48 protein-coding genes are annotated in these 57,671 nt (G+C 74.7%); 26 read left to right on the top strand and 22 right to left on the bottom strand.

Features of this window, described 5'->3' with window-relative positions; all coding sequences use genetic code 11:
• Positions 1-433: 433 nt before the first annotated feature.
• Together INN71_RS07800 and INN71_RS07795 are read right to left on the bottom strand one after the other, a co-directional pair.
• Positions 434-1,735: an ABC transporter substrate-binding protein gene (locus INN71_RS07800; RefSeq protein WP_277498617.1), complete on the bottom strand. Its 1,302-nt coding sequence runs from the start codon at positions 1,733-1,735 to the stop codon at positions 434-436.
• A gap of 217 nt (positions 1,736-1,952) precedes the next feature.
• Complete coding sequence (locus INN71_RS07795; protein WP_277498616.1) at positions 1,953-2,726, bottom strand: DUF554 domain-containing protein; 774 nt, start codon at positions 2,724-2,726, stop codon at positions 1,953-1,955.
• A gap of 203 nt (positions 2,727-2,929) precedes the next feature.
• Between INN71_RS07795 and INN71_RS07790 the strand changes: the two genes are divergently transcribed.
• Positions 2,930-3,499: a GNAT family N-acetyltransferase gene (locus INN71_RS07790; RefSeq protein WP_277498615.1), complete on the top strand. Its 570-nt coding sequence runs from the start codon at positions 2,930-2,932 to the stop codon at positions 3,497-3,499.
• 63 nt (positions 3,500-3,562) lie between these two features.
• Here INN71_RS07790 and INN71_RS07785 read toward each other — a convergent pair whose 3' ends face one another.
• On the bottom strand, positions 3,563-4,009 hold the full coding sequence (locus tag INN71_RS07785; RefSeq protein ID WP_277498614.1) for a hotdog fold thioesterase: 447 nt from the start codon (positions 4,007-4,009) through the stop codon (positions 3,563-3,565).
• A 95-nt stretch (positions 4,010-4,104) separates the two neighbouring features.
• On the opposite strand from INN71_RS07785, the gene polA reads away from it, so the two are divergent.
• Positions 4,105-6,807: a DNA polymerase I gene (gene polA / locus INN71_RS07780; protein WP_277498653.1), complete on the top strand. Its 2,703-nt coding sequence runs from the start codon at positions 4,105-4,107 to the stop codon at positions 6,805-6,807.
• On the opposite strand, the gene INN71_RS07775 is transcribed toward polA, so the two are convergent.
• Positions 6,745-8,067 (bottom strand): lipopolysaccharide biosynthesis protein, encoded by a 1,323-nt coding sequence (locus INN71_RS07775; RefSeq protein WP_277498613.1) that lies wholly within the window; start codon positions 8,065-8,067, stop codon positions 6,745-6,747. The two genes, polA and INN71_RS07775, sit on opposite strands and share 63 nt — an antisense overlap.
• Positions 8,068-8,105: 38 nt before the next feature.
• Here INN71_RS07775 and INN71_RS07770 point away from each other — a divergent pair, with 38 nt between their 5' ends.
• Positions 8,106-9,923, top strand: a complete 1,818-nt coding sequence (locus INN71_RS07770; RefSeq protein ID WP_277498612.1) for a hypothetical protein — start codon at positions 8,106-8,108, stop codon at positions 9,921-9,923.
• Positions 9,924-9,995: 72 nt separating this feature from the next.
• Complete coding sequence (locus INN71_RS07765; protein ID WP_277498611.1) at positions 9,996-10,160, top strand: hypothetical protein; 165 nt, start codon at positions 9,996-9,998, stop codon at positions 10,158-10,160.
• Here INN71_RS07765 and INN71_RS07760 read toward each other — a convergent pair.
• Positions 10,138-11,256, bottom strand: a complete 1,119-nt coding sequence (locus INN71_RS07760; protein WP_277498609.1) for a glycosyltransferase family 4 protein — start codon at positions 11,254-11,256, stop codon at positions 10,138-10,140. The two genes, INN71_RS07765 and INN71_RS07760, sit on opposite strands and share 23 nt — an antisense overlap.
• A gap of 97 nt (positions 11,257-11,353) precedes the next feature.
• Here INN71_RS07760 and INN71_RS07755 point away from each other — a divergent pair, with 97 nt between their 5' ends.
• On the top strand, positions 11,354-12,103 hold the full coding sequence (locus tag INN71_RS07755) for a bifunctional 2-polyprenyl-6-hydroxyphenol methylase/3-demethylubiquinol 3-O-methyltransferase UbiG (RefSeq protein WP_277498608.1): 750 nt from the start codon (positions 11,354-11,356) through the stop codon (positions 12,101-12,103).
• Positions 12,100-16,317: an alpha-(1->3)-arabinofuranosyltransferase gene (locus INN71_RS07750; RefSeq protein ID WP_277498607.1), complete on the top strand. Its 4,218-nt coding sequence runs from the start codon at positions 12,100-12,102 to the stop codon at positions 16,315-16,317. The genes INN71_RS07755 and INN71_RS07750 overlap by 4 nt, the downstream gene beginning before the upstream one ends.
• Here the strand turns inward: INN71_RS07750 and INN71_RS07745 are convergent.
• A complete protein-coding gene (locus INN71_RS07745; protein ID WP_277498606.1) occupies positions 16,298-17,512 on the bottom strand; it encodes an acyltransferase in 1,215 nt (404 codons plus the stop codon). The two genes, INN71_RS07750 and INN71_RS07745, sit on opposite strands and share 20 nt — an antisense overlap.
• A gap of 14 nt (positions 17,513-17,526) precedes the next feature.
• The gene (locus INN71_RS07740) at positions 17,527-19,374 is read right to left on the bottom strand and encodes a hypothetical protein (RefSeq protein ID WP_277498605.1); all 1,848 of its coding nucleotides are present in this window, start codon (positions 19,372-19,374) and stop codon (positions 17,527-17,529) included.
• Positions 19,375-19,491: 117 nt separating this feature from the next.
• Between INN71_RS07740 and INN71_RS07735 the strand changes: the two genes are divergently transcribed.
• Complete coding sequence (locus tag INN71_RS07735) at positions 19,492-20,454, top strand: DUF3068 domain-containing protein (protein ID WP_277498604.1); 963 nt, start codon at positions 19,492-19,494, stop codon at positions 20,452-20,454.
• Positions 20,455-20,536: 82 nt separating this feature from the next.
• On the opposite strand, the gene INN71_RS07730 is transcribed toward INN71_RS07735, so the two are convergent.
• Entirely contained in the window at positions 20,537-21,382 is an 846-nt protein-coding gene (locus tag INN71_RS07730; RefSeq protein WP_277498603.1) for a class I SAM-dependent methyltransferase, read from the bottom strand.
• 232 nt (positions 21,383-21,614) lie between these two features.
• Between INN71_RS07730 and rpsA the strand changes: the two genes are divergently transcribed.
• Positions 21,615-23,096, top strand: coding sequence for a 30S ribosomal protein S1 (rpsA, locus tag INN71_RS07725; protein ID WP_301800034.1), 1,482 nt, complete (start codon positions 21,615-21,617; stop codon positions 23,094-23,096).
• A 116-nt stretch (positions 23,097-23,212) separates the two neighbouring features.
• Here the strand turns inward: rpsA and INN71_RS07720 are convergent, their stop codons facing one another.
• Positions 23,213-23,356: a hypothetical protein gene (locus INN71_RS07720; protein WP_277498601.1), complete on the bottom strand. Its 144-nt coding sequence runs from the start codon at positions 23,354-23,356 to the stop codon at positions 23,213-23,215.
• Positions 23,357-23,450: 94 nt separating this feature from the next.
• Here INN71_RS07720 and INN71_RS07715 point away from each other — a divergent pair, with 94 nt between their 5' ends.
• Positions 23,451-24,425: a helix-turn-helix domain-containing protein gene (locus INN71_RS07715; protein ID WP_277498600.1), complete on the top strand. Its 975-nt coding sequence runs from the start codon at positions 23,451-23,453 to the stop codon at positions 24,423-24,425.
• 3 nt (positions 24,426-24,428) lie between these two features.
• Here the strand turns inward: INN71_RS07715 and INN71_RS07710 are convergent, their stop codons facing one another.
• The gene (locus tag INN71_RS07710) at positions 24,429-25,166 is read right to left on the bottom strand and encodes a TetR/AcrR family transcriptional regulator (RefSeq protein WP_277498599.1); all 738 of its coding nucleotides are present in this window, start codon (positions 25,164-25,166) and stop codon (positions 24,429-24,431) included.
• A 138-nt stretch (positions 25,167-25,304) separates the two neighbouring features.
• Between INN71_RS07710 and INN71_RS07705 the strand changes: the two genes are divergently transcribed.
• The 3 genes from INN71_RS07705 to coaE are packed head-to-tail and all read left to right on the top strand — an operon-like array spanning position 25,305 to position 27,517.
• The gene (locus INN71_RS07705) at positions 25,305-26,234 is read left to right on the top strand and encodes an NAD-dependent epimerase/dehydratase family protein (RefSeq protein WP_277498598.1); all 930 of its coding nucleotides are present in this window, start codon (positions 25,305-25,307) and stop codon (positions 26,232-26,234) included.
• A gap of 10 nt (positions 26,235-26,244) precedes the next feature.
• Positions 26,245-26,910 carry an SIMPL domain-containing protein gene (locus INN71_RS07700; protein ID WP_277498597.1) on the top strand — a complete coding sequence of 222 codons (666 nt, stop codon included), beginning with the start codon at positions 26,245-26,247 and terminating at the stop codon, positions 26,908-26,910.
• Positions 26,911-26,920: 10 nt separating this feature from the next.
• On the top strand, positions 26,921-27,517 hold the full coding sequence (coaE, locus tag INN71_RS07695) for a dephospho-CoA kinase (RefSeq protein ID WP_277498596.1): 597 nt from the start codon (positions 26,921-26,923) through the stop codon (positions 27,515-27,517).
• Between the two features lie 24 nt (positions 27,518-27,541).
• Here the strand turns inward: coaE and INN71_RS07690 are convergent, their stop codons facing one another.
• The 3 genes from INN71_RS07690 to INN71_RS07680 all read right to left on the bottom strand — a co-directional run bounded on the left by INN71_RS07690 (position 27,542) and on the right by INN71_RS07680 (position 32,401).
• Positions 27,542-28,513 (bottom strand): RNA polymerase sigma factor RpoD/SigA, encoded by a 972-nt coding sequence (locus tag INN71_RS07690; RefSeq protein WP_277498595.1) that lies wholly within the window; start codon positions 28,511-28,513, stop codon positions 27,542-27,544.
• A 194-nt stretch (positions 28,514-28,707) separates the two neighbouring features.
• Entirely contained in the window at positions 28,708-30,885 is a 2,178-nt protein-coding gene (locus INN71_RS07685; RefSeq protein ID WP_277498594.1) for a S9 family peptidase, read from the bottom strand.
• Positions 30,886-30,895: 10 nt separating this feature from the next.
• The gene (locus tag INN71_RS07680) at positions 30,896-32,401 is read right to left on the bottom strand and encodes a DNA polymerase IV (RefSeq protein WP_277498593.1); all 1,506 of its coding nucleotides are present in this window, start codon (positions 32,399-32,401) and stop codon (positions 30,896-30,898) included.
• 109 nt (positions 32,402-32,510) lie between these two features.
• Here INN71_RS07680 and INN71_RS07675 point away from each other — a divergent pair, with 109 nt between their 5' ends.
• Both INN71_RS07675 and INN71_RS07670 read left to right on the top strand, forming a co-directional pair.
• Complete coding sequence (locus tag INN71_RS07675; protein ID WP_277498592.1) at positions 32,511-33,569, top strand: DUF4192 domain-containing protein; 1,059 nt, start codon at positions 32,511-32,513, stop codon at positions 33,567-33,569.
• Between the two features lie 41 nt (positions 33,570-33,610).
• Complete coding sequence (locus INN71_RS07670) at positions 33,611-35,098, top strand: glutamate--cysteine ligase (protein ID WP_277498591.1); 1,488 nt, start codon at positions 33,611-33,613, stop codon at positions 35,096-35,098.
• Between the two features lie 24 nt (positions 35,099-35,122).
• Here the strand turns inward: INN71_RS07670 and INN71_RS07665 are convergent, their stop codons facing one another.
• A complete protein-coding gene (locus tag INN71_RS07665) occupies positions 35,123-35,566 on the bottom strand; it encodes a hypothetical protein (protein ID WP_277498590.1) in 444 nt (147 codons plus the stop codon).
• A gap of 141 nt (positions 35,567-35,707) precedes the next feature.
• On the opposite strand from INN71_RS07665, the gene INN71_RS07660 reads away from it, so the two are divergent.
• The 6 genes from INN71_RS07660 (at position 35,708) to INN71_RS07635 (ending at position 41,069) form a co-directional block, all read left to right on the top strand.
• Positions 35,708-36,091, top strand: coding sequence for a universal stress protein (locus INN71_RS07660; protein ID WP_277498589.1), 384 nt, complete (start codon positions 35,708-35,710; stop codon positions 36,089-36,091).
• A gap of 47 nt (positions 36,092-36,138) precedes the next feature.
• Entirely contained in the window at positions 36,139-36,699 is a 561-nt protein-coding gene (locus INN71_RS07655; RefSeq protein ID WP_277498588.1) for an HhH-GPD-type base excision DNA repair protein, read from the top strand.
• A 52-nt stretch (positions 36,700-36,751) separates the two neighbouring features.
• Positions 36,752-38,353, top strand: coding sequence for an ATP-dependent DNA helicase RecQ (locus tag INN71_RS07650; RefSeq protein WP_277498587.1), 1,602 nt, complete (start codon positions 36,752-36,754; stop codon positions 38,351-38,353).
• Between the two features lie 99 nt (positions 38,354-38,452).
• Entirely contained in the window at positions 38,453-38,914 is a 462-nt protein-coding gene (locus tag INN71_RS07645) for a PGPGW domain-containing protein (protein ID WP_277498586.1), read from the top strand.
• Between the two features lie 39 nt (positions 38,915-38,953).
• Positions 38,954-39,370 carry a YjbQ family protein gene (locus INN71_RS07640; RefSeq protein ID WP_277498585.1) on the top strand — a complete coding sequence of 139 codons (417 nt, stop codon included), beginning with the start codon at positions 38,954-38,956 and terminating at the stop codon, positions 39,368-39,370.
• A 316-nt stretch (positions 39,371-39,686) separates the two neighbouring features.
• Entirely contained in the window at positions 39,687-41,069 is a 1,383-nt protein-coding gene (locus INN71_RS07635; RefSeq protein ID WP_277498652.1) for an RNA polymerase sigma factor, read from the top strand.
• Between the two features lie 96 nt (positions 41,070-41,165).
• On the opposite strand, the gene INN71_RS07630 is transcribed toward INN71_RS07635, so the two are convergent.
• The 3 genes from INN71_RS07630 to INN71_RS07620 all read right to left on the bottom strand — a co-directional run bounded on the left by INN71_RS07630 (position 41,166) and on the right by INN71_RS07620 (position 42,493).
• Positions 41,166-41,633: a hypothetical protein gene (locus INN71_RS07630; RefSeq protein WP_277498583.1), complete on the bottom strand. Its 468-nt coding sequence runs from the start codon at positions 41,631-41,633 to the stop codon at positions 41,166-41,168.
• A gap of 27 nt (positions 41,634-41,660) precedes the next feature.
• Positions 41,661-42,134 (bottom strand): DUF456 domain-containing protein, encoded by a 474-nt coding sequence (locus INN71_RS07625; protein WP_277498582.1) that lies wholly within the window; start codon positions 42,132-42,134, stop codon positions 41,661-41,663.
• A 110-nt stretch (positions 42,135-42,244) separates the two neighbouring features.
• Positions 42,245-42,493: a hypothetical protein gene (locus INN71_RS07620; RefSeq protein ID WP_277498581.1), complete on the bottom strand. Its 249-nt coding sequence runs from the start codon at positions 42,491-42,493 to the stop codon at positions 42,245-42,247.
• Between the two features lie 325 nt (positions 42,494-42,818).
• On the opposite strand from INN71_RS07620, the gene INN71_RS07615 reads away from it, so the two are divergent.
• Together INN71_RS07615 and INN71_RS07610 are read left to right on the top strand one after the other, a co-directional pair.
• Complete coding sequence (locus INN71_RS07615; protein WP_277498580.1) at positions 42,819-44,939, top strand: type IIA DNA topoisomerase subunit B; 2,121 nt, start codon at positions 42,819-42,821, stop codon at positions 44,937-44,939.
• 107 nt (positions 44,940-45,046) lie between these two features.
• Complete coding sequence (locus INN71_RS07610; protein ID WP_277498579.1) at positions 45,047-45,517, top strand: hypothetical protein; 471 nt, start codon at positions 45,047-45,049, stop codon at positions 45,515-45,517.
• 2 nt (positions 45,518-45,519) lie between these two features.
• On the opposite strand, the gene INN71_RS07605 is transcribed toward INN71_RS07610, so the two are convergent.
• The 4 genes from INN71_RS07605 to INN71_RS07590 all read right to left on the bottom strand — a co-directional run bounded on the left by INN71_RS07605 (position 45,520) and on the right by INN71_RS07590 (position 51,167).
• The gene (locus INN71_RS07605; RefSeq protein WP_301800031.1) at positions 45,520-46,014 is read right to left on the bottom strand and encodes a carbonic anhydrase; all 495 of its coding nucleotides are present in this window, start codon (positions 46,012-46,014) and stop codon (positions 45,520-45,522) included.
• A 61-nt stretch (positions 46,015-46,075) separates the two neighbouring features.
• Positions 46,076-47,869, bottom strand: coding sequence for an MFS transporter (locus tag INN71_RS07600; protein ID WP_277498577.1), 1,794 nt, complete (start codon positions 47,867-47,869; stop codon positions 46,076-46,078).
• The gene (locus INN71_RS07595; protein WP_277498576.1) at positions 47,866-48,636 is read right to left on the bottom strand and encodes an LppX_LprAFG lipoprotein; all 771 of its coding nucleotides are present in this window, start codon (positions 48,634-48,636) and stop codon (positions 47,866-47,868) included. The genes INN71_RS07600 and INN71_RS07595 overlap by 4 nt, the downstream gene beginning before the upstream one ends.
• Before the next feature lie 5 nt (positions 48,637-48,641).
• The gene (locus tag INN71_RS07590; RefSeq protein ID WP_301800029.1) at positions 48,642-51,167 is read right to left on the bottom strand and encodes a DNA topoisomerase (ATP-hydrolyzing) subunit A; all 2,526 of its coding nucleotides are present in this window, start codon (positions 51,165-51,167) and stop codon (positions 48,642-48,644) included.
• Positions 51,168-51,314: 147 nt separating this feature from the next.
• Between INN71_RS07590 and INN71_RS07585 the strand changes: the two genes are divergently transcribed.
• Genes INN71_RS07585 through INN71_RS07575 form a run of 3 tightly spaced genes read left to right on the top strand, consistent with a single transcriptional unit; the run spans position 51,315 to position 55,788 of the window.
• Entirely contained in the window at positions 51,315-54,035 is a 2,721-nt protein-coding gene (locus tag INN71_RS07585) for a bifunctional GNAT family N-acetyltransferase/acetate--CoA ligase family protein (protein ID WP_277501573.1), read from the top strand.
• A gap of 33 nt (positions 54,036-54,068) precedes the next feature.
• The gene (locus tag INN71_RS07580) at positions 54,069-54,656 is read left to right on the top strand and encodes a DUF5998 family protein (protein WP_277501574.1); all 588 of its coding nucleotides are present in this window, start codon (positions 54,069-54,071) and stop codon (positions 54,654-54,656) included.
• Between the two features lie 4 nt (positions 54,657-54,660).
• Positions 54,661-55,788, top strand: coding sequence for an alkaline phosphatase family protein (locus tag INN71_RS07575; protein ID WP_277501575.1), 1,128 nt, complete (start codon positions 54,661-54,663; stop codon positions 55,786-55,788).
• 21 nt (positions 55,789-55,809) lie between these two features.
• Here the strand turns inward: INN71_RS07575 and INN71_RS07570 are convergent, their stop codons facing one another.
• Positions 55,810-56,451, bottom strand: a complete 642-nt coding sequence (locus INN71_RS07570; RefSeq protein ID WP_277501576.1) for a PepSY domain-containing protein — start codon at positions 56,449-56,451, stop codon at positions 55,810-55,812.
• A 1,024-nt stretch (positions 56,452-57,475) separates the two neighbouring features.
• On the opposite strand from INN71_RS07570, the gene INN71_RS07565 reads away from it, so the two are divergent.
• Positions 57,476-57,671 (top strand): hypothetical protein (locus tag INN71_RS07565; protein WP_277501577.1); only part of this gene is annotated, 196 nt, incomplete at its 3' end.

The raw sequence follows: 57,671 nt of genomic DNA, 5'->3' as shown, positions 1-57,671 counted from the left end.
GACGCCGCTGCAGGTCACGCGGCGTCGCGCTGGGTGCCGGGACGTCATGCAGACCGTGCGCCCGGGCCCACCCTCCGCATGACGCACGGCGCGGGCTGTCGGGTCGCGGGGTGGGCGCGAGACGTCATGCCGACCGTGCGCCCGGGCCCACCCTCCGCATGACGCACGGCGCGGGCTGTCGGGTCGCGGGGTGGGCGCGAGACGTCATGCCGACCGTGCGCCCGGGCCCACCCTCCGCATGACGTACGGCGCGGGGCGCCGCCGCGGGGCACGCGGCGTCTCGCCGGGCGCCGGGACGTCATGCGGACCGTGCGCCCGGGCCCACGCTCCGCAGGACGCACGGCGCGGGGCCTGCGGGCGCAGACGCAGAACGGGCCCGGGACCAGCTGGTCCCGGGCCCGCTCAGGGGTGTGGTGCGTGGTGTCGAACCGGCTCAGATCTCGCCGGCGATGTAGTCGACGGGGGCGTTGCGGTTCTCGGCGTCGTACTCGTAGATGCCGATCGAGGCAGCGGTCGGGCTGCCCGTCTCACCGAGCTCGATGGGGCCGGAGGCACCGTCGTAGTCGATGTCCTCGCCGGACGCGAGGAGCTCGGCGCACTCGGCGAAGGTCATGCACTTCGTGCCCTCCTTCGTCACGTCGACGAGCGCGTCGGCGATGGCCTCACCGGCGTCGCTCTCCGCGGCGATGGCGGCGAGCGCCGAGGTGATGACCGCGTCGTAGGACTCGGCGGCGTACGCGAACGACGTCAGCTCCGGGTCGATCGCCAGCAGGCGCTCCTGGAACTCGCCCGCGGTGTCCGCGCCGGGGATGGTGCCCTTCGTGCCGGTGAGCACGCCCGGGGGGAGCGACGGGTCGGAGTCGGCGGAGTAGTCGGCCGTGTTGCCGTCGACGAAGTACGTCGGCAGGTCCTGCGGGCCGGCGCCGGCGGTGATCAGCTGCGGGATGATCGTGGCCGTCTCCTCGAAGCCGATGAGCAGGAGCGCGTCGCCGCCGGCGGCCGCGATCTCCTCGACCTGCGAGTCGAACGACTGGGCGTTCTCGCCGTAGAACACGGTCGCGGCGACGGAGCTGCCGGCGTTCTCGAGGTTGGTCTGGACCTGCTCGGCCAGCGTCTCGCCGTACGCGTCCTGGCGGGCCAGGATCGCGACGTTCGAGCGGCCGTCCTCGATGAGGAGGTTGGCCATGACCGCACCCTGGAGGATGTCGGAGGGGGCGGTGCGGAAGTAGAGGTCCGGCTCCGCGTAGTCGCCCTCGTCGAAGTCGGTCGAGGTGTTGGCCGGGGAGTACATGACCGCGCCGGCGTCCATGATCTGGTCGATGACCGTCATGGAGACGCCCGAGGAGGCCGCACCCACGATGACGTCGGAGTTGGCCGACAGCAGCGAGTCGACCTCGGCGGGCGCGATGCCCGAGTCGGCGTCGCCCGAGTCGCCGCGGACGTGCACGACGTCCTGGCCGAGCACGCCGCCGGCCTCGTTGATCTCCTGGACAGCCAGGTCGACGCCGGCGAACTCCGGCGGGCCGAGGAACGCGAGGCTGCCGGTCTCGGGCAGCAGGGACCCGAAGGTCAGGGTGCCGTCGCCCTCGGCGGCGGGCGACTCCGAGGAGTTGTCCCCGCCGTTCGAGCTGCCCTCGTCGGCGTTCTCCTCGTCGCTGCCGCCGCATGCGGACAGGGCGAGCACGCCGGCGGACACGACCGCGGCGAGGCGGAAGGTGGTGGACCTGCTCTTCATCAATCCTCCGTGGATTCTCGGGATCCGCCCGGCGGGAACCGCCGGGGTCTGGAGGGAAGGTAGCCCTCGGCACCGGCCCGCGGGGGGGAGTCCGCGACGTCCCGTCATTTGTGGCCGTTTCGTGACCATCCGGCGGCCTGCGGGCGACGAAGCGGACCAGACCGGCCGGCCGGGCGGCGGCAGGAAGGGCGGACCGGTACGGCGGACCGGTACGGCGTCAGCGCAGCCGCACGACCAGCTCGACCAGGGCGGGGGCCACCACGAGCGCGGGCAGCAGCGAGGCCACCGCGACCTGCTTGACGTCGAGCAGGCGCAGGGCGACGCCGATGAGCAGCACCCCGCCCACCGCGCCGAGGGCCGCCACGTGCGCGGCGGGCAGGACGTCGCCGGCGACCACGCCGACGAGCGTCAGGCCGCCCTGGACGACGAGGACGGTGAGGGCGCTGGCCGCGACGCCCCAGCCGAACGTCGCCGCGAACGCGATCGCGGCGAACCCGTCCAGGACGGCCTTGAGGTAGAGCTGGTCCGCGCCGGCCCCGAGCCCGTCGTTGAGGGAGCCGAGCACGGTGAGCGGCCCCGTGCAGAACAGGATCGAGGCGGCGACGAACCCCGCCGCGAACCGGTCCGCGTCCTCCGGGGCGTCGGCAGGCCCGCCGGCCGGGGGAGCGGTACGACGGGTGAGCCGGCGCTGCGCGAGGTGGCCGAGCGCCAGGAGGCGGCCGTCGAGGTCGAGCGCCGCCCCGACGATCCCGCCCACGAGGACGGCGCCGAGCACGACGAGCATCGGCGCACCGCTGCCCGTGGCCGCGCTCAGGTCGGGGTCGAGCACGTCGACGGCGGCCGTCCCCGCGACCAGCAGCGTGACCAGCCCGAGACCGTCGGTGACCACGCGGCGTACCCGCTCGGGGAGGCGGTGGCCCAGGGCGACGCCGATACCCGACCCCACGAGGACCGTGACGATGTTGACCGCCGTGCCGCTGCCGGTGAACACGGCGCCTCCTCCGGGATGGGACCGTGGGCGGTCCGTGGGGGTTCCTGCGTCTGACCGGCCGCCCTGACGGGCGGCCACGGGCGAGCGTAGGGTGGCCCCGGCGTCCGGCTCGCGACGGGTGCCGCGCGAGGATGCGCGCACGTCACCGCCCGCGCCGCGGGCCGGATCGCTGGGAGGCACTGGATGGCTTGGGTGATCGCGTGATGGCCGCACCGCTCCTGCTCCGCGCCGCCGGTCCGGACGACGTGCCGCTCCTGCTCGAGCTGTGGGGCGACGCCGTGCGGCCCGAGGACGGCCAGGTCGACCTCGGCGAGGTGGTCGAGCGTTCCCTGGCGGGCGGTCCCACCCGCGTCGTGGTGGCCGAGCACGACGGCGACTTCGCCGGTGCCGTGCTGCTGCAGCTGACGACCATCTCGCCGCTCAACCTCACGCCGGTCGTGCACATCGTGTCGCCGACGGTGCGCGAGGAGTTCCGCCGCCGCGGGGTCGGCCGCTCGCTCATCGAGGCCGGGGTCGCGTTCGCGGAGGAGAACGACGTCCCGCAGGTCTCGACCGCCTCGCTCAGCACCTCCCGCGACGCGAACCGCTTCATGGCCCGCCTCGGGCTCGCCACGCGCGCCTCGCTGCGCCTCGCGCCGACCACGGCGGTGCGCGCCCGCATCAACGCGATGCGCCCCACGATGACCCGGCCCGCCGGGCGTCAGCAGCTGACGCACGTGCTCGCCGCCCGGCGCTCCGCGCGCCGTCAGGCCCCCACGCCGCGCGCCGGCTGACCGGGCCGCCGGACAGGACCGGCGGACAGGACCGGCGGCCGGGGGGCTCCCGCCGTACCCGGGTCAGTGACCGAGCCGGTCGGCCGGGATCAGCGCGCAGGTGATGCGCGCCGTGCAGACCCGGCGGTCGCGCTCGTCGGTGACGACGACCTCGAAGCAGGTGGACGTGCGCCCCAGGTGGGCGGGCGTCGCGACGGCGGTGACGGTGCCGCTGCTGGCCGAGCGGTGGTGCGTGGCGTTGATGTCGACGCCGACGGCCAGGCGGTCGGGGTAGGCGTGCAGCGCGGAGCCGATGGAGCCGAGCGTCTCGGCGAGCACGACCGACGCGCCGCCGTGCAGCAGGCCGTAGGGCTGCGTGTTCCCCTCGACCGGCATGGTGGCGACGATGCGGTCGGCGGCGACCTCCACCAGCTCGATGCCCATCTTCTCGTTGAGGCTCCCCATGCCGTGCGGCATGGCGGCGAGGATGTCCTCGGCGGGCGTGGCGGGGGTCGTGGCGTCGTCGCTCATGGGTTCATCATGCCGGTGCTCCGGCGCCCGCCCGCGTGGGGTGGTCGGCGCGCGGCGGTAGGGTCGCGGGCGTGCCCGAGCCGAGCAGCGCCCCCGTGTCCGCGTCCGCCACGACCGCCGGCGGCGGGCGCAGGCGCCTGCTGCTGCTGGACGGCCACTCGCTCGCCTACCGCGCGTTCTTCGCGCTGCCGGTGGAGAACTTCTCGACGACCACGGGGCAGCACACGAACGCCGTCTACGGCTTCACCTCGATGCTCGTCAACGTGCTGCGCGACGAGCAGCCGACGCACGTGGGCGTCGCGTTCGACCTGTCCCGCCAGACGTTCCGCCTGGAGCAGTACGCGGAGTACAAGGCGAAGCGCAACAAGACGCCGGGGGAGTTCTCCAGCCAGCTGCCCCTCATCCAGCAGGTGCTGGGGGCGATGGGCATCCGGTTTGCGACCAAGGAGGGCTACGAGGCCGACGACATCATCGCCACCTGGGTGACGCGCGCGCTCGCGGAGGACCCGGAGATGGACGTGCTGATCCTCACCGGCGACCGCGACTCGCTGCAGCTGGTCTCCGACCGCTCCACGGTGCTCTACCCCATGCGCGGCGTCTCCGACCTCGCGCGGATGACCCCGGCGGCGGTCCAGGAGAAGTACGGCGTGCCCCCGCACCGCTACCCCGAGCTCGCGGCGATCGTCGGGGAGACCTCCGACAACCTGCCCGGCGTGCCGGGCGTCGGACAGGGCTTCGCAGCCAAGTGGATCAACGCGTACGACGGGCTCGACAACGTCATCGCGAACGCCGACAAGATCACCGGCAAGAAGGGCGAGGCGCTGCGCGAGCACCTCGGCGACGTCATCCGCAACCGCCAGCTCAACGCGCTCGTGCGCGACCTCGACCTCGAGCTGGCGCCGGAGGACCTGCTGCTGGCCCCGTGGGACCGGGCGGCCGCGCTGACCCTCTTCGACGAGCTCGAGTTCCGGGGCGAGCTGCGGCAGCGCACGATCGACACCCTGAGCGTCGAGGAGGAGGTCCTGGTCGAGGAGGGCGGCTTCCAGCTCACGGGCCGCCAGCTCGCGGCCGGCGAGGTCGCCGCGTTCCTCGGGGGGCTGGGCGGACAGCACGTCGGCGTCCACGTCCGCGGCACCTGGGGCTCCGGCACCGGTGTCGTCGACGGCATCGCCCTCGCCGACGCGACCGGGCTCGCGGCGTACGTCGACGTGCCGAGCCTCACCGCCGAGGACGAGGCCGCGCTCGCCGCCTGGCTCGCGGACCCCGACCGCCCGAAGGTGCTGCACGACGCGAAGGGGCCGCAGCACGCCCTCGCCGCCCACGGGTGGACCCTGGCCGGCCTCGTCAGCGACACCGCCCTGGCGGCGTACCTCGTGCAGCCGGACCAGCGCTCCTACGTGCTGGGCGACCTGACGCTGCGCTACCTGCGCCGGGAGCTGCGCAGCGAGAGCGACGACGCGCAGGAGGCACTGTTCGACGCCGGCGACGAGGTGGCCGACACGGCGATGCTCCACGCCCGGGCGGTCATCGACCTCGCCGAGGCGCTCGACGGCGAGGTCGAGGCCGTCGGGGGCGCGCAGCTGCTCGCCGAGGTCGAGCTCCCGCTCATCCAGCTGCTCGGCCGGATCGAGCGCACCGGGGTCGCGGTCGACACCGGGCGGCTCGAGGAGCTCGAGGCCCACTTCGCCGACGAGGTGCGCCGCGCGGCCGACGACGCGTTCGCCGTGATCGGCAAGGAGATCAACCTGGGCTCGCCGAAGCAGCTCCAGGTTGTCCTGTTCGACGAGCTGGGGATGCCGAAGACCAAGCGCACCAAGACGGGCTACACCACGGACGCGGACGCGCTGCAGGCCCTCTACGTCAAGACCGAGCACCCGTTCCTGCTGCACCTGCTGCGCCACCGCGACGTGGCGCGGCTGCGCCAGACCATCGAGGGCCTGCTCAAGACGGTCCAGCCCGACGGCCGCATCCACACCACGTTCAACCAGATGATCGCGGCGACGGGCCGGCTCTCGAGCACCGACCCGAACCTCCAGAACATCCCGGTGCGCACCGAGGAGGGCCGCCGCATCCGCGAGGCCTTCGTCGTCGGCCCCGGGGGCGAGTCGCTGATGACGGCCGACTACAGCCAGATCGAGATGCGGATCATGGCCCACCTCTCCGAGGACGAGGGCCTGACCGAGGCGTTCCGCTCGGGCCAGGACTTCCACTCCACCACCGCTGCGCGCGTGTTCGACGTGGAGCCCGACGCGGTGACCAGCGAGATGCGGGCCAAGATCAAGGCGATGAACTACGGGCTCGCCTACGGGCTCTCGGCGTTCGGCCTCTCCCAGCAGCTGCGCATCACCCCGGGCGAGGCCCAGGGCCTGATGGACGAGTACTTCGAGACGTTCGGCGGCATCCGCGACTACCTGGCGGGCGTCGTCGTCGAGGCCCGCAAGAGCGGCTACACCGAGACCATCATGGGTCGGCGCCGCCAGCTGCCCGACCTGACGAGCGACAACCGGATGCGCCGCGAGGCGGCCGAGCGGATGGCGCTGAACGCGCCCATCCAGGGCTCGGCGGCGGACCTCATCAAGGTCGCGATGCTCGAGGTGCAGCGGGCGATCGAGGCCGAGGGCCTGACCTCGCAGCTGCTGCTGCAGGTCCACGACGAGCTCGTGCTCGAGGTCGCGCCGGGCGAGGCGGAGGCGCTCGAGCAGCTGGTCCGCACCCGGATGGGCGCGGCGGCCGACCTACGGGTGCCGCTCGACGTCTCGGTCGGCACCGGCGTCAGCTGGCACGCCGCCGCCCACTGAGCCCGGCGCGGCTGCGTCCGGCGCGGCTGCGTCCCCGTCCGCTGCTGCGTCCCCGTCCGCGGGGCGCAGCAGCGCGACGGCGAGCAGGGCCAACAGCACGACGACGTTGACGGCGAGCACGATCTCGAGCAGCGCCGTGCCGTGCTCGGCCAGGGGCGCGAGCCCGCCCAGCACGAGCAGGCCCGCCCACACGACGTACACGGCGCGGCGGTGCTGGCGGGCGACGACCTCGTAGACCATCACCTGCGTCATCGCCAGCACGGTGCCGAGCGCCGCGAAGATCCAGACGGTCGAGCGGATCTCGGCGTACTCGGCGCCGCCGACGAACGTCACGGCCAGGCCGTCGAGCACGAAGGCGCCGGCGGTGGCGAGCACGCCCATGACGAAGACCAGCCCGATGCCCTTGAGGTACATCCGGCGCGCGCCCTCGGCGGCCATCGACGGGAACGCGATGACGACGACGAACTGCGGCAGGAACAGCACGGCCTTGGTGAGGATGAGGCCACCGGCGTACAGGCCGGCCTCGTGGGAGTCGAGGGTGACGCGGGCGAGCACGACGTCGGCGTTGGTGAGGGCGAAGAAGGCCAGCAGGGCGTGGGAGTTGTGCGAGACCTCGCGCAGCACCGAGCGCACGTCGGCCGGGCCCGGCCGCGCGCCGCGCCGACGGCGCAGCGCCCACCCGCCGACGAGCACCGGGACGACGGCGCCGACGAGCACGCCGGCCATGGCGCCGGTGGCGTCCGGCTGCACGAGCAGCCCGAGGCAGCCGAACACGAGGCGGCCGAGCCCCATGCCGAGGTAGATCCCGGCGAGCGGCGCCCACTCCTTCTCGCCCTGGAAGATGCCGGCCTGCCCGCCCATCTTGGTCAGCGGCACCGCCGTGAGGGCCACGAGCACGGCGGGCAGCCACGAGTCGAGGTCGAGCAGCACGGTCGCCACCGGGCTCAGCAGCAGGCACACGGCCCCGAGCGCCCACGCGGAACGGTCGGTGGTGCGCAGCACGCGGTTCTCGATGGTGGCGCGGTCGTCGGGGGAGGCGGCCACCTGCCGGGCCCCCGTGGCCTGCAGGCCGACGGACAGCACGTTGACGATGAGCAGGATGCCCATGAGGGCGGCGACGGCGCTGTACTCCCGCGGGCCGAGCACGCGGGCGGCGACGAGCGTGAACCCGTACGTGCCGACGTTCATCACCGCCATGGCGATCGCCACGCCGGCGCCGGTGCGCAGCAGCTCCCGTAGCGTGCCCCTCGATCCGCTCACCCGGCGGAGCCTAGAGGACGAGGTGGAGGTGCGGGCACGTGGCGCTGCGCGGAGCGGGGCGAGGACGTGCGGCACCTCCCGCCGCCGTGCTGCTCGACACCGTCGTGCTCGCGCTCGCGCTGCTGGCGCTGGGGCCCGCGCTCGCCCCGGGGTTCGTCCTCTCCTACGACATGGTCTGGATGCCCGACCTCGCGGTGACCTCCGCGGGGTGGGGGTGGGTGGAGGGCGTGCCGCGGGCCGTGCCGTCGGACCAGGTGGTGGCGCTGCTCGACGAGCTGGTGCCCGGGGCCGTGCTGCAGCGCGTCGTGCTGCTGGGTGCGCTCGTCGCCGCGGGCGCGGGTGCGCACCGGCTGGCGCGCGACGCCCCCCTGGCCGCCCGGCTGCTGGTCGCCGGAGTCGCCACCTGGAACCCCTTCGTCGCCGAGCGCCTGCTGGTCGGGCACTGGCCCGTGCTGCTCGGGTACGGCGTGCTGCCCTGGCTGCTGCTCGCCGGTCGGCGCCTGCGCGCGGAGGGCGGTGGCCTGCCGCCCCACGTGGCCGCCCTGGCGGCGGTCGGGTCGCTGAGCGCGTCGGCCGGGCTGGGTACGGCGGTCGCCCTCGCCCTCCTCGTGGGGGTGGCGGGCCGCGCCGGTCGACGGGCGTGGGCGGGGCTGGTCGCGGTGGTCGTCGCGGCCAACGCGCCGTGGGTGGTCGCGGGGGGGCTCGCCGGCGGGGTGACGCGCAGCGACCCGGTCGCGGCGCGCGTCGCGGCGGAGGTCTTCGCCGCCCGCGGTGACGACGTGCCGACACCCCTGGCCGTGGCCGGCCTGGGCGGCATCTGGAACACCGCCGTCGTCCCGCAGGGCCTGGGCCTCGTGGCCTCGGTGCTGTGGGCCGCCGTGGTGCTCGGGGGCGTGGCCGTGGTGCTCGCCGGACGGGCCGGTGTCCCGGCCGCGGAGCGCTGGGCCCTGGTCGGCGCAGCCGGCGTGGCGTGGGCCGTCGCGCTCGTGTCGTGGGCGGCGCCGGGGGTGAACGCGTGGCTGGCGACGCACGTGCCGGGCGGCGGTGTCGCCCGGGACGGGGCCCGGCTGCTCGGGCTCGTCGTGCCGGCGGCGGTGGTGGGTCTCGCGGCCGCCGCGGGCGAGGGGCTCGCGCGGGTGCGTCCCGCCGTACCGGGTCGGGTGGCGCTGACGGTCGCTGCGGCGCTCCTGCCCGTCGCGCTGCTGCCGGGGCTGGCCGGGGGAGCGACCGGGGACCTGCGCGGCCAGCGCTACCCCGCGGCGTACCCCGCGGCGGCGCAGGCCTGGCGCACCGACGCGGCCGCCCGCGACCTGGAGGACGGGCTCGTCGTCAGCCTGCCGTTCGCCGCCTTCCGGGCCCCCGCGTGGAACGGCGGGCGCACCGTGCTGGACCCGGTCCCCCGGGTGGTGGGGGGCGCCGACGTCGTCACCGACGACGCGCTCGTGGTGGGCGGGCGGACGGTCGCGGGGGAGGACCCCCGGGCGGCCCGGGTGGCGGCGGCCCTGGCGCTCGACGGCGCCGCGCACCGGACCACCGCCCTGCGGGAGCTCGGCGTCGCCTACGTCCTGCGCGCCCGCGGGCCCGACGTCGACGCCGCGCCCGAGCGCCTGGCGCCGACGCTGGAGGAGACCGTGGTCGCCGCCGGTGACGAGCTGGTGCTGGCGCGGCTCGACGGCGCGGTGGCCGCGCGGCCCGACGACGCACCGGGGCCGGTGGCGACGGCCGCGCTCGCGGTGGCCTGGACCGCCTTCGGTGCGCTGCCGCTGCTCGCCGCCGGGGCCGGGGCGCGCGCCGCGGCACGGGCCGTCCGAGACCGGCGCGACGAGCGCCCCGCGGTCCGGCCCCGCGACGTGTGACGAACCTCGCTGAGGATCAGGACGCGCGCTCTACTCGCTGGTACAGTCCCCGACGGACGAGGGAGGTCTCACATGGGTACGGGAATCATCGGCACGATCGTGTCGCTCGTGGTCGGCGGTTCGGTGGCAGCAGTCACGGTCGTCGGCGTGGTCAACTCGCAGACGGCGGCGCCGGAGGACTCTCCGGTCGACTCGCAGGCTCCGACCAGCTCGATCATCGAGTACGGCGACAACTGATCTCACCGGCGAGCACGCGCGCGAACGTCGACTGCGCGTGCTCCCAGGTGAACTCGCCGGCGCGCAGGCGCGCGCCGGCGCCCAGCCGTCCCCGCAGCTGCTCGTCCGTCAGCACCCGGCGTAGCGCCTCGGTGAACTCGTCGAAGGTGTCGACGAGCAGGCCCGACTCGCCGTCCAGCACGGACTCCCGCGTGCCCCCCGCGGCCGCGTAGGCCACCGTCGGCACCCCGTGCGACCCGGCCTCGACGATGACGAGGCCCCAGCCCTCCTTGAGCGAGGGCACCGCCATGACCCACGACGACGCGTAGAGCTCGTGCTTGCGCTGCTCGTCGACCTGGCCCTCGAACACGACCGCGTCGGCGACGCCACGGGCCTCCGCGTGGTCGACCAGCTCGTCGCTCCACCAGCCGGAGCCGACGACGACCAGGCGCAGGTCGGGCAGGGCGGCCCGCAGCAGGGCGACCGCGTCGATGGCGTGCTCCACCTGCTTGTGCGGCACGAGCCGGCCCACGACGCAGATCGTGGGGACGTCCGCGCGCTGCACCTCGGTCGGCGGGGCCGTGTCGGTGCCGTTGTGCACCACCGTCACCCGCTCGCGGTCGACGCCCAGCTGGGCGAGCTCGTCGCGGGTGGCCTCGGAGACGGCGACGTAGCGGGAGCGGCGGTAGACCCGCGGCGCGAGCCAGCGCTCGACCCACCACCCGAAGCGCCCCGTCACGCCGGGGTAGACGACCGGCCACTGCTCGCGGTGCACGTGGTGCACCAGCACGACGACCGGGCAGCGCACCGCGAGGCGGGTGAGGAACGGCAGCCCGTTCTGCACGTCGACGACCACGTCGGGACGACCGAGCCGGCCCGTGAGCAGGAGCCAGAAGCCCCACAGGTAGACCGTGGTCTTCGTGCCCGCGTGCACGTGGTGCACGCCGTCGCGGACCTCGCGCCGCGGGGCGCCGGGGTAGGCGGCGCTGAACACCGTCACCCGCGCCCCCTGGGCGGCGAGACCGGTCGCCACCTGCTCCAGGTAGCGCTCGGCGCCGCCCCCCTCCGGGTTGAGCGTGTCCCGCCAGCTGGTGAACACGACGTGCCGTCCGCGCACTGCACTCCCTCGTCTCTCAGCGACCCTCCCCGGCCGCCGCGCGAGGTTATCCCAACCGGTCGGTAACGTGCGGGCCGTCACGGGTAGTCTCCGGCGGGTGCCCAGGCCCCCGCACCGCCCCGGTCCCCGTCGCGCGACGCTGCGGCGCTCGGTGCGGCTGCTGCGCGAGTTCCGCTACGAGCAGCCCGACCCGGCCCGCTTCTACACCGCGCTGGCGGAGGACTCGGTGGCCCAGCTCGCCGAGCACGCCGACCTCGACGGTGCCGTGCTGCTCGACGTCGGCGGCGGGCCCGGCTACTTCCGCCGGGCCTTCGAGGGGGCGGGAGCGACGTACGTCGCCCTCGACGCCGACGTCGGCGAGCTGGCCGGCGCGGGTGACATCCACCCCCGCACGGTGATCGGCAGCGGGATGGACCTGCCGTTCGGCGACGGCGTCGTCGACGTCTGCTACTCCTCCAACGTGCTCGAGCACGTGCCGGAGCCGTGGACGATGGCCGACGAGATGCTGCGCGTGACGCGCCCCGGCGGGGTCGTCTTCCTGTCGTGGACGGTGTGGTGGGGCCCCTGGGGCGGCCACGAGACCGCGCCGTGGCACTACCTCGGCGGCACCCGGGCGCGGCGGCGCTACCGCCGTACCCACGGCCACGAGCCCAAGAACAAGTACGGCGAGTCGCTCTTCGCCGTGACCGTCGCGCAGGGCCTGCGGTGGGCGGCGCGCCAGGAGGCCGGCGAGGTCCTCGCGATCCTGCCGCGCTACCACCCGTGGTGGGCCCGCTGGATCGTCCGCGTGCCCGTGCTGCGGGAGGTGGTCACGTGGAACCTCGTGATCGTGCTGCGCAAGCGGTGAGCACCGCCGTACCGGGGGAGGCGGGCCCCGCAGGGCGCGCCGGTTCCCGCCTGCGGCTGCGGCTCGTCGCCGCCTGCGTGCTGCTCACGGGTCTCGCGTTCGTGCAGTCACCGGGGCTGCTGGTCTCGGACACCAAGTTCGACCTCGTCGCGGACCCGGGCGGGTTCCTCGCCCGGGCGCTGCACCTGTGGGACGCGGAGGGCACGTTCGGGCAGCTGCAGAACCAGGCCTACGGCTACCTGTGGCCGATGGGCCCCTTCTTCTGGCTGGGCGACGCGATCGGTCTCGACGGCTGGGTCGTGCAGCGCCTGTGGTGGGCGCTCGTGCTGTGCACCGCCCTGGTCGGTACGGCGCTCCTGCTGCGCGCGCTGGGGGTCCGCTCGGACCTCGCGGTGCTCCTCGGTGCGACGGCGTACGCCCTGTCCCCGCGCCTGCTCACCGTGCTCGGGCCCATCTCCATCGAGGGCTGGCCGAGCGCGCTCGCGCCCTGGGTGCTGCTCGCGCTGGTGGTCGGCAGCGAGCGCGGCAGCCCCCGCCGGGCCGCGGCGCTGGCCGCCCTCGGGGTGGCGATGGTCGGCGGCGTCAACGCCGCGGCGACCTTCGCGGTCATCCCGCTCGGCGCGCTCTGGCTGCTCACCCGGGCGCCGGGACCGCGTCGTCGCGCGCTCATGCTCTGGTGGCCGCTGTTCACCCTGCTCGGCACGCTGTGGTGGCTGGTGCCGCTCTTCCTCATGGGCGCCTACAGCCCGCCGTTCCTCGACTTCATCGAGACGAGCGGCGCGACCACGTTCCCGACGACCGTCTTCGACGCGTTGCGCGGCACCTCCAACTGGGTGCCCTACCTCGACGTCCGGTCCCGGGCGGGCAACGACCTCGTGACCACGTCCTACCTCGCGCTCAACAGCGGCGTGGTGCTGCTCGTGGGCGCCGCCGGCCTCCTCGACCGGCGCACGCCGCACCGCACGTTCCTGGCGAGCGGGCTGGCGCTGGGCCTCCTCATGGTCACCGCCGGCCACGCCGGCGCGGTGTCGGGCTGGTTCGCCGGCGACCTCGCCCAGGCCCTCGACGGCGCCCTCGCGCCCCTGCGCAACGTGCACAAGTTCGACCCGCTCGTCCGCCTCCCGCTGGTCGTCGGCCTGGCGTTCCTCCTCGACCACGCGGTACGCCGCGCCCCCCGCTCGGCGGGCTCCGGCCGGGTCGTCGAGCGGAGCGCGGTGCTGGTGACCACGGTGGTCGTGGTCCTCGGTGCGGCCATGCCGGCCCTGCTGGGCCGGCTCGCACCGACGGGGGAGACGTTCGGGGTCCCCGACTACTGGGGGGAGGCCGCCGCCTGGCTCGCCGAGCAGGACGACGGCTCCGGCCCGGACGGCGGTGCGGTGGCCCTGCTGGCGCCGGGGTCCCGCTTCGCCGACTACGACTGGGGCAGCCCGCGCGACGAGCCACTGCAGTTCCAGGCCGACTCGCGGTGGGCGGTGCGCAACGTCATCCCGCTGACCCCGCCGGGCACGATCCGCATGCTCGACGGCGTCGAGCAGCGCCTGGCCCAGGGTGAGGGCGGCGCCGGACTGACGGCGTACCTGCAGCGGGCCGGCGTGCGCCACGTGGTCGTGCGCAACGACCTGGTGCCCGACGGCGACCAGCCGCCGACCGCGCTGGTGCACCAGGCCCTCGAGTCGTCGCCCGGTCTCGAGGTGGTCGCGACGTTCGGACCCGACCGCGGCGGTGAGACGGTGCTCGAGGCCGACGACGGCGACCGGCTCGTCCTCGACCGGGGCTGGCGGGAGTTCCACCCGGCCATCGAGGTGTTCGAGGTCCCCGACGTCGCCACCACCCTCACCAGTGCTGCGGCGCCCGACGTGGTCGTCGGTGGCCCGGAGGACCTGCCGGACCTCCTCGACCTGGGAGTCGTCGGCGACCGCCCCACCGTGCTGGCGGCCGACGTGCCGCAGGAGACCGAGCAGGAGCTGGACGGCGCGCTCGCCGGCTCCCGCGTCGTGCTGACCGACGGCCTGCGGGCCCGGGAGCGCGACTTCGCGCGCATCGACGACGCCTCGTCGCCCGTGCTGACGGGGGACGAGCCGCGCACCACCACGAGCCCGACCCGCGACTACGTCCTCGACACCGACGACCGCTGGTCGACGACCGCGTCCCTCACCGGGGCGGCCCGCGTGTCGGCGTCGTCGTCCGTCTCCGACGCGGGCGGGTTCGGGGCGGCGCGGCGCGGCGCGCTGCCCTTCGCGGCGCTCGACGGTGATCCGGGGTCGTCGTGGACGGCGGACGCGGGCACCGCGGGCCGTGCGTGGTGGCAGGTCGACCTCGAGGAGCCGCTGTCGACGTCCCGGGTCGCCGAGGTGCGCCTGACCGGCGGGGCCGACGCCGCGCCCGAGCAGGTCGTGCGCCTGCGGTGGCCGGGCGGGGCGTCGGAGGAGATCCCCCTGCCCCCGGGCGACAGCGTCGACGTGCGGGTCGACGCCGACGGTCCCGTCGGCTGGCTGCGCGTCGAGGACGCCTCGCCGGCGGGGGAGCAGGACATCTCGCTGGCGGAGGTCGTGGTGCCCGGCACGGTCGTCGAGCGGTGGTACGAGCTGCCCGAGCTCCCCGGCGCCTGGGGTGCCCCCGACCAGGTGGCGCTGCGCGCCGACCGGGACGCCCGCGACGGCTGCGCCGAGGTCGGCAGCGCCGTGCGGTGTGCTGCCGAGGCCGTCGTGGCCGACGAGGAGCCCGGTGCCGTGCGCCGGGTCGTCACCGTCCCCACGACCGACGAGTACGTGCCGCGTCTCACCGTCCGCCCCCGGGCCGGCGACGTCCTGGGTGCGCTGACGCGCGACGACGGCACGGTCCAGGTCTCCGCGTCCTCGCTGGCGGTCCCGGACCCCCGGGCGTCGGCGCTCGCCGCCGTCGACGGCCTCCGCGGCACCACCTGGCTGGCCGACCCCGAGGACCTCCGCCCGGAGCTCGACCTGACCTTCCTCGGCCCGCGCGTCGTCACGGAGGTCGAGGTGCGCCTCGACGACGGTGTCGCGGCCCGGGCGCCGACGGAGCTGGCGCTCACGTGGCCCGGCGGACGCACCACGGTCGAGCTCCGTGACGGACGGGCCACGTTCCCGCCTGTCTCGGCCGAGCGGCTGACCGTCGCCGTCGTCCGGGCCGAGAGCGACGTCAGCGCCCCGGGGGCGGGGGACGACGGCCCGTCCATCGGCATCAGCGAGCTGCGGCTGGAGGGTGCCCCCGACCTGCCCGTCGCACTGCCCACGACCCCCCGGGCACTGGGCTGCGGCACCGGCCCGACCCTCGTCGTCGGCGACGTGCGCGTCCCGACCGAGGTCGTCACGTCGGGGGCGGACGCCGCCGGCGCCCGGACCGCCGAGGCGCTGCCCTGCGGCGACGACGCGCGGGTGGTCCTCACCGCCGGCCGCAACGAGGTGGTCGTCGAGGACGGTGCGGCCTTCGCCGTCGACGGCGTGGTGCTGACGCGGGTCGGCGCCCGCACCGCCTCCACCAGCCCCGTCCCGTCAGCCGGGGGGATCAGCGCGGACTCCGCGACGCGCACCCTCGACGTCCGGGACGGCGACCGCCTGGCGGTCGTCCGGGAGAACGTCAACCCGGGGTGGTCGGCCACGCAGGGCGGCGATGCGCTGGAGCCCGTCGTCGTCGACGGCTGGCAGCAGGGCTGGGCGTTGCCCGAGGACGGCTCCGGTGCCGTCGTGGTCCGCTACGCCCCCGACACGACCTACCGCGCCGGCATGGCGGTGGGCGGCGTCGCACTGCTGGTGCTGGTGGGGATCGTCGTCCTGGGCTCCCTCCCGGCCTGGCGCCGGCGGGCCGGGCGCGCGTCCCGGACGTCGTCGGCACCCCTGCGCCCGCGCGGCCACCACCGGTGGGCGGCGGCCGCCCTGGTGCTCCTCCTGCTCGGTGTCGTGGCCGGCACCGGCGCCGTCCTGGTCGGCGCGGCCGTCGGCGTCGCGCTCGCCGTCGCTGCCGTCGTGCTGCGGGAGCAGGCGGACGAGGTGGTCCCGTGGGTCCTGGCCCTCCCGCTGTTCGCGGACGCCGTCGGCTACGCGCTGCAGCCCTGGGGCTCGGCCTCCGGGTGGGCCGGGGCCTCGGCGTGGCCCCAGCACGCCGCCCTCGTCACCCTGGCCGGGATCCTCCTGCGCACGGCGTTGGAGCCGGACGCACCCGCGGACGACGAGCCCGTCAGGACCCGGGCGACCTGACGGGCCGCCCGTGCCCGATCCGCTGGGCCGGCACCTCGATCCACCGGTACGCCGCCTCGGAGGCCACCCAGGTGAGCCCGGCCGTCAACACCCAGACGGCGAGGAACCGCCCACCGAAGAACTCCCAGCCCGTCGCGAAGAAGACGAGGTGGATGACGGGCAGGTGGAGGCAGAACACGGCGTAGGAGATGGCGCCGAGCCGGCGCGGCGCCGCGTGGCCCATCGCGGCGGCGTAGCGGGTCGTGGTCGGGAAGACGCCGGTGAGGACGACGAGGCCGGCCGCGACGGCGTAGAGCACGACCTTCACCACGTGCTGCTCCGGGTCGACGGGGGCCAGCGTGGCGGGACCGGCGATCGGGGTCGACGACAGCAGGAGCAGGCCGCCGGCCACGGTCCAGCAGGCGCCGGGCTGGAGGGCGAGCGTCCGCAGCCCATTGAGCACCCGGCCGTCCGCCCCGGCCGTGGCCGCCTCGCGCGCGGCGGCCAGGGCGATGCCCACGGCGAACCAGGCGAGGTAGCCGGGGAGCCAGGTCGAGGGCACCCCCACGCCCTCGAGCGCCGGGACGGCCAGGGCGAACCACACGACGGAGAGCGCGAGGCTGCCGACGAGGAGCGCCACCACCCGCCCGACCCGCAGCGCCCGTCGGCCGCGGCCCACCACGAGCACCATGAGGGCGGGGAGCGCGACGTAGAACGTGATCTCGGTGGCCAGGCTCCACAGGTGGGTCAGGCCCGCGGGGAACGAGGAGCGCAGGTAGGTGCTGGTCAGCGTGAGGGCGCTCAGCCGGTCGTACCAGGAGGCGCCGCGGTTCGTCTCGAGGAGAGCGAGGGCGAGGACCACCGTCACGACCGCAAGGGGCAGCACGCGCCAGACGCGCCGGCGGGCGTAGCGCGCGAGGGACGGCGCGGGTCGACCCGCGACGGCGGTGGCGAGGTAGGGGCGCGAGAGCAGGAACCCGGAGAGCACGAAGAACAGGGCGACGCCCACGTCGAGGCGGGCCAGCAGCCATCCGTCGTACCCCTGCCCGCCGTACGAGCCCGTCAGGAACGCGACGTGCGTCGTCATGACCGCGACGGCGCCGACGGCCCGCAGCGTGTCGAGCAGCGGGAACCAGTCGCGGCCGGGCGTGGTCGTCGTCGGGTCGGGTGCCGCGGCCGCCGTCGTCGTGACGGGGTCGGTGCTGCTCGTCGTCATGGGGGTCCTCCTGCTCACTCCGCGTCCCCGACGTCCAGGCCGACCACGCAGGTGGCGGGCCCGCCCTCGCGGGTGACGGGGTCGAGCACGACCGTACGGACGTCGCCCTCGACCCGAACGTAGACGGTCTTGGCGCCGGACCGCATGGACACCTGGGCCTCGGTGTCGCCGGCGCGGACGACGAGGGTGCGGTTCGCGCCGGACAGGTAGCCGATCGCCACCCAGTGCGTGCCCGGGCCCGTGGCCTCCGGGAGCCGCACCCGCACCGGTGCGTCGGCGACCAGGGACCCGCAGGTGCCCGTCAGCACGGGGTACGCCGCGACGCCGACGACTCGGGCGGGCCGGAGCACCCCGTCCTCGGTGACGACCACGAGGTTCGACGTGGTCGCCGCCTCGCGGACGTTGTCGGTGACCAGGTCGAGCACGGTGGCCGTCCGCAACGGCCCGTCGCCGGCGGGGACGTCGACGAACGGGGGGACAGGGGCGTCGGCGAGGTCGACGACGGGACGCTCCTCGGCCACCTGGCGGGCGGTGCGCGCCCAGTCCACGGCCTCGTCGTCGGCGAGCCGGGCGTGCACCGACGCCACGGAGGACAGGAGGGCCGCGACGACGAGGAGGGTGGCGACGGCGGGCACGACGTACGGCGCGAGGGGGCGCAGCTCCTCGAGGTGGCTGAGCAGGTGGCGGCCACGGGGGTCCGGCCGGGGGTCCGGCCGGGGGTCCGGCCGGAGGTGCGGGGCGGTGACCGGGTGCCGAGCCGGCCGGGCGCCGAGGAGCGCCCCGACCGTCAGGAGCGTCGGGGGCACGAGGACGGCGACGAGCTGGGCGGGCACCTCGATCCGCGCGGTCGCCGTGGGGGCGCCCAGGAAGGTGCCGACCACCGCCACGGCGACCACCCAGCCGATCAGCAGGATGACGGCGGCGCGGCGCCCGGGCCGGCGCAGCAGCCCAGCGACGACCGCGGCGACGAGCGACGCCGCGACGACGACCACCGCCACCGGCGGGTCGGGCACGCGGGTGGCGGCGGCGCCGCTCCAGGTCCACGGACCGCCCAGGAGCCCGGGCAGCCAGGCGTGCGCCACGGCCGTCAGCGCCACCCGCCCCGCGGCCCCGGTCGGCGCGCCCAGGGCGCTGCCGGGGACGAGGAGGACGTGGGCCACCGCGGTCGCGACGGCGACGAGCAGCCCGGCCGCGGCCGCCAGGCCCGTACGACGCCACCCGCCGTCGGTCCCGCCGCCGGTCCCGTCCGTTCCGCCGGGGGGTCGCGGGGCGACCAGGGCCAGGCCGCCCAGCAGCACGGGGAGGGCGAGCGCGGCGGGGGAGCAGAGGACGGCCACCACCGCGCACGCCGCCGCGACGAGGTCCCAACGGCGCCGGCCCGAGCGCAGCGCGCGCCAACGCGCGGCCAGGGCCGCAGCCACGAGGGCGACGAGGACGGACGTCGTGAGCGCCGCGGCCCACCACGGTCCCGTGCCCCAGGTGAGGGGGGACGCGAGGTAGAGGGCGAGGAGCACGACCACCCGGGGGCGGCGACCGCAGACCGCGAGCAGCATCCCGAGCACGGCGAGCGAGGCGAGCAGCTGGGCGCCGACGAGGAGACCGGCGGCCAGCGGCCACCGCACGGGGTCCTCCCGTGCGACCAGCTCGGCCGCGCCACGCAGGAGGGGCGACAGACGCCCGTCGACCGGGTCGAGCACACCGACCCCGGCGCGCGCGTCGGCCAGGAGCCGGTAGTCCGGACCGTGCCACCAGGAGCGGCGCAGCACCCAGGTCAGGACCGCCAGGTGGGCGGCGACGAGCACGAGGGAAAGCCGCGCGACGGTGCGAGGTCTAGCCCACGGGAGGTACGACGCGCCGGGCACGACGGGGAGTCTCCCACGCTCGGAGAGGCCGTGGTCTACTTCACAAGTTGGAGGTGACCGGTGCGTAACTTGCTGCTAGCCTTCGGCGGCCATCGTGGCTCCTGTGGGAGGGAAGAGATGCGGAAGTTCGGTTCGTGGGCACTGCTGGGACTGGGTGCTTTCTTGGTCATCGCCGCCTTGGTGGCACGTCTGTGGGGCCTGCCGGCCGCCGAGCGGACGCCGCTCGACACCGACAGCCGCACCACGCTGTCCGGGGAGGCCAGCGGCGCGGTCGTGCAGGTCGGCGACGGTGAGCCGCAGCCCGTCAAGGCCCTCAACGTCACGAAGGCCGACTCCGAGCGCTCGGACGACGACGTCATCGTCTTCGCGGCCTACACCTGCCTCGCGGTCGACCAGGACCTCGACGAGGACGAGTACTGCCTGACGGGCGAGGACGAGCGCATCGTCACCATCGGTGAGCCCGACGTGTTCGCGACCGACCGCAGCGACGCCGTCGCGGTCGAGAACGGCGAGTACGTCCCGGGCGACTACGAGCAGAAGGAGGGCCTCGTCAACAAGTGGCCCTTCCGCGTGGAGCAGAAGGACTACGACGTCTGGGACGACGTCCTCGGCGAGGCCGTGACGGCGGAGTACGTCGGCACCGAGTCGGTCGAGGGCCTGCGCACCTACAAGTTCGAGTACTCGGTGCAGGACCGCGAGACCGAGATCGCCGACGGTGTCGACGGCACCTACAGCCAGACCAAGGTCTACTGGATCGACCCGACCACGGGCGCGATCATCAAGCAGACGCAGGACGAGACCCGCACGACGGAGACCGGGGCCGTGGCCCTCGACATCGAGCTGGCCTACACCGACGAGACGGTGGAGAAGAACGTCGCCAGCGCCGAGGACAACGCCGGCACGCTGAAGCTGCTCGGCACGTGGATCCCGCTCGTGGGCGGCATCCTCGGCCTGATCCTGCTGCTGGCCGGCGCGTTCCTGCTCGTCACCGCCCGCGGGGGCGGTCGCCGTACCCGCGACGGGCACGACGGCACGACCGGCACCACCGGGCACACCGGGGGCGCCTCGCTGGTCAAGTGACCACCTGAGCAGGAGGAGGGCGGCACCGGCGACGGTGCCGCCCTCCTGTGCGTCCGGCGCCGGGCCGGCGGCGGCGGGCGCCTCAGCCGCGCCCGGCGACGAGCGTCACGAAGATCGCGGTGCCGGGCAGCACCCGGCCGCGCAGCGGCGACCAGCCGGCCCAGGTCGCGTCGTTCGTCGCGGGCCAGGTCGGCTCGACGAGGTCGACGAGGGCCAGCCCGCTCGCGTGCAGCAGGCGCACCCACGTGCCGAGCGTGCGGTGGTGCTCGACGTACCCGACCTCCCCGCTGGCCTCGTCCACCTCGACGTACGGCGTCTCGTCCCAGTAGTCCTGTGAGGCGACGAGCCCCGCGGGCCCCGGCACGTCGGGGAACGCCCACCGCACGGGGTGGGTGAGGGAGAAGACGAAGCGCCCGCCCGGGCGTACCACCCGCGCCACCTCGGCGAGCGCGCGTCCGGCGTCGGCGACGAACGGCAGCGCGCCGTAGGAGGCGAAGGCCACGTCGAAGCTGCGGTCGGCGAACGGCAGGTCGGTGGCCCCGGCCTGCACGAGCGGTACGGCGGAGCCGAACGCCGCGTCGATGCGCCGCGCGTGCTGCAGCTGGCGGAAGGAGAGGTCCACGGCGACGGGGCGGCCGCCGCGGGCGGCGACCCACCGGGAGCACTGCGCCGCCCCGGCGCCGATCTCGAGGACGTCGCGGTCGACCACGTCGCCCAGCAGCGCCAGCTCGTCCTCGGTGCGGCCCTCCGGACCCCAGACGAAGCCGTCGTCGCCGAGGAACGCCCCGTGCTCGGCCTGGTAGTCGTCGGCGGAGCGGTCCCAGTCCGCGCGGTTGGCGCGTCGGCTGGTCGCGTCGTCGACGGGGCGGCGGTGGGCGAGGGTCACGACCGCGTCGTGGTCGGGCTCGTGGGGGTCCTGGTCGGGCACCGTCCCACCCTAGGCAGCGCTGCGGACCCGGTTGGACGCCGCGGGGAGCCCGGGCGTAGGCTCTTCCGAGCGCCAGAGGTCTGCCTGCGTCCCGGACGGAGTGGACCCGTGCTCGCTACTCGTCCCCGCGGTGGTCGTAGCCGCCCCGGGGGCAGTCATCACCGGTAGTGACGACTGACCGCTGTGCGTGCCCGACCGACCAACTGTCCACCGCAAAGGTTCCCCCTTCCACATGACGAGCAGCATCTCCACTCTTCCCGGTTCCGAGGCCCCGCAGGTCGCGATCAACGACATCGGTTCCGAAGAGGACTTCCTGGCCGCGATCGACGCGACCATCAAGTACTTCAACGACGGCGACATCGTCGACGGCACGATCGTGAAGGTCGACCGGGACGAGGTCCTGCTCGACATCGGCTACAAGACCGAGGGCGTCATCCCCTCGCGCGAGCTGTCGATCAAGCACGACATCGACCCGTCCGAGGTCGTCAAGGTCGGCGACCAGGTCGAGGCCCTGGTCCTCCAGAAGGAGGACAAGGAGGGTCGCCTGATCCTGTCCAAGAAGCGCGCGCAGTACGAGCGCGCCTGGGGCACGATCGAGAAGGTCAAGGAGGAGGACGGCGTCGTCGAGGGCACCGTCATCGAGGTCGTCAAGGGCGGCCTCATCCTCGACATCGGCCTCCGCGGCTTCCTCCCCGCCTCGCTGGTGGAGATGCGTCGCGTCCGCGACCTGCAGCCGTACGTCGGCCAGACGCTCGAGGCGAAGATCATCGAGCTCGACAAGAACCGCAACAACGTGGTCCTGTCGCGCCGCGCCTGGCTCGAGCAGACGCAGTCGGAGGTCCGCCAGGGCTTCCTGACGCAGCTGCAGAAGGGCCAGATCCGCAAGGGCGTCGTCTCCTCGATCGTCAACTTCGGTGCGTTCGTGGACCTCGGCGGCGTCGACGGTCTCGTCCACGTCTCCGAGCTGTCGTGGAAGCACATCGACCACCCCTCCGAGGTCGTCACCGTCGGCGACGAGGTCACGGTCGAGGTGCTCGACGTCGACATGGACCGCGAGCGGGTCTCGCTGTCGCTCAAGGCGACGCAGGAGGACCCCTGGCAGCACTTCGCCCGCACCCACCAGATCGGCCAGATCGTGCCGGGCAAGGTCACCAAGCTGGTGCCCTTCGGCTCGTTCGTGCGGGTCGAGGAGGGCATCGAGGGCCTGGTGCACATCTCCGAGCTGGCCGAGCGCCACGTGGAGATCCCGGAGCAGGTCGTCCAGGTCAACGACGACGTCATGGTCAAGATCATCGACATCGACCTCGAGCGTCGCCGCATCTCGCTCTCGCTGAAGCAGGCGAACGAGACGGCTGCCGCGGCCGACGCCGACGACTTCGACCCGACGCTCTACGGCATGACCGCGTCGTACGACGAGCAGGGCAACTACATCTACCCGGAGGGCTTCGACTCCGAGACGGGTGAGTGGCTCGAGGGCTTCGACGAGCAGCGCGCGACCTGGGAGGAGCAGTACGCCAAGGCGCACGCTCGCTGGGAGGCCCACGTCAAGCAGCAGGCCGAGGCCAAGCAGGCCGACGCCGAGGCCGGCGAGGCGACGTCGTACTCCAGCGGCGGCGACGTCGTCGAGGGCGCGACCGAGGGCACCGGCGGCGGTTCGCTCGCCTCCGACGAGGCGCTCCAGGCGCTCCGCGAGAAGCTGACCGGCGGCGCGTGAGCCCGAGGTAGGGCCCGCGCCACCGGCGCACCGAACGACGCGAAGGGCGTCCACCCCCACGGGGGTGGACGCCCTTCGTCCGTCTCGGGGCGCGCTCGGCGCGGTGCGCGGGTGCGTCAGCGCCACCTCCCGGGCCCCGTGGGGTCGAAGACGTCCGCAGGGTGCGAGCGGGGGGCGCAGCCGCGGTCGTGCGCGACGGTGCGTCCCAGGGCGACGGCGAGCAGGATCAGCAGGGCGAGGGCGATGAGTGCGATGGTCATGGCAGGAATCGTGCTACCGACACTATCGCGCCACGAGTGGCAGTCATGCCGGGTTAGCGTGATTTCCTGCCACGCCGTGTGGCACGATGCCGGAGTGTTGACGAACGTGGCCGTGCTGGCCTACGACGGGCTCGCCCCCTTCGAGCTGGGCCTGCTGTGCGAGGCCTTCGGGGTCGACCGCACCGACGACGGGCTGCCGCCGATCGACTTCGCCGTGTGCGGTCCCCGCACCGGCCCCCTGGCGACCACCGTGCCCGGACTGTCCGTGACGGTCGACCACGGGCTGGAGCGGCTCGCCACCGCCGACCTCGTCGCCGTCCCCGCGCTCCCGCGCGACGAGCCGCCGGGGGAGGCCGTGCTGGAGGCGCTGCGCGCCGCCCACGACCGCGGCGCCCGCCTGCTGTCCGTCTGCTCCGGTGCGTTCGTCCTCGGGGCAGCGGGTCTGCTCGACGGCCGCGAGTGCACGACGCACTGGATGTACACCGACGAGCTGGCGTCCCGGTTCCCCCGGGCCAGGGTCGTCCCGGAGGTCCTGTACGTCGACGCGGGCCAGGTGGTCACGAGCGCCGGTACGGCGGCCGGTCTCGACGCCTGCCTGCACGTGTGGCGCCAGGAGCTCGGGTCGGCCGTGGCCGGCGTCGTCGCGCGCCGCATGGTCGTCCCGCCGCAGCGCGAGGGCGGGCAGGCGCAGTTCATCGCCCGCGCGGTGCCGGAGTGCACCGCGGAGACCCTGGGGCCGCTCCTCGCCTGGGTGGCCGAGAACCTGGACGCCGACCTCGGGGTCGAGGAGCTCGCCCGGCGGGCCCACATGTCGCCGCGGACCTTCGCGCGCCGCTTCCGCGACGAGACGGGCACGACGCCGCACGCGTGGGTGACCGCGCAGCGGGTGCGGCTGGCCGAGGAGCTGCTGGAGCGCACGAACCTGCCGGTCGAGCGGATCGCCGCCGACGTGGGCTTCGTCAACGCGGCCACCCTGCGCCACCACTTCACCCGCGTGCGCGGGGTCAGCCCGCAGCGCTACCGCCGCACGTTCGCGTGCGACGAGGGCGAGCGGGCCGCGACCGCCTGAGGCTCAGGCGCCGAGGTCGGTCACGACCTGCCGCAGCACGTGCTCGAAGTGGGCGTCGTGGTCGAGCACCGCGCGGTGCAGGTGCCCGAACAGCTCCAGCGAGACGGCGCCGACGAGCGTCGCCCAGGCGTGCAGCGACCGGGCGACGCTCTCCGGTGCCAGCGGCCGGTCCGTCAGGGTCGCCACGGGGGCGATGGCCGCCGCGGTGACCGCGTCGAGGTGCGCCGCGGGATCGGCGGGGCGGTCGGCCGCTCCCGGCACGGAGGCCGCGATGTCGAGCAGCACCCGGGTGATCCGGGTGGCGGGCGCCACGGTGTCGGCGGGTGCGACGTACCCCGGGACGGGGCTGCCGTAGAGCAGCGCGTACTCGTGCGGGTGCGCCCGCGCCCAGGCGCGGAAGGCGCGCCCGACGGCGACGAGGCGCGTGCCGGGGTCGACCCCCGGGCCGGCGTCGGCCTCCTCGGCGGCGGCGCCCAGGTCGTCGTACGTCCGCACGAGGAGCGCGGTCAGCAGCGTGTCCCGGTTCGCGAAGTAGCGGTAGACGGCCGAGGAGGCCATGTCGAGGTCGCGCGCCACCGCCCGCAGCGACAGGCCGGCCGGCCCCACCTCGGCGAGCTGGTGACGCGCGCTGTCGAGGATGGCGCGGGTCAGCTCGGCCCGGGCGAGGGCGCGGGCGGTGCGGCCGGCCGAGGGCGCGGGCCGGTCGCTCTGCTCGGACTGGTCGGTGGGGAGCGGGGGCACCCCGGCAGCGTAGCGGTCCTCGGAGCGCCCGACCACGACGAGAGCACTGCTCTTGCGCGAGGTCGCCGACCGTGGGACCGTTCCAGTGAGGGCAGAGCACTGCTCTCGACCTGGATCGGTGATCACGGAGGTGGGACGGTGGCGGGACACGTGGTGGTGGGCGCCGGGGCGGTCGGGCGCGCGGTCGCGGCGCAGCTGGCGGCGCGGGGCGAGGAGGTCCGGCTCGTCAGCCGGTCGGGGACCGGACCCGAGGTGCCGGGGGCGTGTCGCGTCGCGCTCGACGTCGCGGACGGGGAGGCGCTCGTGCGCGAGACCGACGGCGCCGTCGCCCTCTACAACTGCATCAACCCCCCGTCGTACGACGTGTGGTCGACGTGGTGGCCCCCTGCGGCCGCGGCGTTCCTGCGGGCGGCCGAGGAGACGGGCGCGGTGCTGGCGGTGACCGGCAACCTCTACCCGTACGGGGAGGTCGACGCCCCGATGGTCGAGGGGATGCCCGACGCGGCGACGGGCGCCAAGGGCGCGCTGCGGGCCCGGATGTGGGCCGACGTCCGCGAGGCGCACGAGACCGGCCGGCTGCGCGGGTTCGAGGTGCGGGGGTCCGACTACGTCGGGCCCGGCGTCGGCACGGCGCACGTCGCCCAGGTGGCGCCCCGGGCGCTGGCGGGCCGGCCGGTGCGCGTCTTCGGCCGCACGGACGTGCCCCACTCCATGACGGACGTGCGCGACGTCGCGCGCACGCTGGTGGCCGTCGTCGACCAGCCCGAGGCCCAGGGTCGCGTCTGGCACGTGCCGACCAACCCGGCGCGCACGCAGGCCGAGACCATCGCCGACCTGTGCCGGGCAGTGGGCCGCCCGCCCGTGCGCGTGCGGCCGTGGCCGCGCGCGCTCCTCACCGTCGGTGGCACCGTCGTGCCGCTGCTCCGCGAGCTGCGCGAGACGGTCCACCAGTTCGAGCGTCCCTACGTGCTGGACTCGACCGCCGCCGAGACCGAGCTGGGGCTGGCGCCCACGCCCTGGGACGAGGTGTGCCGCGCGAGCGCGGAGGCGGCCCTGGCCGGCCAGTAGGGTCGGCGGCGTGACGCAGGTCGAGATCACCGTCGAGGGCGTGGCGCACGCCGCGGTCCCGCCCGACCGGGCCACGGTGCACGCCCGGGTCCGCCGTACCGGCCCCGACGGCGCGCAGGTGCACGCCGAGGTCGCGCGAGCGGCGGAGCAGGTCGTGGCTCTCCTGCCGGCGGACGGGCCCGTCCGGTCGCGCTCGGTCGACGCCGTCGTGTCCGGCCGGGAGGACCGCTGGGAGCGCGAGGGTCGCGGTGCGGGCGACGCGCCGGTGCGCTACGCCCTCGTCGCGATCCGCGTCGAGCTGGACGACGCGGCCGCTCTCGCCCGGTGGGTCGCGCGGGCCTCCGACGTCGACGGGTTCGAGGTCGCCCACGTCGCGTGGACCCTGGTGCCGGAGCACCGGGCGGAGGTCCTGGCCCGGTTGCGGCGCGCCGCGGTCGCCGACGCCCGCGACCGCGCCGAGGGGTACGCCGCCGCGGCCGGCCTCGGCACGCCCCGGTTCGCCGCGCTCGCCGACGCGGGACTGCTGGACCAGGCGGGTGAGCGCGGTGCGTGGCGGGCCATGAGCAGCGTCCCCGGCGCGGGCCCGGGCTTCGCGCAGGCGCCCGTCTCCCCGGCCCCCGTCGAGCTCACCGTCCGCGTGCACGCGCGGTTCACCGCCACCGAGGAGGACGCATGAGGGAGGACGCATGAGGATCGGGCTGACCGGGGGAGTCGCCTCCGGCAAGAGCACCGTGGCCGCCGTGCTGCGCGAGCTGGGGGCGGTGGTCGTGGACTCCGACCTGCTCGCCCGCCAGGTCGTCGAGCCGGGTACGCCGGGGCTCGCCGCCGTCGTCGAGGAGTTCGGCCCGTCCGTGCTCGCCGACGACGGCACGCTGGACCGGGCCGCGCTGGGCGCGATCGTCTTCGCCGATCCCGACCGGCGGGTCGCCCTCGAGGGGATCCTGCACCCGCTCATCCGGGCGGCCGCCGCCGAGGTCGAGGCCGCGGCCGGGCCGGGGACGCTCGTCGTGCACGACATCCCGCTCCTGGTGGAGACGGGGCAGCAGGGTCGCTTCGACGCCGTGGTCGTGGTCGACGTCCCCGTCGAGGTGCAGGTCAGGCGGATGACGGGCGACCGGGGCTGGACGGAGGCCGACGCCCGCGCCCGCATCGCCGCGCAGGCGACGCGGGAGGAGCGGCTCGCGGTCGCCACCCACGTCATCGACAACACCGGGACGCGCGACGACCTCCACCAGCGTGTGGTGGAGGTCGTCGGCGAGCTGGGGCGGGTGCCCGGGTCTTGAGGACCCGGGCGGACCGGGCCGGGGTCAGGCAGCCAGGTCGGGGTCCGCGAAGCCGCGCAGCTTCTGCAGGGCCTCCCGCTCGAGCTGGCGCACGCGCTCGGCCGAGATGCCGTGCTTGGTGCCGATGTCGGCCAGCTTGTGCTGGCGGCCGTCGGCCAGGCCGTAGCGCGAGCGGATGATGTCGGCGGAGCGGTCGTCGAGCAGCGCGACCAGCGTGTTGAGCCGGTCGCGGGACTCCACGTCGAGCACCGTCAGGTCGGGGCCGGGCGAGGTCTCCTGCGCCATGAGGTCGCCGAGCGAGGTGTCGCCGTCCTCGTCGACGGGGGAGTCGAGGCTCACGTGCTCGCGGCCCCACGAGAGCAGGTCGGTGACGCGCTCCATCGTCATGCCGAGCTCGGTGGCGATCTCCTCGGGCTCGGGGTCGCGGCCCAGCTGGCGCTCCAGGGTGCGGCGGGCGCCGCTGACCTGGTTGAGCTCCTCGACCACGTGCACGGGCAGCCGCACGACACGGGCCTGCTGCGCGATGCCGCGGGTGATGGCCTGGCGCACCCACCAGGTGGCGTAGGTGGAGAACTTGAAGCCCTTCGCGTAGTCGAACTTCTCGACCGCGCGGATCAGGCCCGTGTTGCCCTCCTGGATCAGGTCGAGCATCGGCATCTGCGAGCGGCCGTACTTGCGGGCGATCGAGACGACCAGGCGCAGGTTGGCCTGGATGAACGTGTCGATGGCGCGCTGGCCCTCGGCCGCGAGCCACTCGAGCTCCTCGCGGTTGGCGGACTTCGGTGCGCCGCCGCCGCGGCGGCCGACCCGGCCGATCGCCAGCAGGTGCTCGGCGTACAGGCCCGCCTCGATCGTCTTGGCCAGCTCGACCTCGGTGATCGCGTCGAGCAGCGGCGTACGGGCGATCTCGTCCAGGTACAGGCCGACGCTGTCGCGACCCTCGATGTCGCGGTCCCCGGTCGCGCGTCCTGCTGCCTTCGTGGTGCGTGTGGACATCTGACCCGCCTCCTCGTCGGTGCGGCGTCGGGTGGTACGCCGCACGTGTGGTGTAACTGCTTCGGCGCGGCGGGGATTCCCGATGGGATGGGGTCCCCCCGCCGCGCGTCTCACCAGTACCCGACGAGCGGGAATCCCTGCGAGTTGCACAGAACCAGTAATCTCAGGGACTTCTCAGTCCTCGCGGGGAGGTCTCAGTCTTCGAGGGGAGCACGCTCCGCGAGGCCCATCCGGTCGAGGATCCAGGCCAGGCTGAAGGCCCGGTCGTGCCACGACTTGTAGCGGCCCGAGACCCCGCCGTGGCCGGCCGACATCTCGGTGCGCAGGAGGAAGTCGCGGCGGCCCACGGCGGTCGCCCGCAGGCGGGCGACCCACTTCGCGGGCTCGACGTACAGCACCCGCGTGTCGTTGAGCGACGTCTCCGCGAGGATCGGCGGGTAGTCGACGGCGGCGACGTTGTCGTACGGGGCGTAGCCCGCCATCCGGGCGTAGGCCTCCGGGTCGTCCTCCGGGTTGCCCCACTCCTCGTACTCGCCCACGGTCAGGGGCAGCGACGAGTCGAGCATGGAGGTGAGCGCGTCGACGAACGGCACGTCGGCCACGATCCCGGCCCACAGCTCGGGCGCCTGGTTGGCGACCGCGCCCATGAGCAGCCCGCCGGCGCTGCCGCCCTCGGCGACCATCCGGTCGGGGGTCGTCCAGCCCTCGGCGACCAGGTGGCGGCCGCAGGCGATGAAGTCGGTGAAGGTGTTCTGCTTGTGCTCCATCTTCCCGGCGTCGTACCACCGCCGGCCCATCTCGCCGCCGCCGCGCACGTGCGCGATGGCGAAGACCGCGCCGCGGTCGAGCACCGAGAGGCGCGCCACCGAGAAGTACGGGTCCACTGACACCTCGTAGGAGCCGTACCCGTAGAGGTGCAGCGGCGCGGGCGTGCCCGCGGCGACGGCGTCGGCGACCTCGCGCCGCGCCACCAGCGAGATCGGCACCTGCTCGCCGTCGTCGGAGGTGGCCCACAGGCGCTGCTCGACGTAGTCGGACGGGTCGTAGCCGCCGAGCACCGGGGTGCGGCGCAGCAGGTGCCGCTCGCGGGTGCGGACGTCGTAGTCGTAGACCGACGCCGGCACGGCCAACGTCGTGTAGCCCAGCCGCACCACCGGCTGGTCGAACGCCGGGTTGCTGCCCGTGTCGATGGTGTGGACCGCCTCGTCGAACGCGACGAGGTAGTCGTCCCCGACGCCGCTCGGCGCGGCGTCGTCGAGCTCGAGGATGCGCAGCTGGGTGAGGCCCTCGCTGCGCTGGTGGACGACGAGATGCCCGGCGAAGGCCTCGACGGCCTCGAGCCGCACCGCCGCGTCGTGGGCGAGCAGCGGGCGCCACGCGGCGCGCGGGGTCGGCGCCACCGGCGCGGTCGCGACCGCGAAGTCGGGCCCGTCGGCGTTGTGCAGCACCAGGAACACGTCCTCGCCGCGCAGGCGGGCGTGCTCCACGCCGTACTCGACACCCTCGACGCGGGGGGCGAACAGCTGGAGACCGGCCGCGGGGTCGTCGAAGTCGAGGAAGCGCACCTCGCTCGTCGTCTTCGACCCGGTGAAGACGAGGAGGAACCGGTCGGTGCGGGAGCGGCCGATGCCGGTCCAGTAGCGGGCGTCGGTCTCGTGGAAGACCAGCTCGTCGTCGGCCTGGTCGGTGCCCAGCACGTGGCGCCAGACCTTGTCGGGGCGCCAGGTGTCGTCGACCGTCGTGTAGTAGAAGGCGTCGGAGTCCCGGTTCCAGGTGACGCCGCCCAGCACGCCGGTCAGCTCGTCGGCGAGCAGGTCGCCGGTCGCGAGGTCCTTGACCCGCACCGTGTAGCGCTCGTCGCCCACCGTGTCGGTGGCGTGGGCGAGCAGCGTCGTGCTGGGGCTGATCGAGGAGCCGCCGAGGGAGAAGAACTCGTGGCCCTCCGCCAGCTCGTCGAGGTCGAGCAGCAGCTCCTCGCCGGGCAGCGCGGGCTGGTCGGGAGCGCTGTCGGCCGCCGGCTGCGGGGGTGTCCAGTCGTCGGGGTCCGTGACCGCGACACGGCAGCTCGCGCCGTACTCCTTGCCCTCGAAGGAGCGCGAGTAGTACCAGTAGCCGCGGTTGCGGGTCGGCACCGACAGGTCGGTCTCCCGGGTGCGGGCCTTGATCTCCTCGAAGATCGTCGCCCGCAGGTCGGCGAGGTGCGCGGTGCGGGCCTCGGTCCACGCGTTCTCGGCCTCGAGGTGGGCGAGGACCTCCGGGTCGTCCTTGGCCCGCAGCCAGTCGTACTCGTCCCTGCGCTCGTGGCCGTGGTGGGTGGTCGTCACGGGCCGGGGCTCGGCGACGGGCGGGTGCTCGGGGACGCTCGAGGTCATGGGCCCGAGGCTAGTCGCGGGGTACGACGGCGCCGCCGCCGTCCTCCCCGCCGTCCTCCGCGTCCCGGTCGCGGGCGGGGGACGTCGGCCGCACCCAGGGCCGCAGCGCCGGGTCGTCGACGCGGAACGAGCGGACGGGCCCGGGCGGCGTCGCGGCGGTCTCGAAACGCACGGTGACGACGCCGCGGCCCGAGCCCCACACCCAGCCCCGGCCGTGCTCGTCGTGCTCCACGTCGGTGCCGGGCGCGTACGTCGTGTCGCTGCGGGCGCCCGCGCCGGCGGGGTCGTCGGCCGGGCCGGCCCCCGCCTCCGGGTCCGCGCCAGGGGCGGCGTGGGGGTCGGCGGCCGCGGCCGGCTCGTCGGGGTCGTCGGGGCCGGGCAGCAGGGTGCCGAAGAGGTCCTCCTGCACCCAGTCGGCCAGTCCCGAGACGCCGACGCCGAGCAGGCGCACGCCGTCGCGCAGGTCGGTGGTGGTCGCGAGCTCGGCCAGCAGCCGACGGGCGACGCGCGCGATGCTCGCGGCGTCGTCGACCGGCGACGGCAGGGTCGCGGAGCGGTTGAGCGTGGTGAAGTCGTGCAGGCGCACCTTGATCGTCACGGTGCGCCCCGACAGCCCCGCGTCGGCCAGGCGGCGCGCGACGCCGCCGGCCTGCCGGGCGAGGAGGTCGGCCATGACGGCGGTGTCACGCAGGTCGGTCTCGTAGGTGCCCTCGGCGCTCACCGACTTCGCCTCCCGCTCGGCGACGACCGGCCGCGGGTCGTGGGCGCGGGCCAGGTCGTGCAGCGAGCGGCCGTGGGCGTTGCCGACCTGGCGCACCAGCTCGTCGAGGCCGAGCCCCTCGAGGTCGGCGACGGTGCGCACGCCCGCGCGGCGCAGACGCTCGGCGGTGGCGGGCCCGACGCCGGGGATGACGGAGACGGGCATGGGACGCAGCAGCTCCTGCTCGGTCCCCGGCGCCACGACGACGAGGCCGTCGGGCTTGTCGAGGTCGCTCGCGACCTTGGCGACGAACTTGGAGGTGCCGAGACCGACCGACGCCGTCAGCCCGCCGGTGGCCTCCCGCACCCGGGTGCGCAGCTCCTCGGCGAACTCCGTGACGGCCGGCGTCGACAGGTCCCGCAGCGCGGGGTCCGTGGCGGCGGCGAGGTCGACGAACGCCTCGTCCATCGACAGGGGCTCGACGAGCGGGGAGACCTCGCGCAGCAGTCCCATGACGACGCCGCTGGCCTCGCGGTAGGCGTCGAAGCGCCCCCGGAGGTACGCCGCGTGCGGGCACCGGGCGCGCGCCTCCCGGGTCGACATGGCCGACCGCACGCCGAACACGCGGGCCTCGTACGACGCGGTGGCCACGACGCCGCGCCCGCCGGTGCCGCCCACGACGACGGGCTTGCCGCGCAGGGAGGGCTTGTCCCGCTGCTCGACGGCGGCGAAGAAGGCGTCGAGGTCGAGGTGCAGCACCGACGCGTGGGGCCGTCGGACGACGGGCCCGGGCGGAGGCGGCACGGACGGCGACACGCAGGGCACGCTAGCCGTTCCTCGTCCACAGCCCGGCGTCAGCCGCCGCTCCTCCACAGGCCGACGATCCCCGGGGTGGGCGTCCCGCGGGCCGGGGACCCCGGGAGGCATGACCGAACAACGCCGTACCGGCCCCCGACCCCTCCGCTCCGTCCCCGCGAGCGCCAGCCCGCCCGCCACCGACCCGCCCGTCGTACGCCTGCGCACGCCCGCCGACGTCCTGGCCGCCGTGCCGGTCGTGCTCGGCTTCGAGCCCGCCGACTCGCTGGCCGTGCTGACCTTCGGGGCGGACGGCGCGTCCGGGCGCCCGGGTGCGCCGGGCCGCAGTGGCATGCACCTGCGCATCGACCTGCCGGCCGACCCCCGCGACGCCAACCTCGTCGTCGACGCGGTCGTCGCTCCCTGCGTGCGGCACGGTGTCGGTGTGCTCGCCGCCGTCCTCTACACCGACGACGCCCCGCTCGCCACCGCCGTCGCCGACGCGCTGCGCGACCGCTGCTGGCAGGAGGGGCTGGGTCTCGCGGTCGCCGTCCGGGCGGACGGGCGGCGCTGGTACGACGCGGGCGCCGGGTCCGTCCCCACCGGGGCGGGCACGCCGTACCGCAACGACACCCACCCGGTGCGGACCCGGGCCGTGGTCGACGGCCGGGTCGTGCATCGCTCCCGGGCGGCGATGGCGGCGCAGCTGGCCCCGCTGCCCCCCGACCGGCGACGTGACGTCGCCGCCGCGGTCGTGCGCGAGCGCCGCCGGGTGCGTCGCGGCGAGGAGGCGGCGTGGGTACGGCGCACCGTGCTGCGGGCGCTGGAGTCGGGGGTCGAGCCGGCTGCGGCCGACCTGGCCCGGCTGCTCGTCGCCCTGGACGTCGGGGTGAACCGCGACGCCGCGTGGGCGGGGATGACCCGCCCGGACGCCCTGGCGCACCTCGACCTCTGGGTGCCCGCCCTGCGCCGCGCGCCGGAGGGGGCTCGGTCGGGCGTGGCGGCCCTCGTGGGGCTGTGCGCCTGGCTGCACGGTGACGGCGCCCTGGCCTGGTGCGCGGTCGACGTGTGCCTGGCCGAGGTGGCCGACCACGGCCTCGGCTGCCTCGTGCGGGACCTGCTGCTCACGGCGACGCCGCCGGACTGGTGGGAGGAGGTCGGCGCGGGGGAGCTGCCCTCGCCCGCCTGAGTGCAGGTGCCCCTGCGCGGGCGCCCACTACGCTCGCGGCCATGGGCGACGAGGTCGATCACCAGCAGTTCACCCGTGCCGACCGCACGCGGCACCGCGAGAAGGTCCGGCACTCCCTCGACGCGCTCGCCCGCATGCTCCGCGAGGACGCGTTCGAGGCCGACGACCCGCGCACCGGGCTCGAGGTGGAGCTGAACCTCGTGGACGCCGAGGAGCGCCCCGCGCTGCGGAACGCCGAGGTCCTCGAGGCCATCGCGCACCCCGACTTCCAGACCGAGCTGGGCCAGTTCAACATCGAGATCAACGTGCCGCCCGCCCGGCTCGCGCCCGAGGTCGCCGGGGGCCCCGGCGGGTTGACCACGTTCGAGGAGGGGCTGCGCCGCAGCCTCAACGACGCCGAGGCGGCCAGCGCGGCCGTGGGTGCCCACCTGGTGATGGTCGGCATCCTGCCGACGCTCGGCGAGGGCCACATGCGACCCGCCTCCTTGAGCCCGAACCCGCGCTACGCCCTGCTGTCGGAGCAGATCCTCGCGGCCCGCGGCGAGGACATCGAGATCGACGTGCGCGGCGTGGAGCGGGTGCGCAGCCGCACCGACTCGATCGTGCCGGAGGCCGCCTGCACGAGCACGCAGCTGCACGTGCAGACCGCGCCGGAGGACTTCGCGGCGTACTGGAACGCCTCCCAGGCCATCGCCGGGGTGCAGGTCGCGGTGGGGGCGAACGCGCCGTACCTGTTCGGGAAGGAGGCGTGGCGCGAGACCCGCATCCCGCTCTTCGAGCAGGCCACCGACACCCGCAGCGAGGAGCTCAAGGTGCAGGGCGTGCGGCCGCGGGTGTGGTTCGGCGAGCGGTGGGTGACGTCGGTGTTCGACCTGTTCGAGGAGAACGTCCGTTACTTCCCGGCCCTCCTGCCCGTCACCGAGGGGGAGGACCCGCTGGCCGTGCTGGAAGACGGCGGGGTGCCGGAGCTCACCGAGCTGCGGCTGCACAACGGCACCGTCTACCGGTGGAACCGGCCGGTCTACGACATCGCCGACGGCCGGCCGCACCTGCGGGTCGAGAACCGGGTGCTGGCCGCCGGGCCCACGGTGGTCGACACCATCGCCAACGCGGCGTTCTACTTCGGGCTCGTGCGCGAGCTCGCCACCGACGAGCGGCCGCTGTGGTCGCAGATGTCGTTCAGCGCGGCGGAGGAGAACTTCCACACCGCCGCCCAGCACGGCATCGACGCCCAGGTGTACTGGCCCGGCGTCGGCCAGGTGCCCGTCACCGAGCTGGTGCTGCGCCGCCTGCTGCCGCAGGCCCGCAGCGGCCTGCTCGCCTGGGGCGTGGGCACCGACGAGATCGACCGGCTCCTCGGGGTGGTGGAGCAGCGCTGCCTGCGCGGCACCAACGGTGCCGACTGGCTCGTGCGGCGGGTGCGGGCGGAGGGTGACGGCGTGCCCCGCGAGGAGGCGCTGCGCCGGGCGTCCGGCGACTACCGCCAGCGGATGCACACCAACGAGCCCGTGCACACCTGGGACGTCTGAGCCCCGAGGAGCGCCGGCCGTCGCTCACCGCAGCCGGCGCCACGTGCGGCTCTGCCCGCCCAGCGGGTCCCACCACCCGTGCCGGGTGACGACGGCGAAGGCCAGCGGCAGGCCGAGCTCGCCCGACGCCGCCCGGGTGGCGCGCAGCCACGACAGGTCGAGGTCCGCCACCTCCGGCGCGCCCGCCCCTCCCGGCCGGGTGACCCACACGAGGGGCGGCACGGTCGCGCCCAGGGCCTCGACCATCACGGTCAGCACGTCGGCCCGCAGCGCCTGGTCGTCGTACGGCGTGGCCTCCACGCTGTGCGTCGTGCCGCCCGGCCGCCCCGCGTGCACCCGCGGCGCGAAGCGGGTGCGACGCCCCTCGGCCAGGAGGGCCCGGACGGCGGCGCGCAGCTCGTCGTACGACGTGCCGGCCGGCGGGCCGTCGCCGACCGGGTGCGCGGGGCAGGGGACCGGGATCGTCACGACCGCCAGCCTGGCCCGTGGCACCGTCCGGGGCGAGCGGCTCTCCACAGAGCGCGCCGGGCGGACGCATCGGCTAGCGTGCCCGGGAGGGCCCGCCGTGACCGGTGCGGCCGGAGCGGCTGGGGCAGCGAGGGGGAGAGCGTGACGACGATCGTCGTGGGATACGTGACCAAGCCGGAGGGTGAGGCGGCCCTGCACAAGGCGATCGAGGAGGCCCGGCTGCGCGAGGCCCGCGTCGTGCTGGTGAGTGCGACCCGCGGCGAGGACACCGTCGAGGGGCTCGAGCCGGCCCGCGAGCTGCTCGCCGCCGCCGGCCTGCCCCACGAGGTGCGCGTGACGACCGGCGCGTTCGACCCGGCCGAGGACCTGCTGGCGGTCGCCGACGAGCTCGACGCCGACCTCATCGTCATCGGGCTGCGGCGCCGCACCCCGGTCGGCAAGCTGCTGCTCGGCAGCAACGCGCAGCGGATCCTGCTCGACGCCCGCACCCCCGTGCTCGCCGTCAAGGTGCCCGCGGCCGGCTGAGCGCGCTGCCGGGCGCTGCGGGGCGCCTGCTGCGGCAGGATGGGCCCATGGCCATCCAGATCACCGGTGACGCGGCCGCCGACGCCGTTCTCGAGTCCGACCCCTTCGCGCTCCTCGTCGGCATGATGCTCGACCAGCAGTACCCGATGGAGCACGCGTTCCGCGGCCCCGCGAAGGTGCTCGACCGGTTCGGCACGTTGGACCCGGCGCGCATCGCCGCGGCCGACCCGGAGGAGTTCGCCGCCCTGTGCGCCACGCCGCCGGCCATCCACCGCTTCCCCGGCTCGATGGCCGCGCGGCTGCAGGAGCTGGCCCGCATCGTCGTCGACGAGCACGACGGGGACGCCGCCCGGCTGTGGACCGAGGCGACGAGCGGGAAGGACCTGCTGAAGCGGGTCATGGCCCTGCCGGGCTTCGGCAAGCAGAAGGCCCAGATCTTCGTGGCCCTGCTGGCCAAGCAGCGCAACGTGCGCCCCGACGGCTGGGAGCTGGCGGTCGGCGACTACGCCGAGCCCGGCTACCGCTCGGTCGCCGACGTCGTCGACGGCGCGTCGCTGCAGAAGGTGCGCGACTACAAGAAGATGAAGAAGGCCGCGGCGAAGAAGTAGGGCGCTGTGCCGGCCGGGCGACGCGCTTGGAGGGCGCTGCCAGTCTCTGCGCATGGCGGAGCAGACGACGGACGAGCGCATCGACGCGGCAGCCGCCGTCTTCGGTGTCGACGACATGACCGACTGGCAGCGGGAGGCGCTGCGCTCGGTGGTCGAGGGCACGGACACCGTGGTGCTCGCGCCGACCGGCTCGGGCAAGTCGCTGGTCTACCTGGCGGCCGGGCGCCTCGTCGACGGGTGGACGCTCGTCGTCTCACCGCTGCTCGCCCTCCAGCGCGACCAGGTCGCCCACCTCGAGGAGACCGACGTACGGGTCGAGCGGCTCGACTCGACGCTGGCCAAGGGGCGCCGCGCCGAGGTGCTCGCGGCGGTCGGCCGGGGCGAGGTCGACCTCGTGTTCCTGGCCCCCGAGCAGCTGGCCAACGCCGAGGTCGCCGAGGCGCTCGCCGCCTGCCCGCCCGGGCTCGTGGCCGTCGACGAGGCGCACTGCGTCTCGGAGTGGGGCCACGACTTCCGCCCCGACTATCTGCGTCTGGGGTCCCTGCTCGACCGGCTCGACCAGACGAGCGGTCGCGCGCGGCGCGTGGCGACGACCGCCACCGCGGCCGCCCCGGTGCTCGCGTCCCTCACCTCCCGCCTGGGTCTCGAGGACCCCGCAGTGGTCACCGCCGACCTGTCCCGCCCCAACCTGCGGCTCGCGGTGGAGCAGGTGCCCGACGGCGACCGGCTCGACGAGCGCGTGCTCGACCTGGCCGACCGCTCCGCCGACGACGCTGCGGGGACCGGGATGTCACTGGTCTACGTGCGTACCCGCAAGCACGCCGAGCAGCTGGCGGGCGATCTCGCCGCCCGCGGCCGCCGCAGCGCGGCGTACCACGCCGGCCTGCGTCGCGCGGACCGCGAGGAGGTGCACACCCGGTTCGACGCGGGCGACCTCGACGTGCTGGTGGCGACGTCGGCGTTCGGGATGGGCATCGACAAGCCCGACGTGCGTCTCGTCGTCCACGCCGGCGCACCGGCGTCGGTCGACGACTACTTCCAGGAGATCGGCCGCGCCGGGCGCGACGGCGACCCGGCCGACGTCGTGCTCGTGCACCGGCCGGAGGACCGTGCCCTCGGCCGCTTCTTCTCCGCCGGGGTGCCGCGCCGCGGCACCGTCCGCTCGGTGCTGGACGCCGCCCGGCGGCACGGCGACGGTGCCCCCGAGGAGCCGCGCGCGGTCGCCGAGGCGGCCGGTGTCGGTACGGCGGCCGCCACCCGCGTGCTCAACCTGGCCGAGCTCGCGGGCCCCGACGCGGACGTCGACGCCGTGCTGGAGGTCGCGCGCGAGCGTCGCCGTCTGGAGCAGTCGCGCGTGGAGATGATGCGGGAGTACGCCGAGACGGGTCGCTGCCGCGCCGCGTGGTTGCTGGGCTACTACGGCCAGTCCGCCGACGTCTGCGGGCTCTGCGACAACTGCCGCTCGGGCCGGGCCGAGGAGGCGCCCGAGGTCGACGACGAGCGCCGGGGCGAGCGCGTGGTGCACGCCGAGTTCGGCACCGGGGTGGTCGTCGCGGCCGACGAGCACCAGGTGACGGTGCTGTTCGAGGAGAACGGTTACAAGACCCTGGCGACCCGGCTGGTCGACGAGCAGGGCCTGCTCGAGCCGGCCTGAGCGCGGCGGCCGGATCTCGACGGCCGGATCCGGACGGCCGGTGGCTCTCGTGGTCGCGCGTTCACCTGCCGGTCGCGGAGGGCGGTCACCCTCGTCCGCATGCGTCGGCTGGGGGCGATCACGGTCGGCTGGGTGCTGCTGCTCCTCGGGGTCGCGCTGTTCCCCCTGCCGGGCCCGGGACTGCTCGTCGGCGTCATCGGCCTCGGCATCCTGGCGCGCCACCAGGACTGGGCGGCCCGTCGCGTCGACCGGCTGCGCGCGCAGGTCGAGCTCGCGGCCGCCCGCGGCGTGCGCACCCACCCCCAGGCATGGGCCTCGATCGTCGGTACGACGCTGCTCGCCGCCTCGGGCGTCCTCTGGATCTGGGCGCCGGACCAGCCGTCGTGGTGGGTGCTCCCCGGCTGGACCTGGCTGCCCGGCGGCCTGACCGCGGGCCTGAGCCAGGTGCTCTCCGGGCTCGTCAGCCTCGCCCTCGTCGTCCACAGCTACCGGCGCTACCACGGACGCCCCGACGAGCTCGCGCGCATGGAGGCGGCGGTCCGGGACGCGGGTCGTGCCTAGGGGCGGGTGCGACGCGGGCCCGCCTGGCACGATCGCAGGATGGACAGCCAGACCCGGACCTACCGCACCGGCGACCGCGAGGTCGTGCTCGACCTGACCGAGGACTGCCGGGAGTACGCCGCGGGGCGCGGCGACGGCCTGCTCCACGTGTTCGTGCCCCACGCGACGGCGGGCATCGCCATCCTGGAGACCGGCGCGGGCAGCGACGACGACCTGCTGGCCGCGCTCGGGGACCTGCTGCCCGCGGACGACCGGTGGCGCCACCGGCACGGCAGCCGGGGGCACGGGCGCTCCCACGTGATGCCGGCGCTCGTCCCGCCGTACGCCACCGTGCCGGTGCTGGGCGGCCGGCTCGCGCTCGGCACCTGGCAGAGCATCTGCCTCGTCGACCTCAACGTGGACAACACCGAGCGCGAGGTGCGGCTCAGCTTCCTGGGCGACGCCGCCGGAGCGTGACGCGGGACGAGACGCGGGGCGTCACGCGGGTCAGGTCGGCGACGGCTGGGGGCCCGTGGCATCATGGTGCACGCGGCTCTTGACAGTACCTGGCTCTGCCGCGCCCTGATGTAGTTGACGAGAGGTGTTCGTGGCTTCGATCGCACGCAAGAAGCTCCCCGCCGAGGTGCTCGCGCACCCCGCCCTGGCCGCTCTGGTGGAGCACGGCTCGGCGGCCGGCGTGGTCACCCCCGACCAGGTCCGGCAGGCGAGCGAGGACGCGGCCATCGAGCCCGTCCACCTCAAGGCCCTGCTCGTGCACCTGAGCACCCTCGGCATCACCGTCGACATCGCCGCGGGCGCCACCCGCGCCGTCGCGGCGTCGGCCACCCGTCGTACGACGACGGCCAGCGCCGGCACGGCGAAGAAGACCGCGGCCAAGAAGGCCCCCGCCAAGGCGGCGGCGAAGAAGGCCGCCCCGGCGAAGAAGGCGGCGGCGAAGGCCGCCCCCGACGCCCCGGACGCCCCCGAGGTGGACGGCGTGGACGTCGAGGACGTGGTCGACCTCGAGGGCATCGAGGTGGTCGAGGACGTGATCGAGGTCGAGGTCGAGGAGGCCGGCGGCGCGGAGACCCCCGCGGTCGAGGTCGGTCCCGACGGCAAGAAGATCCTGCCCGACATCCCGGACGAGGTGTTCGAGAAGGACGTCAAGGCCGACCCCACGATCAAGCAGGACGAGAAGGAGGCCTCCTTCGTCGTCTCGGCGGCCGACGATACGGACGAGCCCGAGCAGCAGGTCATGGTGGCCGGCGCGACGGCCGACCCGGTCAAGGACTACCTGAAGCAGATCGGCAAGGTTCCCCTCCTCAACGCGGAGATGGAGGTCGAGCTCGCCAAGCGCATCGAGGCCGGCCTCTTCGCCGACGAGAAGCTCGCCAAGGGCGGCAAGATCACGCCCAAGGTGCTCGAGGAGCTCGAGTGGATCGCCGACGACGGGCGCCGCGCGAAGAACCACCTGCTCGAGGCCAACCTGCGGCTCGTCGTCTCGCTCGCGAAGCGGTACACGGGTCGCGGCATGCTCTTCCTGGACCTGATCCAGGAGGGCAATCTCGGCCTCATCCGTGCGGTCGAGAAGTTCGACTACACCAAGGGCTACAAGTTCTCGACCTACGCGACGTGGTGGATCCGTCAGGCCATCACCCGCGCGATGGCCGACCAGGCCCGCACCATCCGCATCCCGGTGCACATGGTCGAGGTCATCAACAAGCTGGCCCGCGTCCAGCGCCAGATGCTCCAGGACCTGGGCCGCGAGCCCACCCCGGAGGAGCTGGCCAAGGAGCTGGACATGACGCCCGAGAAGGTCGTCGAGGTCCAGAAGTACGGCCGCGAGCCCATCTCGCTGCACACGCCGCTGGGCGAGGACGGCGACTCGGAGTTCGGTGACCTCATCGAGGACTCCGAGGCGATCGTGCCCGCCGACGCCGTGTCGTTCACGCTGCTCCAGGAGCAGCTGCACGCGGTCCTCGACACGCTGTCGGAGCGCGAGGCCGGCGTCGTCTCGATGCGCTTCGGCCTGACCGACGGCCAGCCCAAGACCCTCGACGAGATCGGCAAGGTGTACGGCGTGACGCGCGAGCGCATCCGCCAGATCGAGTCGAAGACGATGAGTAAGCTGCGCCACCCGTCGCGCTCGCAGGTGCTGCGCGACTACCTGGACTGAGCGCCCGCGTCACCACGACGGCCCGTCACCGAGATCCTCGGTGGCGGGCCGTCGTCGTACCGGCTGCGGGAGCCGGCTGTCGTGCCGGGCGCGCGGTCAGCCCGTGCAGTCCGCGAGCGCGGCGGCGTACTCGGGGCTGGCGGGGTCGGGCTCGTCGAGCCCGGCGGGGGTCGGGGTGGCGGTCTCGCCCGCGAAGCCGAAGCCGGACGGTCCGGTGAGCAGCTGGCGGCCGTCCGCGCACTCGGTGGTCTCGGCGACCTCGAGGCTCCCGTCCTCGGCGAGGCAGCCCGCGTAGTCGGCGGGGATGCTGCCGCCGGCGACCCACACCTCGGTGCAGGCCGGCGCGTCGGCGGGGGCGCCGGACGCGTCGGAGCTCGCCCCCGAGTCCGCGCTGCCGGAGGAGGTGGAGCTCGCCGACGGCGAGCCGCTCTCGGTCATGCCGGTGCCCACGCTCGAGCTGGCCTCGGGCGCGACGTTGTCGGGGGACTCCTCGTCGCTCGCCGAGCAGGCGGCGAGGGCGGGGAGCAGGAGCAGGGCGGGTACGGCGAGCAGGTGGCGGCGCATGTGCCCCCGGTACCCCGGTGGCCGGCCTCAGAGCTGGAGGACGGCCACGAACCACACGAGGGAGGCGACGACCGCCGCGGTGGCCTCGATGGCGATGCTCATCGCGACCGCCTTGAGCGCCGCGACGGTCGACGGCCGGGCGGCGACGGACCCGACGCGCTGCACCTCCGCGGCGTACACGCCCGCCACGAACCCGACGAACAGGCCGACGAAGGGGATCACGAAGAACCCGACGACACCGGCGAGGCCTCCCAGCAGGAGCGTGCGGCCGGGCACGCCGGCGGCCTTGAGGCGCTGCCCGGGGAGCGCGTACTGCACGACGGTGCCCACGACGAGGATGGTGGCGATGGCGGCGAACCACCCCCAGGCGGCGCCGCCGGTGAGCGCGGCCCAGCCGAGGAAGGTCGCCCCGATGAGCAGGGTGCCGGGGAGCACCGGCACGACGATGCCGACGATGCCGACGGCCACGAGCAGCGCCACGAGGGCGTCGGTCCAGGTCACGGCCGTCATCCTCGCAGGTCGCGGAGGGACGGGACGCACGACGGCCCCGGACCTGGTGGTCCGGGGCCGTCGTGGTCGGTCGTCGGGGGGCGCGGTGCGCGCCCTGGGCGTTACTCGGCGGATCCCGCGCCGGGCGTGCCCTGGAGTCGGTGGGTCTCGTCCTGGACGTTGCTCGCGACGGATCGGAGGGCGTCCCCGTGCTGACGCGCGTGGTGCGCGCAGAACAGGAGCTCGCCGCCGCTGGCCAGCTCGACACGCAGGTAGGCCTGGGCGCCGCAGCGGTCGCAGCGGTCCGTCGCGGTCAGTGCCGCGGAGTTGGGGGCAACTGCAGTGGTCACATCGGCCTCATTTCTCTTCATCGGTGCCACCTCCAACCTAGCCCCGGGGGAAAACATTCCCCTGGGGCTGTGGCCGGGGTGACACCTGGATCCCATCACGACCCGCTCTACCCGCCGACGGTGCGCCCCACTCCTGAGACGGGGGAGGTGCTCCGCGGACGTGCACACGGTGGTGCCGTGCTGGCTGTCGCCCCCTCGCCGTCGAGGGGGCGACGCCATCCTCCCGCCTGGGCGGGTCGCCGGGGGGCATTTCGTCGTACGTCGCCCGCGGGCGTGTCCGGCGCGGGCCGCTCCCTCGACGCGGGGCGGCACCGGGTCCCCGGGACCGTCGGCGCCCGCCGGTAGATTGCGGCTCGCGCGACGTCGTACGACGCCGCCGGCAGCACGCAGAGGGAGCACCGTCATCGACGCCACGTACAACGCAGCCAACCTCCTCGTCCTCGAGGGCCTGGAGGCGGTCCGCAAGCGCCCGGGCATGTACATCGGGTCCACCGACACCCGGGGCCTCATGCACTGCGTGTGGGAGATCATCGACAACGGCGTGGACGAGGCGCTGGGCGGGCACGCGAGCCGCATCGAGGTGACGCTGCACGCCGACGACTCCGTCGAGGTCCACGACGACGGGCGGGGCATCCCGGTCGACGTCGAGCCGCGCACGGGGCTGCCGGGCGTCGAGGTCGTGTTCACCAAGCTGCACGCGGGCGGCAAGTTCGGCGGCGGCTCCTACGCTGCGAGCGGCGGCCTGCACGGCGTCGGCGCCTCCGTGGTCAACGCCCTGTCCTCGCGGCTCGACGTCGACATCGACCGGCCGCCGGCCCGGCAGGGCATCTCGTTCCGCCGCGGCGTGCCGGGGGTGTACGACGGGGACGGCCCCGGCGCCGGCTTCGAGGTCCGCTCGGGCCTGACCCGCAAGGGTCCGCGGGTGACGGCGAAGGGAGCCACCGGCACCCGGGTGCGCTTCTGGCCCGACCGCCAGATCTTCACCTCGGACGCGGCCTTCGTGTGGGACGACCTCGTGACGCGGGCGCGGCAGACCGCGTTCATCGTCCCCGGGCTGCAGCTCGTCATCCGCGACCTGCGCGGCGAGGTGGCCCGCGAGGAGGAGTTCAAGTTCGACGGCGGCATCGCGGAGTACGTCGAGCACCTCGCCCACGACGAGGCGGTCACCGACATCCTGCGCCTGCAGGGCAGCGACACCTTCACCGAGACGGTGCCCGTCCTCGACGCGGCCGGCCACATGACGCCGCAGGACGTCGAGCGCGAGCTCGTCGTCGACGTGGCGGCGCGCTGGGGCCACGGCTACGAGACCGAGCTGCGCTCGTACGTGAACGTCATCGCCACCCCCAAGGGCGGCACCCACGTGAACGGCTTCGAGCAGGCCCTGACCCGCACGTTCAACGACGTGCTGCGCGCCACCAAGACGCTCAAGCAGGCCGACGCCGACGTGCTCAAGGACGACGTGCTCGAGGGCCTCACCGCCGTCGTCACCGTGAGCCTCGCCGAGCCGCAGTTCGAGGGCCAGACCAAGGAGATCCTGGGTACGCCGGCCGCCCGCACCGTCGTGCGCAAGGTCGTCGCCCGCGAGCTCAAGGAGTTCCTGACCAGCACGAAGAAGGTCGAGAAGGCCCAGGCCCGCCTCGTCATGGACAAGGTCGTGGGCGCGGCGAGGACCCGGCTCGCGGCCCGCCAGCACAAGGAGAACCAGCGCCGCAAGACCGCGCTGGAGTCCTCCGCCCTGCCCGCCAAGCTGGCCGACTGCCGCTCCACCGACGCCGAGCGCTCGGAGCTGTTCATCGTCGAGGGCGACTCCGCGCTGGGCACGGCCAAGCTCGCGCGCAACTCCGAGTTCCAGGCCCTCCTGCCGATCCGCGGCAAGATCCTGAACGTGCAGAAGGCCTCGATGGCCGACATGCTGAAGAACGCCGAGTGCGCCTCGATCATCCAGGTGGTCGGCGCGGGCTCGGGGCGCACCTTCGACCTCGACTCCGCCCGCTACGGCCGGATCATCTTCATGGCCGACGCCGACTCCGACGGCGCCCACATCCGCTGCCTGCTCGCGACGCTCTTCTTCCGCTACATGCCGGGGCTCATCGAGGCCGGACGGGTCTTCTCGGCCGTGCCGCCGCTGCACCGCATCGAGCTCTCCAACCCCCGCAAGGGCCAGGAGAAATACGTCTACACCTACTCCGACGCCGAGCTGCAGCGGAAGCTGGTCGAGCTGAAGCGGAAGAACATCCGCTGGCGCGACCCGGTGCAGCGCTACAAGGGCCTGGGGGAGATGGACGCCCAGCAGCTGGCCGAGACCACGATGGACCCCCGCCACCGCACCCTGCGCCGCATGACGATCGACGACGCCCAGGGCGCCGCCGACGTCTTCGAGCTGCTCATGGGCTCCGAGGTCGCGCCGCGCAAGGAGTTCATCGTGGCCGGCAGCTACAGCGTGGACCGCGACGCCATCGACGTCTGAGGCCCGGCGGGGGCCCGGCGGGGCCGGGCGGGCCGGGTACGGCGTGGCCCGGGCCACGCCGCCGTCGCCTCGGGCACGCCCGGCGGGTGTGCGAAGGTGGACGGGCTATGCGAGGAGATGACACGTCGCTGTTCGAGGACCTGTTGACCCACGACCACCCCGCCGGCGATCGCGCCGCGGCGGAGGCGGACGGGGCCGCGACCGCTCCGGTGGCGCCGGCCGGCCGGCGCCAGTGGCTGGTGCTCGTGGGCGCGGTCGTGCTGCTGCTGGGCTCCCTGGCCGGCGGGGTGGCGGCCGTGCGCGCCGCCGTCGGCGGGGAGGACCCCGGCACCCCGGTCGCCTGGCGCGACGCGGTGGTGGACGGCAGCTCCGTCACCGTGACCTGGGACGCCAGCCCGTGCGCCGACGAGGGCGTCACGTCCGTCGAGGAGAGCGCCGACGAGGTCGTGCTCGTCGTGCGCGAGGTGCCCCGTCCCGCGTTGTGCTCGTCGCCCGGACAGGTGCGGCAGACGACGGTCGAGCTCGACGAGCCGGTCGGCGACCGGACCCTCGTCGACGGCTCGACCGCCGCCCGCTGAGGTCAGGCCACCGGCTCCAGCAGGCCGGAGTCCACGTCGTACACGAACCCGCCGATCTTGACGGACTCCGGCACGAGCGGGTGCGAGCGCACCTTGTTCACGTCGGCGGCCAGCGTCGCGCGCTGGTCGCGCACCACGTTGAACGTCTGCCAGGTGGAGTCGACGCCGGCCGAGGCGGTGACCCGCTCGTGCAGCTCCTCCTCGGTGCTCGACGCCACCGCGCAGCGGGTGTGGGGCACCACGAGGATGCGGTCCACGTTGAGCAGGTGCACGCCCAGCACGAGGGCCTCGAGGGCCTGGGGGGTCACCCGGCCGCCCGGGTTGCGGAAGATCTTGGCGTCACCCGGCTTCAGCCCGACCATCCCGAGGGGGTCGATGCGGCTGTCCATGCAGGTGACGATGGCGACGCCCGCGCGGGCGATGCCGTCGAAGCCACCGAACTCGAACGTCTCGGAGAACGTGCGGTTCGCTTCCAGGAGGTCGTCGAAGTCGCTCACGGACGGCAAGGTAGCGGACGGGACCGGCGGCGCGCCGCACGGGTCCGACCCCCGGGAGGGCTCAGCCCACCAGCAGGCCGGGCCGCTGGGCGCCGCGGGTGTCGGCACCGCGGAACAGGGCGAGCGCCAGCAGCGCCGCGATCGCGGCGCACACGGCTGCCCCCGCGAAGACCACCTGCTCCTGGGTGAGGGCGGCGTCGCGCAGGAGGTCCTTGTACGCGTCGCAGGTGCCGACGCGACCGCAGACCTCGTCGATGGCCGGCAGTGCGTCCCGCTCGGCGTAGAAGGCGCGCAGGCCGAGGGTCGTGAGCGCCGAGATGCCGACGAGCATGCCGACCATCCGAGCGACGACCACCATGGCGGAGGCCAGGCCGTGCACCGTGTCGTCGGTCGACGCGAGCACGACGGCGTTGACGGGGGCCAGCGCGAGGCCGAAGCCCAGACCGGTCAGCAGGAGGGGCACGTTGGCGCCCCAGCCCTCCAGCGCCGAGGCGTCCCACCGGGCCATCACGACGAAGCCCACCGCGGCGGCCGCCATCCCGGCGCCGGCCACCACGCCCGCCGGCACGTGCCGCAGCAGCAGGCCTCCCAGCACGGCGCCGACCGGGAGGGCGGCGAGCAGCCGCACCAGCACCAGCGAGGCGAGCAGCTGGGAGTCGGGGTAGACCGTCGTGCGGGCGAAGATCGGCAGCGCGACCACGGCCGCGATGAGGGCGGCGCCGACGAAGAGGCTCACCAGCAGCCCGCCCCAGGCGCCCCGGGCGGCCAGCGCCCCGCGCGGGACGAGGGGCCGGGCCGACCGGCGCAGGTGCACCACGAGCCACCCGAGGGCGATGGCGGAGCCGAGCAGGTACCAGTGGCCCTGGTCGGAGAACACCTGGATCTCGGGGTCACCCGTGCCGAAGGCCAGGATCACGCCGCCGAGCGCGACGGCGAGCAGCAGCGCTCCCGGGAGGTCGGCCGCGACGAGCGCCCGCCCCCAGCGCCGCAGGTCGAGCAGCGGCGCCGGGGCGAGCAGCGACCACGCGAGCAGGGCGACGAGGCCCAGCACCGCGAGCAGACCGACGGGAGCGAGCCAGCGGCTCTCCCCGACGTACGGCGCGAACAGCTCGCCCCACACGACGTGGCGCACCAGCCCGGAGGGCTGCAGCGCGGTGAGGGCCCCGGCCACCGCGACGAGCAGCGCGAGCATGACGGAGACGGCGTCGAGGTGGCGTCGTGGCGGGGCCGGGCCGGCGGCGACCGGAGCCGCGTCGCCGGCAGCGGTGCGCGCGTCCGCCATGGCCGAGCGGCGGGCCAGCCGTTGGGTGGCCAGCAGCAGGACGACACCGGCGGCGAGGTTGAGGGCGAAGATCCCACGCCACGTGGCGACGGCGAGCACCGCGGCGCCCAGCACCGGGCCGAGGACGCTGCCCAGCTCCTGCACCGCGGACACGAGGCCCAGGGGCAGCCCGCGGCGGTGCACCGGGTAGAGGTCGGCGACCAGGGCCATCGTCGCCGGCACGAGCCCGCCGCCGCCGACGCCCTGCAGGAAGCGCCCGGCGACCATGCCGGGCAGGTCGTAGGCGAGCGCCGTGACGCCGGAGCCGACCGCGAAGACGGCCAGGGAGAGGACGAGCACGGGCACCCGGCCCTCGAGGTCGGCGACGCGCCCGATGAGGGGCAGCATCGCGACGTACCCCAGCAGGAAGCCCGAGATGATCGGCGCCGCCCGCTGCAGGTCGATCGCCTCGATGCCGGCCGCGGCGCTCATCTCGGGCAGCGCCAGCACCACCACGTAGGTGTCGGCGGCGGCGATCGCGACCGCGACCGCCGCCACGACCAGCAGGGCCCGGTCAGCCGCCCGCAGCGTCACGGCGCGGTGATCTCGATCGTCTCGCCGTAGTTGCTGAACCCGATCTCGTAGGTCAGCGAGACGTCGGTGTAGAACTCGCCGGTGAGGTCGGCCCGACACAGGAAGCCGCCCTCGTCGACGAGGTACACCGCGTCGAAGTCGCCGTCGGCGCCCGGGATGATGTTGCGCACGGTCTCGGCGGGGACGGTGCCGGTGTAGCGGGTGGCCGTGGCCTCGCCGCAGCGCTCCTCGCCGTCCTCGACCGGGTCCTGCGTGGCGGTGAGGATGCCGGAGACGCCGGCGTCCGGGTCGAGCAGCGTGCCGGGGTCCGGCGCGTTGTAGTCCTCGGGCTCGACCTCGCGCCAGCCGGGCCCGAGCAGCGCCGCTCGGGCGTACGTCGTGCCCTCCGTCGCCACGATGTCCACGTCGACCGGCAGGCTGAACGCCCGCAGCGCGAACGCGCCGGAGAACCCGTCGGGACGCACGGCCGTGCCCTGGGCGCTGACCAGGGCCGTCGAGACGTCGTCGGTGAGACCCTGCGAGGTCAGCGCGATCTCCACGCCCTCGGTCTCGTCGAGCTTCTCCTTCGCCTCCTTCAGCACGTCCTCCGGCGTCGTGTCGGGACGGGAGAAGTCCAGGCCGTCGTCGTCGTCACCGAAGAGGAGCGCCGGCACGAGCGTGGCCACCAGCAGGACCACCACGATGATGCCGCCGATGATCCATCCGCGCCGGCTCGGGCGCGGCCGCTCGCCACCGTCGCCGGCGGGGGAGGTCGAGGGGGAGTCCATGCGACTCAGCCTTCCACATCGGGTCGCGTCGGGAGCGGGTCCGCGCCGAGCCCGACCTGGGTGACGAGGACCGGGGCGCCGCAGCCCGCGACGGGCTGCGCGACCGCGACGCCGGAGCCGTCGCGGCGCCCGGTGGCGGGCGGGAGGTCCACGGGCGCGCCCGAGGCGGCGGCGGCCCGGGCCGGCCCGGGACCGGCCCAGGCGAGGACCAGCGCGTCCTCGCCCCGCAGGAAGCGGTGGCAACGCACGCCGCCCGTGGCGCGCCCCTTGCCGGGGTACTCGCTGAACGGGGTGACCTTGACGGTGCCGACGTCGGTGCCGGGCAGCGCGGTGGAGGATCCGGCGACCGTGACGACCACCGGCTCGTGGCCCTCCAGGCCGGGCGGGCCGTCGGGGTCGAACGCCGTGAAGTGCACGACGTGGGCGCCGGCGCCGAGTTTGATACCGGCGACGCCGCCGCCGGCACGCCCCTGCGGCCGGACCGCGTCGGCCGGGAAGTGCAGCAGCTGGGCGTCGGAGGTGGTGAAGCAGAGCTCCTCGCGGCCGGTGGCCAGCTCGACGGCCCCGACCACCTCGTCGCCGTCGGCGAGGCGGACGACCTCCCAGTCGTCGCGGTTCGGCACCTCGGGGTTGACCCGCTTCACGACGCCCTGACGGGTGCCGAGAGCCAGGCCCGGCCCGTCCTCGCGCAGCGCGGTGAGGCACAGGACGCGCTCCCCGCCCTCGAGGGCCACGAACTCGCTGACGGGGTGGCCGCCCGCCAGGTGGGGGTCGTTGGCGGTGTCGGGCAGCGACGGCAGGTCGAGCACTCCGAGCCGCAGCACGCGCCCGGCGCTCGTCACCACGCCGATCTCGCCGCGCGCCGTGGTCCGCACCGCGGAGACCACGACGTCGTGCTGCACCCGGGCGCCGGGCTCGGCGCTCGTGCTGGCCGGCTCCGCCGTACGGGTGCGGGCGAGCAGCCCGGTGGAGGACAGGAGCACGAAGCACGGGTCGTCGGCGACCTCGAGCGGCACCGCCGCCGTGGCCGGCAGCGACGCCGACTCCAGCAGGACGGTACGGCGGGGGGTGCCGTGCTCGCGGGCCACGGCGGCCAGCTCGTCGGAGACGACGGCCCGCAGGCGGCGCTCGTCGGCGAGGATCGCGTCGAGCTCCTCGATGGTGCGGCGCAGCTCCTCGGACTCCTTCTCCAGCTCCAGCTTGCTGAAGCGGGTCAGGCGGCGCAGCTGCATCTCGAGGATGTACTGCGCCTGGGCCTCGGAGAGGTCGAAGACCGTCATGAGGCGCTCGCGCGCCGCGCCGGCGTCGTCGCTGGTGCGGATGACCTGGATGACCTCGTCGATGTCGACGAGCGCGAGCAGGAGGCCCTCGACGAGGTGCAGCCGGTCGGCCGCCTTGCCGCGGCGGAAGGTCGAGCGGCGCCGCACCACGTCGTACCGGTGGGCGAGGAAGACCTCGAGCATCTCCTTCAGCCCCAGGGTGCGGGGCTGCCCGTCGACGAGGGCGACGGCGTTGATGCCGAACGAGTCCTCCATCGGCGTCTGCTTGTAGAGCTGCTCCAGCAGCGCCTCGGGGTGGAAGCCGTTCTTCACCTCGATGACGAGGTGGAGCCCCTTCTCCCGGTCGGTGAGGTCCTTGATGTCGGCGATGCCCTGCAGCTTCTTGCCCTGCACCAGCGTCTTGATCCGCTCGACGACCTTCTCGGTGCCGACGCCGTAGGGCAGCTCGGTGACGATGATGCCCTTGCGGCGTCCGATGGTCTCGATGCGGGCGGTGGCGCGCATCTTGAAGGAGCCGCGGCCCGTCTCGTAGGCGTCGCGGATGCCCGCGAGCCCGACGATCTTGCCGCCGGTCGGCAGGTCGGGGCCCGGCATGAAGCGCATGATCGCCTCGACGTCGGCCTCGGGGTGCTCGATGAGGTGACGCAGCGCCGCGACCGTCTCGCCGAGGTTGTGCGGCGCGCAGTTGGTCGCCATGCCGACCGCGATGCCGGTGGTGCCGTTGACGACGAGGCTCGGGATGGCCGCCGGCAGCACGACCGGCTCCAGCTCGCGGGAGTCGTAGTTCGGGCGGAAGTCGACCGTCTCCTCCTCGATGGAGTCGGTCATCGCCACCGCGGCGGGCGCCATGCGGCACTCGGTGTAGCGCATCGCGGCGGGCGGGTCGTCGGGCGAGCCGAAGTTGCCGTGCCCGTCGATCATCGGCAGCCGCACCGCCCAGGGCTGGGCCTGGCGCACGAGGGCGTCGTAGATCGCGCCGTCGCCGTGCGGGTGCAGGCGGCCCATCACCTCGCCCACGACGCGGGCCGACTTCACGTGCCCGCGGTCGGGGCGCAGGCCCATGTCGTTCATCGTGTGCAGGATGCGGCGCTGCACCGGCTTGAGGCCGTCGCGGGCGTCCGGCAGGGCGCGCGAGTAGATGACCGAGTAGGCGTACTCCAGGAAGGAGGTGCGCATCTCGTCGGAGACGTCGATGTCGAGGATGTGCTCCTCGACGTCGTCGGCGGGCGGGGGTGGCGTGCGTCGTGCCATGGGCGCATTGTCGCCGCCCGGGTCCCGGGCGCCGCGCCCGGCTCGCCGTCCGGGGCCGCCGTCGTCGGGCCGACGCCCGGTCGGCGCACCTCGCGGACCGCCCGGGACCCGCACGCGGGCGGGTGCGCAGGCGATAGGTTGGACCCCGTGACCGCGACCGCCGACGACGGGGTGCCCGAGGCCCCCGAGGTGCCCGAGCCGCCCCGCCACTGGGAGGCCGACGTCCTGCTGCGGGACGGGCGCACGGCGCACATCCGGCCGATCGGCCCCGGCGACGCCGAGCTGCTCGTCGACTTCTACGCGCGGGTCTCCGACGAGAGCAAGTACTACCGGTTCTTCACCCCCATGCCGCGGCTCTCCGAGCGCGACGTGCTGCGCTTCACCAACGTCGACCACGTGCGCCGCGTCGCCTTCGTACTCACCGTCGGCGGCGACATGATCGCCGTGGGCCGCTACGACGCCTACCAGGACGCGAAGGCCGAGGTCGCCTTCCTGGTGCAGGACGCCCACCAGGGCCGCGGCATCGCCCAGGTGCTGCTCGAGCACCTCGCGCAGGCCGGCCGCGAGCGCGGCATCCAGGTCTTCACCGCCGACGTGCTGCCCGACAACCGCCGCATGATCCAGACCTTCCAGGACGCGGGCTACCACGTCGCCTCCGGCTTCGAGGACGGCGTCGTCACCCTCGAGTTCGACATCGACCCGACCGAGACCGCCATCGGCGTCATGCAGCAGCGCGAGCACCGGGCCGAGTCCGCGTCCATCGAGGCGTTCTTCGACGCCCGCTCGGTCGCGATCATCGGCGCCAGCCGCCGCCAGGAGACCGTGGGCCGCACGCTGGTGCGCAACCTCGTCACCGGCGACTACACGGGCCGGGTGTACGTCGTGAACCCCTCGACCGAGGCGGTGGCCGGGCTGCCGTCGTACGCCTCGGTCGCCGACATCCCCGGCGACGTGGACGTCGCGATCGTGGCGGTCCCGGCCGAGGCCGTGCAGGACGTGGTGCTCGACTGCGCCGCCAAGGGCGTGCACGGCCTCATCGTCATCTCCTCGGGCTTCGCCGAGACGGGTGAGGAAGGGCGCCAGCGCCAGCGCCGGCTGGTCGGCCTGGCCCGCAGCTACGGCCTGCGCCTCATCGGGCCCAACTGCCTGGGCATCATCAACACCGACCCGTCGCGCCAGCTCAACGCGTCGCTGTCGACGGTCATGCCGCCCCGCGGCCGCGCCGGCTTCTTCTGCCAGTCGGGCGCGCTGGGCTCGGCCATCCTCGAGAAGGTGCAGAACCGCGGCCTGGGCCTGTCGACCTTCGTGTCGGCGGGCAACCGCGCCGACGTCTCGGGCAACGACCTCCTGCAGTACTGGGAGGAGGACGAGTCCACCGAGGTCGTCCTGCTCTACCTGGAGTCCATCGGCAACCCGCGCAAGTTCTCGCGCATCACGCGGAGGGTCTCGCGCCGCAAGCCCATCGTGGCGGTGCGCTCGGGCCGCAACACCCAGGGCGTGCCCATGGGCCACGCGGTGCGCACCATCGGCGCGCCGCCGGAGGCGGTCGACGCGATGTTCGCGCAGTCCGGCGTGATCCAGGTCGACACGCTCGACGAGATGTTCGACGTCGCGCAGCTGCTCGCCCACCAGCCGCTGCCCCGCGGGCGCCGCGTCGCCGTCGTCGGCAACTCCGACGCCCTCGGGCTCCTCGCGACCGACGCCGCCGTCTCGGTCGGCCTCGTGGTCAACAAGTCGGTGCAGCTGGGCGCCGACGCCGGTGCGGAGGACTTCGAGGACGCGCTCGACGCCGCCATCGACGACCCGGACGTCGACGCGGTCGTCGCGGTCTACATCCCCCCGCTCGACGTCTCGGGCGAGGACGTCGCGAACGTGCTGGCGGCGGTGGGGGAGCAGTCCGACAAGCCCCTGGTCACCACCTTCCTCGGCTCCGAGGGCATCCCCGAGCTGCTGCGCGTGCCCGACGTCGCCGGCGCGACCGCCGGTCGCGGCTCCGTGCCGTCGTACCCGGCCGTGGAGGCCGCGGTGCGCGCCCTGGCCCGGGTCGTCGGCTACTCCGTGTGGCTCGGCAAGCAGGGCGCCGAGGAGGAGGACGACGAGGTCGACCCCACCGAGGCGAAGCGGTTCGTCAACGAGCTGCTGCTGCGCCACCCCGACGGGCACGTGCTCCAGACGGACGAGCTCGTGCAGCTGCTGGCCAGCTACGGCGTCGAGCTGTGGCCGGCCGTGCCCGTGACCACCTGCGAGGAGGCGGTCGCCGCCGGCGAGCGGCTCGGCTGGGGCGTGGTGCTCAAGGCCACGGCCGAGCGGCTGCGCGAGCGTCCCGACCAGGCACACGTGTGGCGCAACATCGACGACGAGCGCGAGATGACCGACGCCTGGGAGTTCCTCGGCGGCGTCATCACCGACCCGGCCTCCGCCGGCTTCGTCGTGCAGAAGGTCGCGCGGCCCGGCGTGCCGGTCTCCATCGGCTCGGTCGAGGACCCGCTCTTCGGGCCCGTCATCTCCTTCGGCGTCTCCGGGCCGCTGACCGAGCTGCTGGGCGACCGCGTCTACCGGATCCCGCCGCTGAGCAGGGTCGACGCCGCCGAGATGGTGCGCGAGATCAAGGCCGCGCCACTGCTGTTCGGCTACCGCGGCGGCGACGTGGCCGACGTCGGCGACGTCGAGCGACTGGTGCGCCGGGTCGCCCAGCTGCAGAACGACATCCCCCAGGTGCGGATGCTCGACCTCTCCCTGGTGCTCGCCGGGGCGGAGGGCGCGACCGTGCTCAACGCGGCCGCGCGCGTCGAGCCGGTCGCCGACGCCCGCTCCGACTGGTTCGTGCGCCGCCTCAACGCGATGGTGGGGGACACGCTGCCGGAGTGAGGGCCCCCGCCCGCGCGTGCCACACTTCGGTCCATGCAGAGCCGCTCCGCCCGCCCGACCGACCGCACCGCCGAGCTCCGGACCGCGATCGAGCGCACCGGGTACTACCCCGAGGTGGTCGTCGACGGCGTCCAGGGGGCCGTCGGCGGCGAGGAGGTGCTCGCCTACTACGTGCACCACGAGCCGACGATCGAGCGCGACGAGGTGCGCCGCCACATCACCGTGGCCGTGCTGACGCCGTCGCGGCTCATCCAGGTGCACACCGACGAGCACGCGGGCGACCAGCTGCTGCCGCAGCCCTACACGTCCACGTCGTCCGAGGCCGTGGCCCTCTCGGCCGTCCGCTCCGTCGTCGTCACCCGCATGACGACCAACCCCACCAAGGGCCCGAGCCTGCCGGCCGAGGCCGTGCTCACCATCGGCTGGGGCGGCGTGAGCCGCATCGAGCTCATGCCCGCCGCCTGCGACGACCCGGACTGCGACGCCGACCACGGCTACACCGGCGAGCTGCTGGGCGACGACTTCTCGCTGCGGGTCTCGTCGGCCGCCGACGGCAAGGACGCGGTGCTGGGCCTGCTGGCCTTCGCCGACGCGCTGTCGGCGCTCACCCGGCCGGCCTGACCCCGTGGCCGACGTGCTCGTCCCCCCGGCGTACGGCGCGCGCTCGCTCGGCGACGTCGTGCCCGCCGTGGCCCACGCGCTGGGCCGGGGCGACGTCGTCGGCCCCGCCCCGAGCGACCTCGTGCTGCCGGACGCACCGGCGTACGTCGTGCTGCTCATCGACGGGCTGGGCGCCAACCTGCTGGCGCGGCACGCCCGCGACGCCCCGTTCCTCTCCGCGCTCGCGTCGGGGGCGGAGGCGGCCACCGCCGGGGTGCCGTCGACGACCGCGACGAGCCTGACCTCGCTCGGCACCGGGCTGACCCCGGGCGCCCACGGGCTCGTCGGGTTCACCTCGCGGGTGCCCGGCACCGACCGGCTGCTGCAGGCCCTCGCCTGGGACGACCGGGTCGACCCGTTGCAGTGGCAGCCGCACGACACGCTCTTCCAGCGCCTCGCGGCCGCCGGGGTCGCGGTGACGAGCGTCGCGAAGGCGGCCTTCGAAGGCTCGGGCCTCACCCGTGCCGCGCACCGCGGCGCGAGGTACGTCGGGGTGGACCGGGTGCGCGACCGCGTCGCGGCGGTGCAGGAGGCGACCCGCCGCCGGCCCTCGCTCACCTACGTCTACGAGTCCGAGCTCGACGCGACGGGCCACCAGCACGGCGTCGCCTCCGCCGCCTGGCTGCAGGAGCTGGCGATGGTCGACGCCGACGCGGAGCGACTGCGCGGCGCCCTGCCGCCCGAGGTGCGCATGGTGGTCGTGGCCGACCACGGCATGGTCGACACGCGGCCAGAGGCGCGCGTCGACGTGGACGCGCACCCCGAGCTGCTCGAGGGCGTGTGGCTCCTCGGCGGGGAGGCCCGCCTGCGCCACCTCTACTGCGCGACCCGGTCGGTCCCCGACGTCCTCGCCGCCTGGCGCGGCACGCTGGGGGAGCGGGCGCTGGTGCTCGAGCGCGAGGACGCCATCGGGCGGGGCTGGTTCGGCGCCACCGCCGATGCGGTGCGTCCCCGGCTCGGCGACGTGGTGGTCGCCTGCACCGGGGACACCGCCGTCGTGTCCACGCGGCGGTTCGGGTACGAGGCCGAGCTCGTCGGCCTGCACGGGTCGCTGACCCCCGACGAGATGCTCATCCCGGTCCTCGTCGCCTGACGCCTGAAGCCGGGTACGACGTCAGTCGCGGACCGCGGCGACCACCTGCAGGTCGGCGTCGAGCGTGACGTCCCAGTCCTGGCCCTGCACGTCGACGACCTCCACCTCGAAGGCCTCACCGGCGTCGTCGCTGCGGTCGACGTCGACCGCCGTGCCGCCCTCGACGGCCGCCTCGGCGGCGGTGACGACGCGGGTGCGCTCCTCCTCGGCGATCGGGGCGTCGTCACCGACCCCGGCCGCAGAGCCGGCCCCGTCGGTGCCCGCCGCGCCGGGGGCGTCCGTCGTACCGGCGCCGGTCGTGTCGTCGCGGTCGCCCCGGTCGTCGTCGCTGTGGTCCTCGTCACGGTCCGCCGCGGTGGTGAGGACCGAGAAGTCCTCGTCGAGCACGACGTCCCAGCGCGCGCCGTCCGCGTCGACGACCTCGAGCTCGTAGACGCGGACGCCGCTCTCGTCGGTCTCGTCGTCGACGTCCACGTCGAGCACGCGGCCGCCGCCGACCTCCTCGAGCGCCACCTCCTCGGCGCTGGTGCGCTGGCTGTCCGACAGGGTGTCGTCGTCGCCGGCGACGGCGGCCCAGGTGAGGCCGCCGGCCCCGACCAGGGCGATCGCGGCGATGGTGGGGACGACGACGCGCTTCGTGCGGACGGTGTCGCGGATGCTCATGGTGGTGCCTTCCTCTCGGTGTCCCGCACGCCGCTGCGGCGGCGGGCCGGGTCGTGTGCCCGGTGGTGGCACCACCGTCGCCCGGGGCCGCTGAAGCCTTGCTGAACGCTCCTGAAGGCGCGTTCAGGAGGCGGGGGAGTAGTGCGTGGAGTTGCAACAGGGGGTGCGCACGATGGGGCCGCTCGAGCTGAGCAGGGCACGCCACCCTCGAATCCAACGTCTGGTTCCAGCCTGTGTGGATGGCGGCGGAGCCGGACACCTGTGGGTCGATCCCGCCGCGCGGTCGGGCGGCGACTGCGCCCGCGTCGGACTGCTCATCGCCTGGCGGGGCGCCAAGCGAGGCGGCTCATGGTGGGGTTCTGAGCATGGCTCGTGAACAGCCCGCCCGCGCGCGGCGGCTCCCCGCGGCGGACGCTTGGCTGGATGCACCGGGCGTGCCGGAGGCCCCTCGACGCAAGCGGAAGCCGCCCCTCGACCTGTCGTGGGTCAGCGCGTCAACAGCGTGCCAAACTCGAGCGTGATGGCGGCAGCTGTCTTCAACGAACCGGTCGGTCGTGGCCTGAGGCGATGCCCCTTGTCGGGTCACAGACGCCGCCCCGAGTCGTCGTATCGTCCGTACCACCACTCGCCGCTGTGGAACCTTGCGGGCGCCCGGCGCTGCCGCTCCCAGGAGTCCAGGTCCTCAGAAGGAAACAGCTCCTCGAGTTCGTCGTACAACTGATCTCGCAGACCCGTCGGAAGGGGTTGTCCGCACCACGGGCAGAAGAAGATGTATTGCACGACTGAGAACGCGCCCTCGGCCGGGCTGGGGCATCCGGGACGTGCGCACCGGTCGGGGGGTCCGAGCCGGCTGCGGTGCGCGTCGGGGCCTCGTCGACGGCGGGTGCGATGGTGTTCACCCGACATATATTGACAGACGTCGAATCAGTGCGACAGGGTTCGTTGCATCGACGACCGTCTAACCAGCGTTCGTCCTATCTATGGGCCGATCAACGGCCGTCCGCCGCACCTATGGAGGGCACGGATGAGTGGGGGGCAGACCATCTCGACGTCGCGCACCGATGAGGAGGGAGCTGGTGCGGAGGAGCTGCGGGAGACCGTGCGGGCTCGGTACGCCGAGGCGGCACGGTCGTCGCAGTCTGCTGCGGGCTGCTGCGGGCCGAACCCCGTGCTGCTGTCGGAGACGGACCTGTACCGGGACAACGAGCGTGACGGCGTGA

The sequence above is a fragment of the Nocardioides sp. ChNu-153 genome, from assembly GCF_030466625.1.
Classification (GTDB): domain Bacteria; phylum Actinomycetota; class Actinomycetes; order Propionibacteriales; family Nocardioidaceae; genus Nocardioides.
This window is presented reverse-complemented; position numbering and strand designations above follow the sequence as displayed.

Excerpts from the sequence above, each read along its gene's own strand:
- INN71_RS07620 (WP_277498581.1), bottom strand. The coding sequence starts at position 42,493 with ATGAAGAGAAATGAGGCCGATGTGACCACTGCAGTTGCCCCCAACTCC.
- INN71_RS07580 (WP_277501574.1), top strand. The coding sequence starts at position 54,069 with ATGCAGAGCCGCTCCGCCCGCCCGACCGACCGCACCGCCGAGCTCCGG.
- coaE (WP_277498596.1), top strand. The coding sequence starts at position 26,921 with ATGAGGATCGGGCTGACCGGGGGAGTCGCCTCCGGCAAGAGCACCGTG.
- INN71_RS07720 (WP_277498601.1), bottom strand. The coding sequence starts at position 23,356 with ATGACCATCGCACTCATCGCCCTCGCCCTGCTGATCCTGCTCGCCGTC.
- INN71_RS07790 (WP_277498615.1), top strand. The coding sequence starts at position 2,930 with ATGGCCGCACCGCTCCTGCTCCGCGCCGCCGGTCCGGACGACGTGCCG.
- INN71_RS07650 (WP_277498587.1), top strand. The coding sequence starts at position 36,752 with ATGGCGGAGCAGACGACGGACGAGCGCATCGACGCGGCAGCCGCCGTC.
- rpsA (WP_301800034.1), top strand. The coding sequence starts at position 21,615 with ATGACGAGCAGCATCTCCACTCTTCCCGGTTCCGAGGCCCCGCAGGTC.
- INN71_RS07655 (WP_277498588.1), top strand. The coding sequence starts at position 36,139 with ATGGCCATCCAGATCACCGGTGACGCGGCCGCCGACGCCGTTCTCGAG.
- INN71_RS07735 (WP_277498604.1), top strand. The coding sequence starts at position 19,492 with ATGCGGAAGTTCGGTTCGTGGGCACTGCTGGGACTGGGTGCTTTCTTG.
- INN71_RS07785 (WP_277498614.1), bottom strand. The coding sequence starts at position 4,009 with ATGAGCGACGACGCCACGACCCCCGCCACGCCCGCCGAGGACATCCTC.
- INN71_RS07590 (WP_301800029.1), bottom strand. The coding sequence starts at position 51,167 with ATGGCACGACGCACGCCACCCCCGCCCGCCGACGACGTCGAGGAGCAC.
- INN71_RS07645 (WP_277498586.1), top strand. The coding sequence starts at position 38,453 with ATGCGTCGGCTGGGGGCGATCACGGTCGGCTGGGTGCTGCTGCTCCTC.
- INN71_RS07630 (WP_277498583.1), bottom strand. The coding sequence starts at position 41,633 with ATGCGCCGCCACCTGCTCGCCGTACCCGCCCTGCTCCTGCTCCCCGCC.
- INN71_RS07800 (WP_277498617.1), bottom strand. The coding sequence starts at position 1,735 with ATGAAGAGCAGGTCCACCACCTTCCGCCTCGCCGCGGTCGTGTCCGCC.
- INN71_RS07610 (WP_277498579.1), top strand. The coding sequence starts at position 45,047 with ATGCGAGGAGATGACACGTCGCTGTTCGAGGACCTGTTGACCCACGAC.
- INN71_RS07570 (WP_277501576.1), bottom strand. The coding sequence starts at position 56,451 with ATGAGCATCCGCGACACCGTCCGCACGAAGCGCGTCGTCGTCCCCACC.
- INN71_RS07685 (WP_277498594.1), bottom strand. The coding sequence starts at position 30,885 with ATGACCTCGAGCGTCCCCGAGCACCCGCCCGTCGCCGAGCCCCGGCCC.
- INN71_RS07675 (WP_277498592.1), top strand. The coding sequence starts at position 32,511 with ATGACCGAACAACGCCGTACCGGCCCCCGACCCCTCCGCTCCGTCCCC.
- INN71_RS07745 (WP_277498606.1), bottom strand. The coding sequence starts at position 17,512 with ATGACGACGAGCAGCACCGACCCCGTCACGACGACGGCGGCCGCGGCA.
- INN71_RS07765 (WP_277498611.1), top strand. The coding sequence starts at position 9,996 with ATGGGTACGGGAATCATCGGCACGATCGTGTCGCTCGTGGTCGGCGGT.
- INN71_RS07595 (WP_277498576.1), bottom strand. The coding sequence starts at position 48,636 with ATGGACTCCCCCTCGACCTCCCCCGCCGGCGACGGTGGCGAGCGGCCG.
- INN71_RS07640 (WP_277498585.1), top strand. The coding sequence starts at position 38,954 with ATGGACAGCCAGACCCGGACCTACCGCACCGGCGACCGCGAGGTCGTG.
- INN71_RS07690 (WP_277498595.1), bottom strand. The coding sequence starts at position 28,513 with ATGTCCACACGCACCACGAAGGCAGCAGGACGCGCGACCGGGGACCGC.
- INN71_RS07670 (WP_277498591.1), top strand. The coding sequence starts at position 33,611 with ATGGGCGACGAGGTCGATCACCAGCAGTTCACCCGTGCCGACCGCACG.